The 54,791-nt window shown below is 74.4% G+C and carries 54 protein-coding genes and 1 pseudogene (1 of these 55 cut by a window edge); 31 read left to right on the plus strand and 24 right to left on the minus strand.

All coding sequences use genetic code 11. From position 1 onward, the window contains the following. Window positions 1-127 precede the first annotated feature (127 nt). The 3 genes from ACFVNO_RS00570 to ACFVNO_RS00580 are packed head-to-tail and all read right to left on the minus strand — an operon-like array spanning window position 128 to window position 759. A complete protein-coding gene (locus tag ACFVNO_RS00570; RefSeq protein WP_220564619.1) occupies window positions 128-328 on the minus strand; it encodes a hypothetical protein in 201 nt (66 codons plus the stop codon). A gap of 20 nt (window positions 329-348) precedes the next feature. Beyond that, window positions 349-540, minus strand: coding sequence for a hypothetical protein (locus tag ACFVNO_RS00575; protein WP_355264085.1), 192 nt, complete (start codon window positions 538-540; stop codon window positions 349-351). Window positions 541-555: 15 nt separating this feature from the next. Beyond that, entirely contained in the window at window positions 556-759 is a 204-nt protein-coding gene (locus ACFVNO_RS00580; RefSeq protein ID WP_355264082.1) for a hypothetical protein, read from the minus strand. Window positions 760-1,033: 274 nt separating this feature from the next. On the opposite strand from ACFVNO_RS00580, the gene ACFVNO_RS00585 reads away from it, so the two are divergent. Next, complete coding sequence (locus tag ACFVNO_RS00585) at window positions 1,034-1,471, plus strand: CoA-binding protein (protein ID WP_355264115.1); 438 nt, start codon at window positions 1,034-1,036, stop codon at window positions 1,469-1,471. Between the two features lie 13 nt (window positions 1,472-1,484). Here ACFVNO_RS00585 and ACFVNO_RS00590 read toward each other — a convergent pair whose 3' ends face one another. The 3 genes from ACFVNO_RS00590 to ACFVNO_RS00600 form a co-directional block, all read right to left on the minus strand. Continuing rightward, a complete protein-coding gene (locus tag ACFVNO_RS00590) occupies window positions 1,485-2,165 on the minus strand; it encodes a potassium channel family protein (RefSeq protein WP_355264079.1) in 681 nt (226 codons plus the stop codon). A 247-nt stretch (window positions 2,166-2,412) separates the two neighbouring features. Next, a complete protein-coding gene (locus ACFVNO_RS00595) occupies window positions 2,413-2,979 on the minus strand; it encodes a dihydrofolate reductase family protein (RefSeq protein WP_355264076.1) in 567 nt (188 codons plus the stop codon). A gap of 180 nt (window positions 2,980-3,159) precedes the next feature. Further along, on the minus strand, window positions 3,160-4,026 hold the full coding sequence (locus ACFVNO_RS00600; RefSeq protein ID WP_355264073.1) for a DMT family transporter: 867 nt from the start codon (window positions 4,024-4,026) through the stop codon (window positions 3,160-3,162). Between the two features lie 292 nt (window positions 4,027-4,318). On the opposite strand from ACFVNO_RS00600, the gene ACFVNO_RS00605 reads away from it, so the two are divergent. The 3 genes from ACFVNO_RS00605 (at window position 4,319) to ACFVNO_RS00615 (ending at window position 5,647) form a co-directional block, all read left to right on the plus strand. After that, on the plus strand, window positions 4,319-4,519 hold the full coding sequence (locus ACFVNO_RS00605; protein WP_355264071.1) for a hypothetical protein: 201 nt from the start codon (window positions 4,319-4,321) through the stop codon (window positions 4,517-4,519). A gap of 157 nt (window positions 4,520-4,676) precedes the next feature. Further along, window positions 4,677-4,952: a hypothetical protein gene (locus ACFVNO_RS00610; RefSeq protein WP_355264068.1), complete on the plus strand. Its 276-nt coding sequence runs from the start codon at window positions 4,677-4,679 to the stop codon at window positions 4,950-4,952. After that, window positions 4,949-5,647: a hypothetical protein gene (locus tag ACFVNO_RS00615; protein ID WP_220564625.1), complete on the plus strand. Its 699-nt coding sequence runs from the start codon at window positions 4,949-4,951 to the stop codon at window positions 5,645-5,647. Before ACFVNO_RS00610 ends, ACFVNO_RS00615 begins: the two co-directional genes overlap by 4 nt. Window positions 5,648-5,742: 95 nt before the next feature. Here ACFVNO_RS00615 and fusA read toward each other — a convergent pair whose 3' ends face one another. Next, window positions 5,743-7,848 (minus strand): elongation factor G, encoded by a 2,106-nt coding sequence (fusA, locus tag ACFVNO_RS00620; protein WP_378888143.1) that lies wholly within the window; start codon window positions 7,846-7,848, stop codon window positions 5,743-5,745. Between the two features lie 181 nt (window positions 7,849-8,029). Further along, window positions 8,030-8,224 carry a DUF1918 domain-containing protein gene (locus ACFVNO_RS00625; protein WP_220564627.1) on the minus strand — a complete coding sequence of 65 codons (195 nt, stop codon included), beginning with the start codon at window positions 8,222-8,224 and terminating at the stop codon, window positions 8,030-8,032. 193 nt (window positions 8,225-8,417) lie between these two features. Between ACFVNO_RS00625 and ACFVNO_RS00630 the strand changes: the two genes are divergently transcribed. Continuing rightward, window positions 8,418-9,335, plus strand: coding sequence for an ABC transporter ATP-binding protein (locus ACFVNO_RS00630; RefSeq protein ID WP_220564628.1), 918 nt, complete (start codon window positions 8,418-8,420; stop codon window positions 9,333-9,335). Further along, window positions 9,332-10,132: an ABC transporter permease gene (locus tag ACFVNO_RS00635; protein ID WP_378888146.1), complete on the plus strand. Its 801-nt coding sequence runs from the start codon at window positions 9,332-9,334 to the stop codon at window positions 10,130-10,132. The genes ACFVNO_RS00630 and ACFVNO_RS00635 overlap by 4 nt, the downstream gene beginning before the upstream one ends. 49 nt (window positions 10,133-10,181) lie before the next feature. On the opposite strand, the gene ACFVNO_RS00640 is transcribed toward ACFVNO_RS00635, so the two are convergent. From ACFVNO_RS00640 to ACFVNO_RS00655, 4 genes are all read right to left on the minus strand, one after another. Then, the gene (locus ACFVNO_RS00640; RefSeq protein WP_378888149.1) at window positions 10,182-11,450 is read right to left on the minus strand and encodes an alpha/beta hydrolase family protein; all 1,269 of its coding nucleotides are present in this window, start codon (window positions 11,448-11,450) and stop codon (window positions 10,182-10,184) included. Between the two features lie 89 nt (window positions 11,451-11,539). After that, window positions 11,540-12,217: a response regulator transcription factor gene (locus ACFVNO_RS00645; RefSeq protein WP_355264050.1), complete on the minus strand. Its 678-nt coding sequence runs from the start codon at window positions 12,215-12,217 to the stop codon at window positions 11,540-11,542. 9 nt (window positions 12,218-12,226) lie between these two features. Continuing rightward, complete coding sequence (locus ACFVNO_RS00650; RefSeq protein ID WP_378888152.1) at window positions 12,227-13,822, minus strand: sensor histidine kinase; 1,596 nt, start codon at window positions 13,820-13,822, stop codon at window positions 12,227-12,229. Window positions 13,823-13,893: 71 nt separating this feature from the next. Further along, window positions 13,894-14,349, minus strand: a complete 456-nt coding sequence (locus ACFVNO_RS00655; protein WP_378888155.1) for a MarR family transcriptional regulator — start codon at window positions 14,347-14,349, stop codon at window positions 13,894-13,896. A gap of 72 nt (window positions 14,350-14,421) precedes the next feature. Here ACFVNO_RS00655 and ACFVNO_RS00660 point away from each other — a divergent pair, with 72 nt between their 5' ends. Continuing rightward, complete coding sequence (locus ACFVNO_RS00660) at window positions 14,422-14,961, plus strand: hypothetical protein (protein WP_355264041.1); 540 nt, start codon at window positions 14,422-14,424, stop codon at window positions 14,959-14,961. Between the two features lie 92 nt (window positions 14,962-15,053). Next, entirely contained in the window at window positions 15,054-16,304 is a 1,251-nt protein-coding gene (locus tag ACFVNO_RS00665; protein WP_378888158.1) for a hypothetical protein, read from the plus strand. An 18-nt stretch (window positions 16,305-16,322) separates the two neighbouring features. Here the strand turns inward: ACFVNO_RS00665 and ACFVNO_RS00670 are convergent, their stop codons facing one another. Beyond that, window positions 16,323-16,907, minus strand: coding sequence for a TetR/AcrR family transcriptional regulator (locus ACFVNO_RS00670; protein WP_378888161.1), 585 nt, complete (start codon window positions 16,905-16,907; stop codon window positions 16,323-16,325). Between the two features lie 81 nt (window positions 16,908-16,988). Here ACFVNO_RS00670 and ACFVNO_RS00675 point away from each other — a divergent pair, with 81 nt between their 5' ends. After that, window positions 16,989-17,867 (plus strand): oxidoreductase, encoded by an 879-nt coding sequence (locus tag ACFVNO_RS00675; RefSeq protein WP_220564636.1) that lies wholly within the window; start codon window positions 16,989-16,991, stop codon window positions 17,865-17,867. Window positions 17,868-17,930: 63 nt separating this feature from the next. Here ACFVNO_RS00675 and ACFVNO_RS00680 read toward each other — a convergent pair whose 3' ends face one another. Further along, on the minus strand, window positions 17,931-20,468 hold the full coding sequence (locus ACFVNO_RS00680; protein WP_378888164.1) for a penicillin acylase family protein: 2,538 nt from the start codon (window positions 20,466-20,468) through the stop codon (window positions 17,931-17,933). Between the two features lie 194 nt (window positions 20,469-20,662). After that, on the minus strand, window positions 20,663-21,652 hold the full coding sequence (fepB, locus tag ACFVNO_RS00685) for a Fe2+-enterobactin ABC transporter substrate-binding protein (RefSeq protein WP_355264026.1): 990 nt from the start codon (window positions 21,650-21,652) through the stop codon (window positions 20,663-20,665). Between the two features lie 58 nt (window positions 21,653-21,710). On the opposite strand from fepB, the gene ACFVNO_RS00690 reads away from it, so the two are divergent. Continuing rightward, entirely contained in the window at window positions 21,711-22,175 is a 465-nt protein-coding gene (locus ACFVNO_RS00690; protein WP_355264023.1) for a MarR family winged helix-turn-helix transcriptional regulator, read from the plus strand. A 28-nt stretch (window positions 22,176-22,203) separates the two neighbouring features. Further along, on the plus strand, window positions 22,204-23,517 hold the full coding sequence (fes, locus tag ACFVNO_RS00695; RefSeq protein ID WP_378888169.1) for an enterochelin esterase: 1,314 nt from the start codon (window positions 22,204-22,206) through the stop codon (window positions 23,515-23,517). 4 nt (window positions 23,518-23,521) lie between these two features. Here the strand turns inward: fes and ACFVNO_RS00700 are convergent, their stop codons facing one another. Together ACFVNO_RS00700 and ACFVNO_RS00705 are read right to left on the minus strand one after the other, a co-directional pair. Then, window positions 23,522-24,559 carry a nitronate monooxygenase gene (locus ACFVNO_RS00700; protein WP_378888172.1) on the minus strand — a complete coding sequence of 346 codons (1,038 nt, stop codon included), beginning with the start codon at window positions 24,557-24,559 and terminating at the stop codon, window positions 23,522-23,524. Between the two features lie 73 nt (window positions 24,560-24,632). Then, the gene (locus ACFVNO_RS00705; protein ID WP_355264014.1) at window positions 24,633-25,874 is read right to left on the minus strand and encodes an MFS transporter; all 1,242 of its coding nucleotides are present in this window, start codon (window positions 25,872-25,874) and stop codon (window positions 24,633-24,635) included. Window positions 25,875-26,192: 318 nt separating this feature from the next. Between ACFVNO_RS00705 and ACFVNO_RS00710 the strand changes: the two genes are divergently transcribed. Continuing rightward, window positions 26,193-26,954 (plus strand): SDR family NAD(P)-dependent oxidoreductase, encoded by a 762-nt coding sequence (locus ACFVNO_RS00710; RefSeq protein ID WP_355264011.1) that lies wholly within the window; start codon window positions 26,193-26,195, stop codon window positions 26,952-26,954. An 18-nt stretch (window positions 26,955-26,972) separates the two neighbouring features. On the opposite strand, the pseudogene ACFVNO_RS00715 reads toward ACFVNO_RS00710, so the two are convergent. Together ACFVNO_RS00715 and ACFVNO_RS00720 are read right to left on the minus strand one after the other, a co-directional pair. Continuing rightward, window positions 26,973-27,185 (minus strand): annotated as a pseudogene (locus tag ACFVNO_RS00715) (HPr family phosphocarrier protein); the annotation flags it as partial. Window positions 27,186-27,217: 32 nt separating this feature from the next. Continuing rightward, a complete protein-coding gene (locus tag ACFVNO_RS00720) occupies window positions 27,218-28,171 on the minus strand; it encodes a 1-phosphofructokinase family hexose kinase (protein ID WP_378888176.1) in 954 nt (317 codons plus the stop codon). Between the two features lie 308 nt (window positions 28,172-28,479). On the opposite strand from ACFVNO_RS00720, the gene ACFVNO_RS00725 reads away from it, so the two are divergent. The 14 genes from ACFVNO_RS00725 (at window position 28,480) to ACFVNO_RS00790 (ending at window position 41,558) form a co-directional block, all read left to right on the plus strand. Continuing rightward, window positions 28,480-29,241, plus strand: coding sequence for a DeoR/GlpR family DNA-binding transcription regulator (locus tag ACFVNO_RS00725; RefSeq protein WP_220564644.1), 762 nt, complete (start codon window positions 28,480-28,482; stop codon window positions 29,239-29,241). 139 nt (window positions 29,242-29,380) lie between these two features. Then, window positions 29,381-30,496: a PTS mannitol transporter subunit IICB gene (gene mtlA, locus ACFVNO_RS00730; RefSeq protein ID WP_355264005.1), complete on the plus strand. Its 1,116-nt coding sequence runs from the start codon at window positions 29,381-29,383 to the stop codon at window positions 30,494-30,496. After that, window positions 30,493-30,801 (plus strand): PTS lactose transporter subunit IIB, encoded by a 309-nt coding sequence (locus ACFVNO_RS00735; protein ID WP_355264002.1) that lies wholly within the window; start codon window positions 30,493-30,495, stop codon window positions 30,799-30,801. The genes mtlA and ACFVNO_RS00735 overlap by 4 nt, the downstream gene beginning before the upstream one ends. Next, window positions 30,791-31,246, plus strand: coding sequence for a PTS sugar transporter subunit IIA (locus tag ACFVNO_RS00740; RefSeq protein ID WP_220564647.1), 456 nt, complete (start codon window positions 30,791-30,793; stop codon window positions 31,244-31,246). Before ACFVNO_RS00735 ends, ACFVNO_RS00740 begins: the two co-directional genes overlap by 11 nt. 200 nt (window positions 31,247-31,446) lie before the next feature. Continuing rightward, window positions 31,447-32,487, plus strand: coding sequence for a zinc-dependent dehydrogenase (locus ACFVNO_RS00745; protein ID WP_355263999.1), 1,041 nt, complete (start codon window positions 31,447-31,449; stop codon window positions 32,485-32,487). A gap of 115 nt (window positions 32,488-32,602) precedes the next feature. Further along, window positions 32,603-34,282 carry a phosphoenolpyruvate--protein phosphotransferase gene (ptsP, locus tag ACFVNO_RS00750; RefSeq protein WP_355263996.1) on the plus strand — a complete coding sequence of 560 codons (1,680 nt, stop codon included), beginning with the start codon at window positions 32,603-32,605 and terminating at the stop codon, window positions 34,280-34,282. A gap of 764 nt (window positions 34,283-35,046) precedes the next feature. Then, a complete protein-coding gene (locus tag ACFVNO_RS00755) occupies window positions 35,047-36,021 on the plus strand; it encodes a LysR family transcriptional regulator (protein ID WP_220564650.1) in 975 nt (324 codons plus the stop codon). A 308-nt stretch (window positions 36,022-36,329) separates the two neighbouring features. Beyond that, window positions 36,330-37,463, plus strand: a complete 1,134-nt coding sequence (locus ACFVNO_RS00760; RefSeq protein ID WP_355263993.1) for an ABC transporter substrate-binding protein — start codon at window positions 36,330-36,332, stop codon at window positions 37,461-37,463. After that, the gene (locus ACFVNO_RS00765) at window positions 37,460-38,311 is read left to right on the plus strand and encodes an ABC transporter permease (RefSeq protein WP_355263990.1); all 852 of its coding nucleotides are present in this window, start codon (window positions 37,460-37,462) and stop codon (window positions 38,309-38,311) included. Before ACFVNO_RS00760 ends, ACFVNO_RS00765 begins: the two co-directional genes overlap by 4 nt. Further along, entirely contained in the window at window positions 38,311-39,183 is an 873-nt protein-coding gene (locus ACFVNO_RS00770) for an ABC transporter permease (protein ID WP_355263987.1), read from the plus strand. Before ACFVNO_RS00765 ends, ACFVNO_RS00770 begins: the two co-directional genes overlap by 1 nt. Further along, window positions 39,180-39,962: an ABC transporter ATP-binding protein gene (locus tag ACFVNO_RS00775; protein WP_355263984.1), complete on the plus strand. Its 783-nt coding sequence runs from the start codon at window positions 39,180-39,182 to the stop codon at window positions 39,960-39,962. The genes ACFVNO_RS00770 and ACFVNO_RS00775 overlap by 4 nt, the downstream gene beginning before the upstream one ends. Further along, on the plus strand, window positions 39,952-40,287 hold the full coding sequence (locus tag ACFVNO_RS00780) for a hypothetical protein (RefSeq protein ID WP_378888188.1): 336 nt from the start codon (window positions 39,952-39,954) through the stop codon (window positions 40,285-40,287). The genes ACFVNO_RS00775 and ACFVNO_RS00780 overlap by 11 nt, the downstream gene beginning before the upstream one ends. Continuing rightward, window positions 40,284-41,036 carry an SDR family oxidoreductase gene (locus ACFVNO_RS00785; protein WP_355263978.1) on the plus strand — a complete coding sequence of 251 codons (753 nt, stop codon included), beginning with the start codon at window positions 40,284-40,286 and terminating at the stop codon, window positions 41,034-41,036. The genes ACFVNO_RS00780 and ACFVNO_RS00785 overlap by 4 nt, the downstream gene beginning before the upstream one ends. 24 nt (window positions 41,037-41,060) lie before the next feature. Further along, window positions 41,061-41,558 (plus strand): 2,4'-dihydroxyacetophenone dioxygenase family protein, encoded by a 498-nt coding sequence (locus ACFVNO_RS00790; RefSeq protein WP_220564655.1) that lies wholly within the window; start codon window positions 41,061-41,063, stop codon window positions 41,556-41,558. Window positions 41,559-41,638: 80 nt separating this feature from the next. Here the strand turns inward: ACFVNO_RS00790 and ACFVNO_RS00795 are convergent, their stop codons facing one another. Then, window positions 41,639-42,829, minus strand: coding sequence for an MFS transporter (locus ACFVNO_RS00795; RefSeq protein ID WP_355263975.1), 1,191 nt, complete (start codon window positions 42,827-42,829; stop codon window positions 41,639-41,641). A gap of 151 nt (window positions 42,830-42,980) precedes the next feature. On the opposite strand from ACFVNO_RS00795, the gene ACFVNO_RS00800 reads away from it, so the two are divergent. Beyond that, window positions 42,981-43,571, plus strand: coding sequence for a dihydrofolate reductase family protein (locus ACFVNO_RS00800; RefSeq protein ID WP_355263972.1), 591 nt, complete (start codon window positions 42,981-42,983; stop codon window positions 43,569-43,571). A gap of 135 nt (window positions 43,572-43,706) precedes the next feature. Beyond that, window positions 43,707-46,700 (plus strand): glycoside hydrolase family 38 C-terminal domain-containing protein, encoded by a 2,994-nt coding sequence (locus tag ACFVNO_RS00805; protein WP_355263969.1) that lies wholly within the window; start codon window positions 43,707-43,709, stop codon window positions 46,698-46,700. Between the two features lie 60 nt (window positions 46,701-46,760). Here the strand turns inward: ACFVNO_RS00805 and ACFVNO_RS00810 are convergent, their stop codons facing one another. The 3 genes from ACFVNO_RS00810 to ACFVNO_RS00820 all read right to left on the minus strand — a co-directional run bounded on the left by ACFVNO_RS00810 (window position 46,761) and on the right by ACFVNO_RS00820 (window position 49,972). Beyond that, window positions 46,761-47,651 (minus strand): carbohydrate ABC transporter permease, encoded by an 891-nt coding sequence (locus ACFVNO_RS00810; protein ID WP_355263966.1) that lies wholly within the window; start codon window positions 47,649-47,651, stop codon window positions 46,761-46,763. Then, complete coding sequence (locus ACFVNO_RS00815) at window positions 47,648-48,484, minus strand: carbohydrate ABC transporter permease (protein WP_355264112.1); 837 nt, start codon at window positions 48,482-48,484, stop codon at window positions 47,648-47,650. Before ACFVNO_RS00815 ends, ACFVNO_RS00810 begins: the two co-directional genes overlap by 4 nt. 111 nt (window positions 48,485-48,595) lie before the next feature. Then, on the minus strand, window positions 48,596-49,972 hold the full coding sequence (locus ACFVNO_RS00820; RefSeq protein ID WP_378888195.1) for an extracellular solute-binding protein: 1,377 nt from the start codon (window positions 49,970-49,972) through the stop codon (window positions 48,596-48,598). Window positions 49,973-50,149: 177 nt separating this feature from the next. On the opposite strand from ACFVNO_RS00820, the gene ACFVNO_RS00825 reads away from it, so the two are divergent. Next, window positions 50,150-51,349: an ROK family transcriptional regulator gene (locus ACFVNO_RS00825; RefSeq protein ID WP_355263960.1), complete on the plus strand. Its 1,200-nt coding sequence runs from the start codon at window positions 50,150-50,152 to the stop codon at window positions 51,347-51,349. 43 nt (window positions 51,350-51,392) lie between these two features. Here ACFVNO_RS00825 and ACFVNO_RS00830 read toward each other — a convergent pair whose 3' ends face one another. Next, a complete protein-coding gene (locus ACFVNO_RS00830; RefSeq protein WP_378888199.1) occupies window positions 51,393-52,988 on the minus strand; it encodes a protein kinase in 1,596 nt (531 codons plus the stop codon). 145 nt (window positions 52,989-53,133) lie between these two features. Between ACFVNO_RS00830 and ACFVNO_RS00835 the strand changes: the two genes are divergently transcribed. Both ACFVNO_RS00835 and ACFVNO_RS00840 read left to right on the plus strand, forming a co-directional pair. Next, window positions 53,134-53,898, plus strand: coding sequence for a class I SAM-dependent DNA methyltransferase (locus ACFVNO_RS00835; protein WP_378888202.1), 765 nt, complete (start codon window positions 53,134-53,136; stop codon window positions 53,896-53,898). A gap of 213 nt (window positions 53,899-54,111) precedes the next feature. Next, window positions 54,112-54,791, plus strand: partial view of a hypothetical protein gene (locus tag ACFVNO_RS00840; RefSeq protein ID WP_378888205.1) — the start only. Its footprint extends 1,153 nt past the window's final position; 680 of the gene's 1,833 nt are visible here — the first part of the coding sequence; the start codon lies at window positions 54,112-54,114; the stop codon falls past the right edge of the window.

Raw genomic sequence — 54,791 nt, forward strand, 5'->3', positions numbered from 1 at the left:
GCCCCGCTCGCGGGGGCCCCCGCGGGGTGCGCCGGGGGGGGGGGGGGGGGCCCTGGGTGGGGGGGGGGGGGGGGGGGGGGGGCGGGGCCGGGGGCGCCGGGCCCCCCCGGACCGCGGTTCCCGATCGCTACGACATGGGCAGGGTCGGGTGGGTGCTGTTGACGCCGGCGTTGAACGCGTAGATCAGGGCGTAGCCGATGGCGACCCCCGCGGTCACGGCGGGGGTCGCCGTGACCGGGGCCTGCGTCGACACGGACCGGCCGCGGGGGTCGCGGATGTCGATGTCGGCCAGCGAGCCCGGGCGCGAGAGGAAGGAAACGTCGTTCACTGTGGCTCCAGGGGTCCGGACTAGCTCTGAGGCAGGGTCGGGTGGGTGCTGTTGGCGAGGGCGTAGCCCAGGGCCACACCGGCCGCGAGGCCCGCGGTCACGGCGAGGGGGGTCGCCGTGACGGGCGCCGCGCCGAAGCGGATGCTGCCGCCGTCGGTCTCGCTCAGGGCGTCCGCGCCGGCGAGGGAGGCGGGGGGAGTCAGGGGGATCACTGCGTCTCCTGGTCTCTAGGCGTGGGGGAGGGTGGGGTGGGTGCCGCCGAGGGCGTTGACGAGGGCGCCCGCGGCGTAGGCGACGACGATCGCCCCGGCCGCCCCCACGACCACGGGGGTCGCCGTGACGGGGAGGCCGGACCGGAACACCCGGCCCTCGGCGTCCTCTTCCAGGGCACCGGGGACGATGCCCCAGTGCGGTCGGACCTGTGTCTGCATGCTCGCTCCTCACCACCGCGCCAGCGCGGTGCGACGTGTTCCGGGGCGCGCCCGGAAGGGGAACGGCCCCCGGGGGTTCCGCGGGGGCCGTTCTCACGATCGCAACGCTCGGTGCCGAAGTGAAGGCGGAACGTCGGCACGAGGCTGCCGCGCGCGGTGCAGCATGATGCAAAGGAGGAGCGCGGTCCCGCCCGGGCCCCGGTGCGGCGGTCGGGCGCCGGGCCGCGGGGGAGGGCGGGGAATCGGCGGGGCGGCGGGGCTGTTGTCCACCGACATGACCGAGCCGTGGCTGGACCAGAAGACCATCGACCACCTCCTCGACGAGACCGGGACCTGGGCCGTGGTGGGCCTGTCGAACGACACCGGGCGCACCGCGTACGGCGTCGCCCGGGTGCTCCAGGCGAAGGGCAAGCGGATCGTCCCGATCCACCCAGGGGCCGCGGCCGCCGGCGAGGAGGTCCTGGGCGAGAAGGCCTACGCGACGCTCGCCGAGGCGGCCGAAGCCGTCGGCGGCATCGACGTCGTGGACGTCTTCCGCCGGTCCGAGGCGGCCGGGGAGTTCGCCGACCAGGCCGTGGCGATCGGCGCCCGGGGGGTGTGGTTCCAGCTCGGGGTGGTCGACGAGGAGGCGTTCCGGCGGACGGCGGAGGCCGGTGTGCCGATGGTGATGGACACCTGCCCCGCCATCGAGTGGGGCAGGCGCGGCGCCTGACCGGCGCGGGGCCTCACGGGGTGGACTCGGTGGAGGGTGCGGCGCTCTTCAGGAACCACGAGGCGACCGCCGCCGTCACCACGCCCATCAGGCCCACGCCCATGATCATCAGCACGACCGCCACCAGCCGCCCTTCGAGGGTGACGGGGTAGAAGTCCCCGTAGCCGACCGTCGCGGCCGTCACGATCGCCCACCACAGGGCGTCCCCGAACTCGGTGATGTTCGCGTCGGGGGCGCCCCGCTCCGCGTCGAGCACGGTCACCGCGCTCAGGAAGACCATGAGGGCCGCCGCGCCGGTGACGTAGACGGAGGTCTTCCCGATCATCGAGTGGCCGACCGTGGAGCGGTTCAGCATGCGTACGAGCGAGAACAGGCGCAGCAGGCGCAGCATCCGGAACATGGGGAGCAGGACCAGGACCACGTCGTACCAGTTGCGCAGTGCGTACTGCAGGCGGTGGTCGCTCAGGTGGATCCGGATGGCGAAGTCGACCGTGAAGGAGAGCCAGACCGTCCAGGAGAGGGCCTGCAGGACGTTGTACAGGTCCGGTTCCAATCCCGGGTCGATGACCGGCCACGCGTAGGCGACGAGGAAGGCCACCGCCAGCAGCAGCATGGGGATCTCCGCCCTGCGCTCCCACCGGGTCACGCGGGCGTCGTGTTCGAGGGGCTGGAGGGGCGTGTCCTGTTCCGCCATGGGGGCACCGATCCGCGTCCGGGGGTTGGGCCGAGGGCTGCCGGCGTGCGTGGGGTCCGCGGTGGCGGACCACCGGCATCAGGGGCGAAAGCCGCAAGGACGCCCCGCTGACATGGGAGGATACGTCAACTCTCGGCCGGTCCGGTGACCGGGTGGCGGTCCGGGACGACGGGCGCGGCCGGAGGGCGGGTGCGGCCGGGCACCCGGCCGCACCCGCCCTCCGGGGGTCGCGCGGTGCGCCCCGGGGTCAGCGGACGACGTCGAACACCTGCTTCTGCATGCCGTTGGAGTACGCCTCGTGCTCCACGAGCCTGAGCTTGGTCAGGTCCTTGTCGGCGTCGCTGAACAGCCGCTTGCCCGCGCCCAGGAGCACCGGGAAGACCAGCAGGTGGTAGCGGTCGACCAGGCCCGCGTCGGCGAGCCCCTGAGCCAGGGTGGAGCTGCCGTGGACGATGATCGGCCCGCCCTCGGTCTCCTTGAGGGCGGCCACGTCGTCCAGCGAGCGCAGGATCGTGGCGGGCCAGCGCTCGTCCTGCTCGGTGAGGGTGGTGGAGACGACGTAGCGGGGCATGGCGTTGTAGCCCTTGAACTCCTCGGTCATCGAGGGCCACACCGGGGCGAAGGCCTCGTAGCTGCGGCGGCCCATCAGCATGGCGGTCGCCTCGTCCTGCTCGGTGGCCTTGATCGCGTAGGCGGCCTCGTCGAACTCGACGGAGTTCACGGTCCAGCCGCTGTTGCGGTAGCCGGACTCTCCGCCCGGGGCCTCCATGACGCCGTCGAGGGAGATGAAGGCGGTGACGATCAGGGTGCGCATGATGTGTTCCTCGTTTCCGTTCGCACGTACACCCTCTCGTCGAACGGCCCCCGCGCGGATCGACACCGCGCCGGAATTTTTTTTCCAGAGGTCCTCCTTCCCGGCGCGGACGCACCCCGGTGCCGCCGTACGCGGGGGAGGAGGACCCTCCCCGACCAGGCCCCGTGCGGGCGCGGACGCTCAGGCGGGGTGCGCAGCCGGGGCGGGGAGGCGTGCGGTGAGCAGGGAGATGCCGTAGGCGCAGCCCGCGGCGGCCAGCACCGCCGGGACGAGGCCGATCGGGCCGCCGAGGAAGGACTCGCCCATGAAGGCGATGGCGACGAAGGACGCCGCGACCGGGTTGACGACCGTCGTCACACCGAGCGGCGATCCGAGCTCCATGCCCTGGTAGGCGGCCTGGGCGAGGAACATCCCCAGGACGGCGACGACCGCTGTGCCCATGGCCGCCGGGTGGGCGAGCGCGGCGGCCCCGTCGGTGCCGATGACGGTGACGGTGGTCTTGGCCAGGGCGGAGGAGACGCCGAAGGCGACCCCCGCCACGGCGGCGAGCAGGTGGCTGCGCCAGGCGGCCGGGCAGCGGCCGGCCGCCCAGGCCCCGGCGGTGAGCAGGGCCAGGGTGCCCAGGGTGACGGCCCACCCGTCGGCGACGGTGAGGGGGTCGCTGCGGCCGTCGGTCACCGACAGGGAGAGCAGGACCGCGACCGAGGCCACGACCAGGACCGCGCCCCCGGTCTGTCGGCGGGTCAGCCGCCGCCCGCCGAGGCGGGTGGCCCAGGGGATCGCGAAGACCAGGGCGAGGACGCCCAGCGGCTGCACCACGGTGAGCGGGGCGAAGGCCAGGGCCGCCACCTGGAAAGCGGCACGGCCGCCGTTGAGGAGGATCGAGGTCCACCACAGGGGCCGTGCCAGCAGGGACGCGAGGGGGCCGCGTTCGATCAGCGGCTCGGGCACCAGGACGGCCAGCCGCCACTGGGACACCGCGGCCGCGGCGTAGGCGACGCAGGACAGGGTGCCCAGCAGGGCACCGAGCCATACGTAGGGGTCCATATCGGTAATCCTTGCGCGGACGCGCGGACGGTGTCGTCATACCGGGGGATGGTCCCGTGCGTCTTCGGTAGCGGGTCGGGCGGCGGACTCGGGGGCGGGGCGGGCGCCGGCCTCCCCGGGGGTGTGCGCGGGCCGCGTCGGCGGCCGCGCCGAGGATACCGGCGTTCGGTCGGGGGAGGCTGGACCTCCCGCGTGAAAGGTACCCCCGCCGCGGGCTCCGGACTCCGGACGCCGCGCGGCCGTCGGCTAGGATGCGCGGCATGCCCTGCACAGCACCCCTCGGAGCCCGCCGATGAACGCCGCCTCGATCGTGTCCTGGGTGCTCTTCGTCGCCGTCTTCGCGCTGGCGCGCGCGCTCACCCGGGAGCCGTACGCCGACCTGCTCGGCTCCGGGATCCCCGCGTCGCTCGCCTCCTTCGGCACCGCCGCGGCCCTGGGCCTGCTGGTCCTCTTCGCCGTCCAGAGGTTCGCCGCCCGCTCCCGCCGGGAGTGAACCCGGGCACCGGGTCCGGGGGCGGCGGGACGGGGCGCGGGAACGCGTCCGAAGGTCCCCACCGATCCGTCCGCCGGGTGGCCGGCAGGTAACGGAAGAGCCGCAGCACCAAGGCTTGTGGGTCTTTCCACGGCCGCGGGACCGTAGACTCCTGCGGGTGAGCAGAACGAGTCCGGGTCGGCGCCGGGCACCGCGGGGCGAGGGCGGCCGGCGGCGTGAGGGGATCCTGCGGATCGCCGGCGGGGCCGTCGCGGCGCACGGCCGCGACAGGGCGTCCTCCGCCGGGGCCCGCGGCCGGGCCGGGCTCACCCGGGCGGGTATCCACTCCTTCGGACCCGGTCCGCTCCCCGCCGTCACGGACCCGCGCGCCGCCGTCCGCGCCCCACGCCGTCCGGCCTGCGCCGGCCCGTCCACCGGGGAGGGGGAGCGGTGAGGGAGGCGGTCGAGCGCCTGTACGCCGTGTTCGCGCGCCACCGCCTGGCCGCCCGCATCGACGGCTGCCCGCACTGCGTCACGGACGAGGACCAGCGCCTGCTGCGCCGCTCGCCCCTGCGCGAACTCGGCGAGGACGACCTGCGCCGGTTCGTGGCCAAGGTCCTCACGACCTGGGGCGGCGTCGACGACCTGCGCCACTTCCTGCCGCGCATCCTCGACCTCGCCCTCCCCGGCGGCGGGCACATCGACATCGACACGGTGGCCGCCAAACTCGACCTGGCCCGCTGGTGGCAGTGGCCCGCCGACGAGCGCGCCGCCGTCCGCGCCTGCTTCGCCGCCCTGTGGCTGCACACCCTGGACCGCGAGCCCGAGGAGCGCCCCGCCGTCCTGATCCTGGACACGCTGGCCACCGCCTTCGACGACCTGTCCCCGTTCCTGGAGGCCTGGTCGGACCGGCTGCGGCGCTGGGCCGACCACCCCCGGGCCCTGCGCCAGTTCGCCGACACGGCGGGGACCGTGGTGGCCACCTCGCCGACCGTGCGCCACCCCCAGGTGGTGATCTGGCTGCTCGACCTGATCCCCCTGATGGAGACCCTGTTCAAGGAGCTGGAGGACGTGGACGTCGGCCTGGCCGAGTCCGTCCTGGACACCCACGACCAGCTCGTCCTGCTGCGCGCCGCCCTCCGGTCCTGACGGTCCGCGCACGCGTGCCCCCGTGCCCGCGCACGTTCGTCCCCCGTGCCCGCGCACGGACGGGCCCCGCCCCCCGGAAGGGGACGGGGCCCCGCCTACCGGCCGACCACCGCCGCGGCCACCGCGTCGGGCGCCTGCGCGTAGGAGTCGAACTCCATCACGAAGGACGCCCGGCCCGAGGTCCGGCCGCGCAGGTCGCCCACGTAGCCGAACATCTCCGCCAGCGGCACCGCCGCCGAGACCACGCGGGCCCCGCGCCGCTCCGCCAGCGACCGCACCCGGCCGCGCCGGGCGTTGAGGTCGCCGATGACGTCGCCCATGCAGTCCTCGGGCGTCGTCACCTCCACGGCCATCACCGGTTCCAGCAGCGCCGGGTCGGCCTGGGCCAGGGCCTCCCGCATGGCGTCCAGGCCCACCGTCCGGAACGCCAGCTCGGAGGAGTCCTCGGTGTGGAACGCCCCGTCCAGCAGGCGCACCCGCACCCCGGTCACCTCGTACCCGGCCAGGACGCCGAGCCGCAGCGCGTCCCGGCAGCCCCTGTCCACGGCGGGGACGAACTCACGCGGCACCCGGCCCCCGGTCACCTCGTCCACGAACTCGTACCCGCCATCGAACGGCTCGACGGCGATCCGCACCCGGGCGAACTGGCCCCGGCCACCGGTCTGCTTCCGGTGCGTGCGGTCCACCGCCGCGACCGCCCGCCGGATGGTCTCCCGGTAGGCGACGCGCGGACGGCCCACCCGGGCCTCCACGCCGAACTCGCGCAGCAGGCGGGCGACCTGGATCTCCAGGTGCAGCTCGCCCATACCGCCCAGGATGGTCTGGCCGCTCTCGGCGTCGGTGTGCACCCGCAGGGACGGGTCCTCCTCCGACAGCCGGACGACCGCCGACGACAGCCGGTCCCGGTCGGACCGGGACCGCGGCTCCACCGCGACCTCGATGACGGGGTCGGGGAAGTCCATGGAGTCCAGCACGATCGGGTCCGCCGCGTCGCACAGGGTCTCCCCGGTGCCGGTCCGGCGCAGCCCCATGACGGCGACGATGTCGCCGGCGACCGCCGTGGGGACCTCCTCCCGGGTCGCGGCGTGCATGCGGTAGATCTTGCCGATCCTCTCCTTCTCTCCCCGGAGCGGGTTGTACACCCGGTCGCCGGTGTCCAGCCGGCCGGAGTACAGCCGGACGAACGTCAGGCGGCCCAGGTGCGGGTCGCCCGTGATCTTGAAGGCCAGCGCCGCCAGCGGCGCGTCCTCGGACGGAGGGCGTGCGACCGCCGCGCCCGCGTCCCCGGGGCGGACCCCGGCCGCCTCCCCCGCGTCGAGCGGGGAGGGCAGGTAGCGGACCACGGCGTCCAGCAGCGGCTGCACCCCCTTGTTCTTGAACGCGGTGCCGCACAGCACCGGCGTCACCGTCACCGGGCCGTCCACCGATCCGACGGTCAGCCGCCGGACCGCCGCGTGCAGCTCCGCCTCGGCGGGCTCCTCGCCCCGCACGTACAGCTCCATCAGCGCTTCGTCGTGCTCGGCGACCGTCTCCAGCAGGCGGGCGCGCCAGCGCCGCGCCTCCCCGGCCAGCTCGTCGGGGACGGCGGCGACCTCGTACGCCTCGCCCGGGCCGGCGTCGGCCGGCCACACCAGGGCGCGCATGCCGACCAGGTCGACCACGCCCCGGAAGCCCGCCTCCGCGCCGACCGGCAGGTGCAGCACCAGCGGGACCGCGCCCAGCCGGTCGCCGATCATCTCCACCGTCCGCGCCATGTCCGCGCCGACCCGGTCCATCTTGTTGACGAAGCAGATGCGCGGAACGCCGTAGCGGTCGGCCTGGCGCCACACCGTCTCGGACTGGGGCTCCACGCCGGCCACCGCGTCGAACACCGCGACCGCGCCGTCCAGGACGCGCAGGCACCGCTCCACCTCGACGGTGAAGTCGATGTGGCCGGGGGTGTCGATGAGGTTCACGGTGTGGACCGCGCCGTCGACCGTCCACCGGCAGGTGACCGCCGCCGAGGCGATGGTGATGCCGTGCTCGCGCTCCTCCGGCAGGAAGTCGGTGGCGGTGGTGCCGTCGTGCACCTCGCCGACCTTGTGGGAGGTGCCGGTGTAGTACAGGATGCGCTCGGTGGTGGTGGTCTTGCCCGCGTCGATGTGGGCCATGATCCCGATGTTGCGGACCGAGGCCCGTCCCATCCTTGTGGTGGTGGCCATGTGTCCGTTCCTTTCTGCTCCGTCGGGGCGACCATCGGGCGGTGCGCGCATGCCTGTGCGGCCGTGGGTACGGCCTGCCGCCTGTTGGGAGCGTAGGCGCGGGGGCCCCGGCGGGCCACCGGTTTTCGGACACGCGAAGGGCGGCGGACCCGCGTGGTCCGCCGCCCCCGTGGACGCTCCGTCAGTCGACCGGGCGCCGGGGCTCCACCACCGTGTCCGGCCCCGGGTAGATGAGGCGTTCCGCCCCGTCCGGGAAGCGCACCAGGTAGGGAGGGCCGTCCTCGGCCCCGCGCACCTCGATGATCTCCCCGAGGTGCCGCCCGTCGCCGCTGGTGACCCCGTGCGTGCGCAGGTGGTCGCCGACCTTCGCGTGCATGGTCCTCCCCCGTTTCCGCCGGTCCCCCCGACCGGCCCGTACCGGGGGTCTACCCGACGCCGTCCCCGCCCGAACCGGACCCCGGGGCGACCCCTACGCACAAAGGGATAGCCGGGTCCCGACGAACCTCCGATGCGCCGGCGGGCCGGCCGGACGGACGCTGTACGGGACCGACGAGACGAGGAGGCCGCACATGCTGACGGTGCGGGAACTGACCAAGCGCTACGGGGACAGAACGGTGGTGGACGGGCTCACCTTCACGGTGGAGCCCGGCCGCGTGACCGGCTTCCTGGGGCCTAATGGGGCCGGCAAGAGCACCACCATGCGGGTGCTGCTGGGGCTGGCCGCGCCCACGTCCGGCGAGGCGCTGGTCGACGGCCGCCCCTACCGGGATCTGGACCGGCCCGCGCTGCGGGTGGGCGCCCTGCTGTCCACGGGCTCCGCCCACCCCGGGCGCACCGCGCGGGCCCACCTGCGGGCCAAGGCGGTGGGCACCGGCGTCCCGCGGAGCCGGGTGGAGGAGGTGCTGGAACAGGTCGGGCTGTCCGACGCGGCCGACCGGCGGGTGGGCGGCTACTCGCTGGGCATGCGGCAGCGGCTGGGGGTGGCCGACGCGCTGCTGGGGGACCCCGGCGTGCTGGTCTTCGACGAGCCCGTCAACGGACTCGACCTGGACGGGGTGCGGTGGATGCGCGCGCTGGTGCGGCGGATGGCCGACGAGGGCCGCACCGTGTTCGTCTCCAGCCACCTGATGAGCGAGATGGAGGCGGTCGCCGACCACCTCGTGGTCATCGGGCGGGGGCGGCTGATCGTCGACGCCCCGCTCACCGAGGTCATCGGCGCGTGGTCGCGCACCCACGTGGAGGTGCGCACCCCCGACCCCGGGACCCTGCGGGAGCGGTTGGAGCGGCGCGGCCCCGCGGTGCGGGTGGAGGACGGGCCCGGCCTGCTGCGGGTGTTCGGCGCCCCGGCGGCCGAGGTCGGCGACCTGGCGTACGAGGCCGGCGTCCGCGTCCACGGCCTGCTGACCAGGGAGGCGTCCCTGGAGCAGGCCTACCTGGAACTCACCGGCGAGGCCGTGGAGTACGGATCGACGGGAGGAGCCCGATGAGCGGGACCAGGGGCCGGTACCCGGCCGAACTGGGCCGAGAGTCCGCCGCGGAGTGGATCCGCCTGACCTCCCTGCGCTCCACATGGTGGGCGGTGGCCGCGGCCCTGCTCGGGATGGCCGTGTTCGCCGCGCTCATGGGGTTCACCGAGCTGTCGCGGATCGCCGAGAACCCCGATGAGGCCGACTCCCTGGCCTACGCCCGGCTGCTCTCCCAGGGGCACTTCTACCTGGTGCAGTTCACGGTGCTCACCCTGGCCGCGCTGGCCGCCACCGGCGAGTTCGGGGACCGGGGCGTCACCGGGACGCTGCTGGCCCGGCCGGACCGCTCCCTGGTCCTGGCCGCGCGCACGCTGGTGGTGGCGGGGCTGGCCGGGGTGGTCGGCGTCCTGTCCACCGTTGCGGGGGCGGCGGTCCTGGCCGGGTTCATCGGCCGGTACGCGGCCCCGGACCCGGCGGCACTGGCCGGGACGGCGCTGGGGGCGGGGCTGTGCATGGCGCTGTTCGGCGTCCTGTTCACCGGGGTCGGAACGGCGCTGCGCAGCGCCCCGGGCACGTTCGTGATCGGGTTCCTGCTGCTCCTGGGGCTGCCGCTGGTCCTCCAGCTGTCCGGGAACCCGGTGCTGGACGACCTGGCGGCCCTGGCCCCGGGCACCGCGGGGATCGAGTTCTACGCGGGCGGCGATGTCGGCTTCTACACCGCGCCGCACGACGGGCCGGTGAACATCGTCGTGGTGGCGGGGTGGGCGGCCGCCGCCTGGATCGTCGCCCGCGCGGAGTTCCGGGTCCGCGACGTGTGACCGACCGACGGCGCCCGGCCCGCACAGGCCGGGCGCCGTCGTGTTCCCGTCAGTGCTCGGTGACCTCGGTCACCGCGGGCGCCGGGTCCGGCAGCGGGGACGCCCCGCCGCGCAGGTGGTGGTCGAAGAACGCCGCCAGGTGCGCGCGCTGGGCGGCGACCGAGTCCTCCGGGTCCACGGTGCCCAGTCCGCCGCGCACCGCGTTCCGCCAGGCCGCCGAGGACGGGGAGAAGGCCTCCTCCAGCTGCGGGGCGATCCACTGGAGGTCCGTGGACGCCATGTGCTCCCCGTCGGGCATGTACACCTCCAGCACGGGCGCGCTCGACGCCTCGACGAACAGCCGCCAGTCCGGGGAGTGGTCGGAGTGGTGGGGCAGTCCCTCGTCACCGCTCGCCCCGGCCCCCATCAGGGCGAACGGCCGGGAGGCCCCGGCCAGGGTCGCGTCGGACCACTCCTCGTCGCCCACGTGGTAGGCCAGGCTGCCGTCCATGTTCACGCCGGCGTCGACCCGGTCGTCCACGAGCATCGTCTCCGCCGTCGTCACCCCGCCCAGGGAGTGGCCGAACATGCCCACCCGCTCCATGTCCAGGGCGTCGGCCAGCCCCCGGGGCAGCGGGTGCCCGGAGTCGTCGGCGGCGTCCTCCCCGGCGGCGAACCCCTCCAGCCGGTCCAGCACGAACCGGGCGTCGGCCAGGCGCACCCCGCCGGCCAGCCTCCGGTTCCCGGTGTTGTTGGTGGGCAGGGCGGTGCGCAGCAGGCGCCCGTCGGGCAGCTCCACGACGAGCGCCTCGTAGGGGTGGTCCATGGCCGCCACGACGAACCCCCGGGAGGCCAGGTCCTCGCCCAGGGCGGTGTACTGGTGCCGGGACATGCCCATCCCGGGGGAGAAGAGCAGCACCGGCAGGCGCGCGTCCACGGCCTCGGCGTCGAGCCGGGAGGCCGTCCGCGCCCCGGCCGCGTCGACGGCGTCGCGCGGGATGCCGTACTGCTCGAAATCGCGCTTCATCGTCTCGGCGAAGGACGCCGGGACGTACGGTGCGGGCTCCCCGCCGCCCCGGGCCGGGTACCAGACGTCGACCACGACGTCGCGGTCCTCGGCGGCCGGGACCCAGGGGTGGCCGCGGTCCGGGTCGACCAGGTGCAGGGTGGTGCGGCCGGTGGGGTGCGAGCCCGTGGGCGCAGGGGGTTGGAGGACGACCGGCTCGGGGTCCGTGACGGCGGACAGCGCGGTCGGCGCGGACAGGGAGGCCGCCAGGACCAGCGCGGCGCACAGCAGGGCGCGGGTCCGGACGGCTCGGGGTGTCTGTGAACGTGTCATGCCCGTATGCTCCGCCGCCCCGGCCCCCGGGCACATCGCCCGGACGGCGGCGGCCGCCTAGGCACAAAGGGGTAGGGGGAGTCCCGGGGTCAGAGCAGCCCGGCCTCGTAGGCCAGGATCGCGGCGCGCACCCGGTTGTCCACGCCGAGCCGGGTCAGGATCGACCCCACGTGCACCTTCACGGTCCCGGCCGCGATGTCGAGCCTGCGGGCGATCTCGTCGTTGGAGCAGCCCTCGCCGACCAGCACCAGCACCTGGCGTTCGCGGGCGGTGAGCCGGTCCACCCGCTCCCGGGCCCGCGCGCTGCGGGACCGCCGCGGGGAGGAGGCGTCGAGCAGGCCGACCACCCGCCGGGCCACATCGGGGGACAGGTAGGCGCCGCCGTCGGCCACGGCGCGCAGCCCGGCCACCAGCTGGTGCGGGTCGCCGGTCTTGAGCACGAACCCGTCGGCGCCGCCGGACAGCGCCCGTTCGATGTAGGCGTCCTCGCCGAACGTGGTCAGCACGACCACCGACGTCGCCGGGTGCGCGGCCGCGATGGCCTCCGCCGCGTCCAGGCCGTTCATCCGCGGCATGCGCACGTCCATGAGCACCAGGTCGGGCCGGTGCTCCGCGGTCAGGGACACCGCCTCGGCGCCGTCGGCCGCCTCGCCCACCACCTCGAACCCGGAGGCGGCGGACAGGATCGCGCGCAGCCCGGCGCGCATCATCGCCTCGTCGTCGGCCAGCAGGACGCGCAGCGTCCGGGTGCCGTTGCCCGTCTCCACGCGCACACCCTACTCGTCCGCCGCGGCCTCCCGGTCGATCTCCTCCTTGGACACCAGGACCCCGTCGGCGAAGCACAGCCGGTACACCGGCGGCAGTCCGTTCTCCTGGTGCACCAGCTGGTACCGGCAGTCGGCCCCGGGCGGCTCCGGCGGCGCGCCGTCCACGGACCGCTCGGGGTAGGCGTACCGGGGCAGCAGCTCCTCGACCTGCGCCCGGGTGTCGCCCACGTGGATCCGCTCGTAGTCCTCGGGGGGCAGCACCGAGTTGCTGCTGTTCCACCACAGCAGGGCGAACCCGGCCCCGACGGCGGGCAGCGCGATGGCGACGGGGATCGCGACCGCGGCGAGCACGCTCCGGCGGGCCCCGGCGCGGGCCTCCTCCCGGGCCAGCCGGATGACGGAGGGCTCGGGGCCCCCGTCCCCGGGCTCGCCGTCGGGTACCTCGGCGCGGACCGCGAACCCGGAGCCGGGGCGGGGCGCGGCGTCCAGGGTCCCGCCCAGGGCGGCCACCTCGGCGCGCAGTGCGGCCAGCCCGGTCCCGGCGCCGGGCACCGCGGGGGCCCCGTCCGGGCCGGCGCCGGTGTCGTCCACCTCCACCCGGGTCGGTCCGCCGTCCCGGACGACCCGCACGGTCACCTCGGCACCGGGGGCGTACCGGGCGGCGTTGGTGAGCGCCTCGCGGACCAGCCGTCCCACCGCCCGGCCGCCGGGGGTGCGGGGGTCGGGGTCGGGGCCCTCGCGCAGCAGGCGGACGCGCATGCCCGCCTCGACCGCCCCGGAGACCAGTTCGGCGACCGTCTCCACGTCCTCGCCGGCCGGCCCCTCCCGCAGCACGCCGATGGCCTCGCGCAGCCGCAGTGTGGTGGCGTGCGCGGCCTCGCGCAGCCCGGCGGCGGCCTCGGCGCGCTCGGGGGAGTCCTGCGAGGCCATCTCCAGGGCGGCGGCGCGCACCGCGAGCAGGGCCAGGTCGTGGCCGAGGGAGTCGTGCATGCGGGCGGCGATCCTGGCGCGCTCCCGCAGCCGGGCGCGCTCGGCCTCGGCGGCCCGGGTGCGCTCCATGTGCTCGGCGATCTCCCAGCCGCCCCGGATCAGCCGGGCGCGCTGTTCCAGGTACCGGCCCAGCAGCCAGGGGACGAGCAGCATCGCGACCAGGCCGAGTACCAGGCCGAGCACGTCCACCAGGCCGGACAGCAGGTCGCGGGTCCCGACCCCGGCCATCACGGCGGCGCCCGTGTACAGGGTGAGGACGATCAGGGCCGCCGTCACCGCCATGGAGGCGAAGGGCCCGGGGCGGCCCGAGCGCCGCCCGGCCAGCAGGGCCAGGACCCCCAGGGAGACGAACGGGGAGAGCGGCAGGGACTCGGGCAGGGCCGCGGCCTCCGCGGTGGCGGCCGCCAGGGCGACCGCCGTCGCCGCGTCGGGCCGGCGCCGGGACAGGACCACGGCCGCGGTCAGGGCGAGGAGCAGGGCCCCCGCCTCCCACCACGGGAACCCGACGTCGGAGCCGGAGAGCTCGGCGACGGTGAGGCCGGCGAGGGCGGCCCACAGCGCCAGGTCGGCCAGGGCCCGGCGCGGGACGGCGGAGCGGTCGGCGGGCGTGCTCATGGCTCCGAGACTAGGCCCCGCGCAGGCGGGCGGACTCCCGGGAGCCCGGCGACGGAGGTGCCCGGGATGGACTAGGCCCCGCGCAGGCGGGCGGTCTCCTCCTCCAGGAGCCGGCGGGTGAGGGCGATGTAGTCCAGGACCGCGCGGCGCTCGTCCTCTCCGAGGCCGGCCATGAAGGCCGCGGTCTCCCGGCCCAGGCGCGCGTAGGCGTCGCGTTCGGCGGGGGCGGCGCCGGAGAGGGGACGGACCAGGACGCGGCGGCGGTCGCCGGGGTCGCGGAAGCGCTCGACCAGCCCGGCGGCCTCCAGCCGGTCGACGACGGCGGTGGCGGCCCCGGCGACCACCCCCAGCCCGGCGGCGATCGCGCTCAGGGTCATCGGCCCGTCGCGGCGCACCAGGCCCAGGGCCTTGTGGTCGGTGGCGCCCACGCCCAGGCGGGCGCCGAGGGCGTCGTGGAAGAGGACGACGGCGGTGCTGAGGTCCCAGCCCGCGCGGTCGCCCGCGGGTTCCTGCGGTGCGGCGGTCACGGGCCCACCCTACCGCGATCCTTCACCGCATCGTATAGTTCAAAACAGTGAACTATTCAATGAGGTGAAATCATGGTCGCCGTCGCCCGCGCCGCCCTCCTGTGGGCCCTGCGCGCCTACGCCCGCCACGCCCTGCTCGTCCTGGGCCTGTCCCTGGTGCCCACGATCCAGCGGTTCGCGCTCGTCGCCCCCGGCAGCCCGCTCACCGGCGGCCCGGGGATCGCCTCCGAGGTCGTCGCCCAGGGCTCCCGGCTGGTCCTGTTCGCGGCCCTGCTGTGGATCGCCGCCCGCGAGGTCCTGCCCGCGGACCGGCGGACGCCCGCCGGGGCGTGGGCCGCCTTCGAGGCCGGCATTACGCCCCGGCTCGGCCTGTTCCTCGGCCAGTTCGCCTTCCTGGCCGCGGCCTTCGCGGTCTTCGACCTGGTGCCCAACGCGGCGATCGGCCTGTGGGTGCCCGCGGCCGAACGGCCCTGGGTGACCGCGACCGTGGTCGCCGCCAAGAACCTCACCGTCATCGCCCTGACCTTCGCCTGGCTGGCCGGGCTCTTCCGCGAGTTCGCCCTGCTGGGCGAGGCCGACCGGGCGGACGGCGCCGCCCCCGCGCCGCGGTGACCGCCCGCCCCGGGGCCCGCACCGCCCCGACCCCGGCCTCCGTCCTAGGCGGGCGGTAGCCTGCGGCGGACCGACGATGTTCAGGAGCGCACATGGCCCGCACCGCAGACCGCCTGCCCCACCCCGAGACCCTCTGGTCCTTCGCCGCGGCCAAGGCGGCCGTCGCCGCGGGGATGGGCTCCTTCTGGCCCGAGGGGCGCCGCATCGCCGAGGACGGCTCGCTGGTCCTGGAGGACGGGGGCGGCAACTGGTGCCGACTGGTCCGCGTCGAGGGCGGCCGGTTCCTGCTGGTCGGCTGGGACCGGTCGGGCGAGACCACCAACCCGTACCGGACGCCGACGAACCTCTTCGCCGACGCTCCGGCCTGGCTGCCCTGGGAGTGGATCGGGCGCGCCGAGGAACGGAGCGCGCTCGGGTTCGCCTACTGGTGGGACGGCCGGGAGTGGGCGCGCTCCGACTACCCCGGGGACGTGGAGGAGGACGGCGTCGGCTACCACACCGGCCCGTACCGCGACGCGGCGAGCGCGACCGAGGGGATCGGCGCCCTGCTGGAGGACGGCCACCTCGCGGAGCTGGAGGAGTGGGAGGACGCGGGGCAGGAGGAGTTCGACGCCTTCCGCGCCCGCGTCGGGGAGCTCATGGAGGCCGTCGGACACCGCGCCGTGACCGGCGCGGACCTGGGGTTCCTGTCCGACATCCCCTTCGACGCCGACGCCGCGATGTCCGTGCTCCGCCGGGCCGGGGTCGCCGCCGGGACGTCGCCCGAGGCCGTCCCGGTGCCCGCCGGGACGGAGGTCCCGGCCGAGCGCCTGCGCGTCCGCAGGCTCTCCGACCGGGAGTGGTGCCTGCTCGTCGAACCCGTGATGCGGGCCTGCCGCGAGCGGGAGCGCCCCGCCCCGCCGGAGACCGGACCCCTGCGGGAGCTCTCCGACGCCCTGCGCGCCCTGGCCGCCGACCACGGCGGCGCGGTCACCTACACGGTGTCGATGGGGGAGTGGTCGGCCTCCCCGTCCCTGACCGCCGCCGACGGCTCCTGGCTGGACGTGCCCCCGGGCCTGCCGGACTTCACGCTGCGCCGCGCCGAGGCCCACCCCGAGCACGGGCGCTGGTTCTTCCTGCGGGTCCGGGCCACTCCGGAGGCGGTGGAGGTCGACCGCGCCTACGACCACTGGCCCGAGTGGGCCGGCGAGCGCTTCGCGATCGGCGGCGGCGTGCCCGTCGGCGACGTCGCCGCCGAGATGGAACGCCGCGACCCCCGCTGGCGGCCCGACTGGGTGTGGCTGCTGAACGAGGAGGTCGTGTACGACCCGCCGGCCGACCCCTTCGCCCGGCCGGAGCGCTGACGGCCCGGACCGCCGCCGTCAGCGGGGGAGGAGGCCGGAGGCCAGCACGTCGATGACCCCGGGCAGCAGGGCGTCGGCCTCCTCGGGCGCGGTGGTGGAGTTGAACGCCGCGAACCCGTGCAGGGCCGCCGCCACCGTGAACGCGACGACCTCCGGGTCGCCCGCGGTGATCTCCCCGGCCCGCTGGCCCTCGGTGATGAACCGCATCATGGTGTCCAGCAGGCGCCCGACCGCCGCCGTCAGCTCCTCGGGGGCGTCGGGTTCGTGCTTGCGCGAGTACATGAGGTCGAGCAGGGCGGCGTTGCGCAGGGCGAACGACACGTACACCCGGGCCAGGGCGAGCAGGCCGTCGCGGGTGTCGCCCGGCTCCTCGGCCGCCGCGGCCAGCTTCGAGGTGAGGCGCTCGAAGCCGTTGAGCGCGAGGGCGTCGAGCAGGGCCGACTTGTCCCGGAAGTGGCGGCCGGGCGCGGCGTGGCTCACCCCGGCCTCCCGCGCGAGTTCGCGCAGGGACAGTGCGGCGGGGCCCCGCGCCGCCAGGGCGCGCTCGGCCCCCGCGAGCAGGGCGGCCCGCAGGTCGCCGTGGTGATAGGGACGATCGGTCATGGGTCCAGCATAAACTGATGTTGTCGGCGACATCATTGTTGTCATTGACAACTTCGTCGTTCGGCGCCTACCGTGGGGGACATGAACAGCACACCGGTCGCACTCCCCGACCTCACCGGCACCACGGCCGTCGTCACAGGCGCCAACAGCGGTCTGGGCCTGGAGACCGCCCGCGCCCTGGCCCGCCTGGGCTCCCGTGTCGTCCTGGCCGTGCGGGACGAGGACAGGGGACGGGCCGCCGCCGCGGACATCCCCGGCGAGACCGAGGTGCGCCGCCTGGACCTGGCCGACCTGTCCTCCGTGCGCGCCTTCGCCGAGGCATGGAGCGGCGACATCCACCTCCTGATCAACAACGCCGGGATCATGGCCGTCCCCAGGGGCCGCACCGCCGACGGGTTCGAGCTGCAGTTCGGCACCAACCACCTGGGCCACTTCGCCCTCACCAACCTGCTGCTGGAGCACGTCACCGGGCGGGTGGTCACGCTCTCCTCCGGGCTGCACGCCTCGGTCCGGGGGATCCGCTTCGACGACGTGGACCTCGAACGCGGCTACACGCCCTACCGGGCCTACGGCCAGTCCAAGCTGGCCAACCTCCTGTTCACCCTGGAGCTCCAGCGCCGCCTCACCGAGGCCGGCTCGCCCGTGCTGTCGGTGGCCGCCCACCCGGGCTACGCCGCCACCAACCTCCAGAGCCACGGCGCCGGCGTGCTGTTCCGGACGCTCCTCACCCGCGTCGGGAACCGGCTGTTCGCCCAGAGCGCCGCGGTCGGGGCCCTGCCCACGGTCTACGCGGCCACCCAGGAGATCCCCCCGGCCGGGTTCGCCGGGCCGCGGGGAGCCATGCGGGGCGCGCCCGGCCTGTCCTGGCGCAGCCCGGCCGCCCGGGACGGGGCCGCCGCCCGCCGCCTGTGGGAGCTGTCGGAGGAGCGCACCGGCGTCTCCTTCCCCCTCAAGGCCTGACCGGGAACGGAACGGGGCCCGCGCCGTCGGCGCGGGCCCCTCGTCCGTCCTCCCGCGGGACGCCTACGGCACGAGGGTCAGCTCGTCCACCGCCGCGGCGCGCACCGCGTCCTCGCCGAACACGAACGGCATCGTCTCCCCGCGGGCCCACGGCTCCAGCTGGTCGTCGTAGTTCGGGTGGAACGCGTGCCCGGAGTTGCCGGTCAGGTGCACCCAGGTGGACGCGTCCCGGTCCGACAGGTCGACCACCATCCGCATCGACGGCACCGCGGTGATCCCGTACCCCTCCTTGTCGTCCCAGCCGGTGGCGTTGACGATCGCCGACCCGCCGGAGCTCTCCACCGGGCCCCGGTTGAACAGCCACTCGACCACCCCGATGCCCGAGGTGCCGAACGACTGGTGCGTCGCGGTCAGGGTGTGCAGGTCGCCCCAGCGCCAGTCGGCGGGGTCGTCGCCCAGCAGCTCCGTCAGCTCCTCGGCGGCGGCCTCCATCGCGGCGGCCAGCACCGCGTCGCGGCCGTCGGCCTCCTCTCCCGCCCACCAGGCGGAGTCGGGGTCCTCCAGCAGGGTGCCCACCACGTACATGCCGCGCGAGTTGCCGGTCATCTGCACCGGGTCCAGCTCGTCGAACAGCAGCGGCAGCAGGTGCCGCCAGGTCGCCTGGTAGAAGGCCGCCCCCGCGGAGTCGGGCTCGGTGTACAGGTCCCAGTCGCGCAGCAGGTCCTGCCCCTGCGCCGCGACCCCCGACACCTCGGCGTCCAGCAGGTGGGGGACGATCGCCTCGGCGCCCAGGTGGTAGGAGTCCATGTGGATCTCCGACATGTCCTCGCCGGTCACGGGGCCCTCGGCGACGGCCTCCTCCAGCAGGTCGTTGATGCGCTGGGAGCGGTAGCCGTAGTCCCAGTCGTCGGTCAGGAAGTGCGGGTAGTCCGCGTCCACGCCGGACTGGTTGGCGGTGACGACGAACCCGGACTCGGGGTTGTACACGCTGGGCAGGTCCTCGAAGGGGATGTACTCCTCCCAGTCGTAGGCGGAGTCCCAGCCGGGCGCCGGGTAGCGGCCGTCGCCCTCGCCCCGGACCGGGACCGTTCCCGGCGCCTGGTAGCCGATGTTGCCCTCGTTGTCGGCGTAGACGAGGTTCTGCGCGGGGACCGAGAACCCGCTCGCGGCCCGGCGGAAGTCCTCCCAGTCGCGGGCGCGGTTCATGACGAACAGGGCGTCGGCGGTGGTCCCGGGCGACAGCGCGGTCCACTGGAGGGCCACCGCGTACCCGGCCCCCTCCTCGGCCCCCTCGACCTGCGGGTCCTCGGCGATCCCGGCCAGGTTGGCGCCCGCGGCGGTGTCGGACAGCAGCGGGCCGTGGTGGGTGGAGCGGACGGTGATCTCCACGTCCTCGCCCCCGGCGACCTTCACCGTCTCGGTGCGGGTCTCCAGGGGGCGCTCCTCGCCGTCGACGATGTAGGAGTCGCCCTCGATCCGCTCGACGAACAGGTCCATCACGTCGGGGTTGAGGTTGGTGAAGCCCCAGGCGATCGACTCGTTCTGGCCGATGACCACGCCGGGCAGCCCGGAGAACCCGAACCCGGCGACGTCGAACGGGCAGGTCTCGCTCAGCTCGGTGCAGTGCAGGCCCACCTGGTGCCAGGTGGAGGGCATGGCCGCGCCCAGGTGGGGGTCGTTGGCCAGCAGGGGCAGGCCCGACTCGGTGTGCTCGCCGCCCACGACCCACGAGTTGGAGCCCAGGTCGGGGCTGCTCCGCGGGCCGAGCATCTCGGGCAGGGCCAGCGCCCCGTCGTACACGGCGCCGACGGCGGCCACGGCCTCCCCGGGCAGTTCGGGGGCGCGCCGCGCGTCCTCGGGGTCGCCCTCGGGCGCGGTGTCCAGCAGCTCGTCGGTGTCGGTGATCGGCCGGTGCTCCTCGTAGGGGTACTCGGGGTACAGCTCGGCGATCTGCTCCTCGGTGAACCCGAGGCCGAGCAGCTGCGCGCGCTCCGTCTCCTCGCGCATGTTGCCGCCCAGGTCCCAGGCCATGGCCTTGAGCCAGGCCAGGCTGTCGACCGGGTCCCACTCCTCGATGGTGTGGCCGCCGTTGAGCACGCCGAGCAGCGCGTACTCCAGGCTCGCCGCGGCCCCGTCGTTCTCCGCCAGCCAGGCGTTGACCCCTGCGGCGTAGGCGTCGAGGTAGCCCCTGGTCTCGGGCTCCAGCAGCTCGTACTCCTGCTCGGCGACGTGCCGCCAGCCCATGGTGCGCAGGTAGACGTCGGTCTCCACCTGGGCCTCGCCGAAGAGCTCGGCGGTGCGGCCGGACGTCACGTGGCGGCGGAAGTCCATCTCCCAGAACCGGTCCTGGGCGTGCACGTAGCCCTGGGCCATGAAGAGGTCGTGCGCGTCGCCGGCGTACACGTGGGGGACGCCGTACTCATCGCGCAGCACCGTGACCTCGGCGTTCAGCCCGGGGAGGGCGATCTCGCCGGAGGTCTGCGGGAACGACCTGCGCACGGTCCACACACCCAGTAGCGCGCCGACCAGGGCGAGTACCACAACAGTCGACAGAACACCCAAAAGCACACGAAAAAGGACACGCTTCCGCAATACACCCATGGCGGAACCTTAGGGTGTGGCAGGTCACAGGCTCTAGGGCCGAGCGGCCGGAGAACCCAATTGTTACCTGCGGGTAAAAGAATCCGGTCCCGCGGGCGGCGCGCCGGTGTCGGCCGGCGCCGCGAACGGGCCCCGGCCGGCCCTCCGGCCGGGCGCGCACGGGGGCGGCCGGCCCGCCCCCGTGCGAGCGGTCCTCAGGAGGGGAGGACCTCGGTCAGGCGCTCGGCCAGCAGGGGGACGCTGTAGTAGTCCATCCGGAACGACGACGGGCCCAGGGTGAAGGCGCGCTCGTCCTCCCAGGCGGGCAGGCTCTCCAGGATGGGGGCCGTCTCCAGGTAGGAGTCGAGCCCGTCGCCCTGCGGGTTCACGAACAGCAGGGTCGCGTCGCCCAGGGCGTCGGCGTTCTCGGGGGCCACGCCGACGATGTCGGTGCGCGCGCCCTGGGTGCTGTCGGCCGCCGCGTCCTCGGGCAGCTCCTGGAGGGTCAGCCCCAGGTCGGTGGCCAGGCGCCCCTGGGCGGACTCGGCGGTGAACACGTTGAACCCGTTGGGGGTGACGCTGAGGACGGCCACCGGCTGCTCGGTGGAGATCCGCGCCGAGGACTCCTCGACCAGGGCGTCGTACTCCCCGGTGATCTCCTCGAACCGGTCGGTGCGGTCCAGGGCCCGGGCGTACTGCTCGGTCAGGTCCACCCAGGAGACGTCGCCCTCGCCGTAGACGACGGTGGGCGCGATCTCGGAGAGCTTCTCGTAGGTCGCCTCGTCGACGGCGTCCGCCCCGAAGCCGTTGCCGACGATGAGGTCGGGCCCGGCGGCGGCGACCGCCTCCAGCGAGATCTCGGGGCCGGGCAGCGGTTCGACACCGCGCTCCTCGGCCACCGGGGCCCACTGGGCGAAGAAGCCGTTGTCGTCGGTGAGGGCGCTGGGGGTGGTGGTGCCGGCGGCGACCACGGGGACGTCCAGGCTCAGCAGGACCGGGGCCGCGGTGACGCTGACGGCGACCACGCTCTGGGGGTCGACGGGGATCTCGGTCTCGCCGTAGATGTGGGTGACGGCCCGGGTCTCCCCGGTGTCCGTGTCCTGCGCCCCGGCGGCTTCGGAGCCGCCCCCGGTTCCACAGGCGCTGAGGGCCATGGTCAGGGCGGCGCCGACGGCTAGGCTGTGCAGGAGCTTTACTTGCTTCATGACAAGCATATTTAGGTATGGCTATCCTAAATGTCAACTTCCGGGAAGTGAGGGACGGATGACGGCGACGTCGCCGACCGGTCAGAACGCACCCGCCGGGACCGCACCCCGCAGGCCCTCGACACGGGACGCGGGCGAGGCGCTGCTGCGCGTCGCCCACCGGGTGGAGGGACTGCTGTCCGAGCTGGCCGCGGAACACGGGCTCACCGCGTTCCAGGCCCGCGCCCTGCGCGCGCTGCACGACGCCTCCTCCCAGGGGGCGCTGGCCCGGCAGTTGGGCTGCACCGCCTCGCGGATCTCGGTCATCACCCGGGAGCTGGAGGAGCGCGGCCTGGTGAGGAAGACCGCCTCCATCAGCGACCGGCGCATGCGGATGGCGCGGCCCACGGCGGAGGGCACCCGGATCGTCGAGGCCATCGGCGCGGGGCTCACCGCCCGGTCCCCGCTCAGCGCCCTGTCCGAGGACCGGGTCGCCGCGCTGTTCGACCTGATGTCCGAGGTGGAGGGCGTTCCCGAAGCCTGAACCCGAGTACGACCGAGGAGGGGGCCGCATGCGGACCCACACGATCCCCCCGCGCCTCAAGCGCACCGTCCGTCCCGAACGGGTGCCCACACCCTGCGTGGCGGAGGCCGCCCGGGACACCGCGGGGTTCTGGGAGTCCGTCCGGCGCACCGGCACCCCGCTGGTGGGCGAGGCCGACGCCGAGGGCCGCCGCACCGTCACCTTCCTGTGGCGGGGCGGCGACGAACTCGCCGACGTCCTGCTGGTGGCCAACAAGATCGCCGACGCCGACTCCTACGACCACAACCGCATGGAGCGGATCCCCGGCACCGATGTCCGGCACCTCACCTACCGGATGCGCGGAGACTGGCGGGCGTCCTACACCATCGCGCCGATCCCCGCCGGCGCCGGGCCGGGCGATCCCGCCGACCTGCCCGAGATGCTGCGCATCCGCCGCGAACGCGCCCTGGCCGTCTCCGACCCGGAGGACCGGCCGGCCGTCGCCCGCTGGTTCGCCGCCCTGGCCCACGCGGTCGCCGACCCGCTGGCCCGCGAGCAGTCGGAGGGGGGCCACTCCGTGGTGTCCCTGCCCGAGGCCCCCGTCCCACCGGCCGGCGACCCCGGCGCGCCCGCGGGCCGGGTGGAGGAGAGGGGGTTCGCCAGCGCCGTCCTCGGCGACAGCCGCCCCGTGTGGGTGCACGAACCCGACCGCAGGCCCCCCGGCGGCCGGCCCTGGCCCGTCGCCCTGCTGCTGGACGGCCGGGACTGGCACGCGGACCTGCCCCGGGTCCTGGACGGGCTCGTCCACACCGGGACCCTGCCGCCGATGCTCACCGTCATGGTGGACTCCCTGGACTTCGCCTCCCGCAGCGAGCAGCTGGCCTGCTCGGACGAGTTCGTCCGCGCCCTGGGCGGCGAACTCCTGCCCCGGCTGGGCGAGAGGTACCGGATCACCGCCGACCCCCGGCGCACCCTCGTCGCCGGGCAGAGCCTGGGCGGGCTCACCGCGATGCATGCCGCCCTCACCGACCCCGACCGGTTCGGCCGGGTGGTCTCCCAGTCGGGCTCGTTCTGGTGGCCCAACGTGGCCGTGGCCGGAGGGGAGAGCGAACGCACCACCGCCCGGGTCGCCGTCGCCGACCGCCTCCCGGACCGCGTCCACCTCTCCGCGGGCACCCACGAGTGGTCCCTGCTCGACCCCAACCGGCGGCTGCGCGACGCCCTGGCCGTCCGCGCCGCGGACCTGGGCGGCGACCCGGGCGCCGTGCTGCTGGAGGAGTACCACGGCGGACACGACCGCGCCTGCTGGCGGGCCGGGCTGCCGGCCGCCCTGGCCTTCGCCACCGGCGACTGGGAGCGCTGACCGGTCAGAGGCGGGCGCCCGCCTGCGCCGCCTCGCGGCGCAGGCGCGCCACCACCTCGGCGGCCGGGTCGTCGGTGGCCCGCCGGAAACCGGTCCCGGCCCACAGCGCCATGCCGCCCGTGTCGGAGGCCCGCGCCGCGGCCGCCCGCAGCGGCCGGGTCATGTGGTGCAGCTCCGGGTAGGCGTACGGGGCCTTGGGGTGCTCGATGATGAACCGGTTGACCAGGCCGCGCGCGGGACGTCCGGTGAACGCCCAGGTCAGGGTGGTCTCGGTGAAGTCGGGGTCGATCAGCGCCAGCTTGTGGGCGGGCTGGGCCCCGCTCTCGGGGCAGCGCAGGAACGCCGTGCCCAGCTGCACCGCCGCCGCGCCCGCCTCCAGCACCGCGGCGGCCTCGCCGCCCGTCATGATCCCGCCCGCGCCGATCACCGGGACCTCGACGGCCCCGGCCAGCGCCACCACCAGCTCCGCGGTCGGCAGTTCGCCGCCGCGCGTCGGGTCGAACGCGGCCCGGTGCCCGCCGGCCTCCACCCCCTGGGCGCACAGGCCGTCGGCGCCGCGGGCCACCGCCAGCAGCGCCTCGTCCACCGAGGTGACGGTGACGACCACCGCGGACCCGGCCTCCTGGAGGCGGCGCAGCACGTTGCCGTCGGGGCAGCCGAACGTGAAGCCCACGACCGGGACGCCCAGCCGTTCCAGGAGGTCGATCTTGGCCTCCCAGGCGTCGTCGTCGTGGACCGGCTCGCCCGGGGCCGTCCCGTGGCGTTCGGCCTCGGCGCCCAGCTCCTCGCGGTAGTCCCGCACCGCGGCGGGGTCGCCGGCGGGCCCGGGCACGAACACGTTCACCCCGAACGCCGACACCCCGAGCCCGCGCACCCGGGCGACCTGCTCCTCCACCTGCTCCGGCGCCAGGTACCCGGCGGCCAGGAACCCCAGGCCCCCGGCCCGGGCCACCGCGCCCACCAGCTCCGGAGTGGAGGCCCCGCCCGCCATGGGCGCCTGGACGAGCGGCCGTTCCCGCAACAGATCCGACAGATGGCTCATGATCCCCCCGCTCTTCCGACCACGTACACGGGCAGGGTAGACGACGCCACCGCGGGGGACCGGGGCCGGACGGTCATTCCGCGGGTTCGGACTCCTGCGCCCGCGCCCCCTCCCGGGGGTCGAAGAAACGGCGCGATTCGGGAAAGGCGTACGCCAGCGGTATCACCGCCAGGGAGCCGACCGTGGAAACCGCCAGAACGGCGACCATCGCGGATTCCAGTCCCCACACGTCCCACGCCCATCCGAAAACGGCGTACGTCGCACCGATCACGGCCAATCCGAGGAACGACATCACCGAGAAAAGCGTATTCCGCGCCTCGTCGCTGTACATGAGGTGCTCCCACGCCACGAACAGCGCCTGGGCCAGCCCGAGCAGGAATTCGGCCAGCACCAGCCCCACAAGCAGCGGCAGCGCGCCCCAGGCCACCAGGAACAGCGGAACGGCGGTGGCGACCGCCGACGCCGGGGCCCACAGGTGCGGGTTGCGCGGATCGATGAAACGGGAGCAGGCCGCCCCCAGCGCCAGGGCCAGGGTCATGCCGAGCAGGACCAGGCCGTTGAACCGGACGTCGCCCCCGTACTCCCGCGCGACCAGGGGCTGCCAGCAGATGACCAGCACCACCTTGGCCGGGGTCGAGCACAGGACCAGGGCGACCAGCGGCACGTAGCGCCGCCCCGCCAGGGCCGTCACCGACTCCCGGAGCAGCCCGGCGACCGAGACGTCCGGCCGTCCGGGGGAGCGCGGGAAGACCAGCGGCGCCACCGCCCCCAGGCCCACCAGCAGCACGCCCGCGGCCAGGATGAGCAGGTCGGCGGAGAGCCAGGTCCCGGCGACCAGCACCGAGGCGGCGCCCGCGACCCCGCCCAGCCGCGAGGAGACCTGCCCCCACCGGGTCAGCCGGGCGACCCGGGCGGTCCGGTCGCGGTCGCCGACCCGGTTGACCACCAGCGCGGTCAGGGTGCCGGTGTGCAGGTGGAAGCCCACCGACCACAGCACCGATCCGACCATGGTCGGGAGCAGTTCGTCGGCCCAGCCGAACAGGGCGAAGCCCGCGCCCCAGACCACCAGGCCCAGCGCCAGCAGCCGCCGGTGGCCGTAGCGGTCGCCCAGCGCCCCGCTGGGCGCCTCCGCCGCCAGCCCGAACAGGGTGCCCGCGGCGACCATGGCCCCCAGCATCCCGGGGTCGAGGCCGCGGCCGAGCAGAACGGTGATGAAAACCGCGCCGAAAGCGAAGTCCGCGGTGGTCGCGGCCAGGGAGAAAAGGGCGTAACGGCGGAGCAGGGGCGGGCGTGGGGGCGGTTCTCCCGAGTCCACACGGGTCCTTTCCGGAGGCGCGGTGTGCGCGGAAAGGAAAAGGCCGTCGAAGGGCCTTTGGATTCCGCGGCGGGCGTCCACGCTAGCACGCGTGAATTTCTCCGGACCACGGGTTTTCGGGTACCGTGCGGCCGGTCCGCGACGGCGCGTGGAACAGCGGCGGGGGACCGCGGCCGGGGACCGTCCGGACGGCCCGGCGCGGGGGCACGGCGGCCCCCGGCGCGCGAATGTGCCGGAGGACACCGGGGGCGGCCGGGACTCCGCCCGGCGGGCCCGGATACGCTCGGCGCGACAGCGAAACCGCAGGAGGATGACCACATGACAGCGACCGCCGTCGTCACCGGTGCCAGCAGCGGTATCGGCGCCGCCACCGCCCGGGGCCTGGCCGCCCGGGGGTACGACGTGGTGCTCGTGGCCCGCCGCGCCGACCGCGTCGAGGAGCTGGCCGCCGAACTCGTCAAGGAGGGGCACAGCGCCCGCGCGTACGTCCTCGACGTCACCGACCGCGGCGCCGTGGACGCCTTCGCCGCCGGGCTGCCCTCCTGCGACGTCCTGGTGAACAACGCGGGCGGCGCCATCGGGACCGAGACCGTCGCCGCCGCCGACCCCGCCGACTGGCGCGCCATGTACGAGGTCAACGTGCTCGGCGTGCTCAACATGACCCAGGCCCTGCTGCCGAAGCTCATCGAGAGCGGCGCGGGCACCGTCCTGGTGGTCAGCTCCGTGGCCGGGCACGTCGTCTACGAGGGCGGCGGCGGGTACGTCGCCGCCAAGCACGGCGCCCACACCCTGGCCGCCACCCTGCGCCTGGAGCTGTGCGGGCAGCCCGTCCGGGTCCTGGAGATCGCCCCGGGCATGGTCAAGACCGAGGAGTTCTCCCTCAACCGGCTGCGCGGCGACGCCGACGCGGCGGAGGCCGTCTACGAGGGCGTGCCCGACCCGCTCAGCGCCGAGGACGTCGCCGACACCATCGTGTGGGCGGTCACCCGGCCGCCGCACGTCAACATCGACCTGATGGTGGTCCGCCCGCGGGCCCAGGCCGCCCAGCACAAGGTCCACCGGGTGAAGCGGGAGGGCTGACCCGGCCCCGTACACGGCGGCGCCCTCGCCCTCGGCGGCGATGGTCACCTCGTCTCCGTGCCCGACCCCCAGGGTCATCACGGCGAGCAGGCTGCCCGCGTTCACCGGGTCCTTGCCCGCCGCGGCGACGGTCACGGGCAGGCCGGTGGCGGTGGCCGCCTGGACGAAGAGGGTGGCGGGTCGCGCGTGCAGTCCTTGGGCGGAACCGACGGCTACGGTGCGCTGGGGCATCTGCTGCTCCTTGTGAGGGGTGGACGGACCGGTCAGGGCCGGTCGACGAGCGAGTCGAGGGGCCGGGAGGGGTCGGGTTCGGACACCACCTCGACGGCGTCCGGCTCGACGTCGTCGGGGGCGGGGATGGTCGTTCCGGGCAGGGACACCGCCGCGGTCCCCCAGGCCACCGCGTTGCGCAGGCGGTCGACCGGGGAGTCGGCGGGGGTGAGGAACCCGGCGAGGGCGCAGTCGCCCGCGCCCACGGTGCTGCGGGTGCGGACCCGGGGGCCGCGCGCCCACCACGTGTGTTCGGGCCCCACGAGTATGGCACCGTGCCCGCCCAGGGTCACGAGGGCGGAACCGTTGCCGTGGGAGAGGAGCTCCCGGGCGGCGGCGGCGACCTCGCCGACGGTGGCGGGGGTGCGCCCGGTCAGCTCCGACAGCTCTTCCAGGTTGGGCTTGGCCAGGCCGATCGACCCGGCGCGCACCGCGGCCTCCAGGGGTTTGCCGGAGGTGTCCAGGGCCAGGGGCACCCCGTAGGCGGCGGCCAGCCCGGCCACCCGCACGTAGAAGTCCTCTCCCGCGCCCGCCGGCAGGCTTCCGCTGGCCACGATCCATTCCGGGCGCTGTGCCAGCTCGTCCTCCAGGACGGCCAGCAGGGTGTCGGCCTCGGAGGGGGAGAGCGTGGGGCCCGGGGCGTTGACCTTGGTGGTGGTGCCGTCGGCCTCGGTGATCGCGATGTTGGCGCGGGTCTCGCCCTCGATGGGGACGGCGAGCCGCGGCAGGTCGCCGAGCAGGGCGGTGAGTTCGGCACCGCCGCCCCCGCCGACAGGGAGGATCGCACGCGTTTCCACGCCGGCCAGGTGCAGGGCCCGGGCGACGTTGACGCCCTTGCCGCCCGCCTGGGCGCGCGTGGCGTCGACCCGCAGGACCTCGCCCCGGATGAGGCGGTCCACCTCCAGGGTGTGGTCCACGCTCGGGTTGGGGGTGAGGGTCAGGATCATGGGAGCTCTTTTCGCGGTCGCTGCGCCCGGCCCGGTCCGGATGTTGGACTGCCTTTGATTATGTGTGTTCATCTGCGTGTGTCAACACGGTTGTCCTCTGGTTTCCGGTTCGAGTGTCGCCCCCGGGGTGTGCCGGTCGGCGCCCGCGAGGCGCGCGGCCAGTGGCTATAGGGGTTCCCTGTCGCATCGGCGGTGGCCGGATGTGGTCGCGGGGCCTTACTGGGATATTGGAGGAAGGTACCCCTTGTGTGTCCCAGGCAACACGATTAAACTCACCGAAAACCACACCGAAACACAGGTGATCCAACATGTACGCGGAAGAGCGCCAGCAGGCGATCCTCGAACGCGCCCGCCGGGACGGCCGGGTCGACGTGACGGGGCTCGCCGCGGAGTTCGACGTCACCTACGAGACCATCCGGCGGGACCTCACGGCGCTGGAGCGCCACGGGGTCCTGCGGCGGGTCCACGGCGGCGCGATCCCCGTCGAGCGCCTGGGCTTCGAGCCCGCGCTCAACGTGCGCGACTCCGTGATGACCCAGGAGAAGGAGCGGATCGCCAAGGCCGCGATCGAAGAACTCCCGGAGGAGGGGGCGATCCTCCTCGACGCGGGGTCCACCATCGGACGCCTCGCCGAGCAGCTGCCCGCCGACCGGGAACTCACCGTCGTCACCAACTCCCTCTCCATCGCCCTCACCCTCACCACGCGCACCAACATCAACCTGATGTTCCTCGGCGGCCGCCTGCGCACCCGGACGCAGGCCACCGTCGACGCGTGGGCCCTGAGGTCGCTGGCCGAGTCCTTCGTGGACGTCGCCTTCATGGCCACCAACGGCATCTCCGTCGAACGCGGGCTCACCACGCCCGACCCGGCGGAGGCCGAGGTGAAGCGCTCCATGATCGCCTCGGCCCGGCGTGCCGTCCTCCTCGCCGACCACACCAAGGTCGGCAACGACCACTTCGCCCGATTCGCCTCCGTCGAGGACCTGGACCTGGTCATCACCGACCAGGGTCTCGCCGGGGGTCTCGCCGACGAGCTGGAGGCCGCCGGACCCTCGGTCCGGGTGGTCTGACCAGGACCGGCGCCCGTCCGACCGAGGTGCGCGGCCCCTCCCGCCGCACCTCCCCGTCCAGCCGGCCGGGCGCCCCGCCCACACCACACCACCGCAGGCGCGGCCCAGGCCCGCCGCACCTCCCAGGAGGTCCCCCAACATGTCCACCGAACAGCGGCAGAGCACGGCGCTCGCCTCGGCCCGGTCCGGAGTCCAGCGCTTCGGCGGGTTCCTCTCGGGCATGGTCATGCCCAACATCGGCGCGTTCATCGCCTGGGGCCTGATCACCGCCCTGTTCATCCCCACCGGCTGGTGGCCCAACGAGTACCTGGGCCAGCTGGTGGATCCGATGATCAAGTTCCTGCTCCCGCTGCTCATCGCCTACACCGGCGGCACCATGGTGCACGGCCAGCGCGGCGGTGTCGTCGGCGCGGCGGCCACCATGGGCGTGATCGTCTCCGCGGACATCCCGATGTTCCTGGGCGCGATGATCATGGGCCCGCTCGCCGCGTACCTCATGAAGCAGGCCGACAAGCTGATCCAGCCGCGCATCAAGGCCGGCTTCGAGATGCTCGTCAACAACTTCAGCGCGGGCATCCTCGCCGCCCTCCTCGCGGTGGTGGGCGCCTACGCCGTCGGCCCCGTCGTGGGCCGCATCGCCGACGCGCTCGGCGCCGGGGTGCAGTTCCTCATCGACAACAGCCTGCTGCCGCTCGTCTCGGTGATCGTCGAGCCCGCGAAGGTGCTGTTCCTCAACAACGCCATCAACCACGGCGTGTTCACCCCGCTGGGCACCGCCCGCTCCGCCGCCGACGGCAGCGCGATCGAGTTCCTCATCGAGACCAACCCCGGCCCCGGCCTGGGCATCCTCATCGCCTGCATGCTCTTCGGCCCGCGGATCAGCCGCGCCACCGCGCCCGGCGCGATCATCATCCACTTCTTCGGTGGAATTCACGAGATCTACTTCCCGTACATCCTCGCGCAGCCCAAGCTGATCCTGGCCGCCATCGCCGGCGGGATGTCGGGTGTGGCCACCTTCATGGTGATGGACGCGGGCCTGATCTCGGCGGCCTCCCCGGGCAGCATCATCGCCCTGATGGCCGTCACCCCGCCCGGCGGGCACCTGTCCGTCCTGGCCGGCGTCACCGTCGCCACCGCGGTGTCCTTCGTGGTCGCCTCGCTCCTGCTCGGCTTCGGCCGGGCCGAGCGCAAGGCCGCCCGCGAGGAGGCCGCCGCCCAGAAGAACTCCGCGAGCACTGAGGAGAACGTCGCATGAGCAGCATCCAGGGTTCCGATGTCAAGAAGGTCGTCGTGGCCTGCGACGCCGGGATGGGCAGCAGCGTCCTGCTGACCACCCAGCTCAAGGGCAGCCTGGGCAAGTACGGGGTGACCGTCGAGCACGCCCCCGTGGACCGCATCCCCGAGGACGCCGACCTGGTCCTGACCCAGGAGGGCCTGGCCGCCCGCGCCCGCACCCGGGTGCCGGGCACCGTGGTCAAGGGTTTCCGGATGTTCCTGGGCGACCCCGTCTTCACCGAGGTCGAGAGCGCCATCAGGGACGGTGGCACCCTTGCCGACTGAACCCGCCCGGCTGGTCCTGACCGAGGACGCCGTCCGACTGGGCCGCACCGCGAAGGACCGGGCCGACGTCATCGACCAGTGCGGGGAACTGCTCCTCGAACTCGGCGCGGTCGACCCCGGCTACCTGCCCGCCATGCACGAGCGCGAGGCGTCGGTGTCCACCTTCCTCGGGGAGGGGGTCGCCATCCCGCACGGGACCGACCCGTCCCGGGTCCACGTCAAGAGGACCGGGCTGGCCGTGATCCAGTTCCCCGAGGGGGTCGACTGGGGCGGGTCCACCGTCCACGTCGCCATCGGCATCGCCGCGACCGGTGAGGAGCACCTGGGCATCCTCACCGCCCTGGCCGGGGTCCTCACCGACCCCGAGAAGGCCGCCCGGCTGCGCGGGGCCACCGACCCCGCCGACGTCGTCGGGCTCCTCGACCCGCCCGCCGCGGACGGCTGACCCGGCGGGCCGCCGGGGCCCGGCCGTCCTCCCCGCCCGTCCGACCACTCCCCGGACGGGCGGGGACCGCCCGTCCCACCGGCCGCCCGCCGTCCTCAACGGACGCCCACGGCGCGGCGTCCCCCGCTCACCGAAACCCACCGGTGCGGTCGTTCCCGCGCGGACGACCCCGTGCCGGACCGCATCCTGAAAGGCCGAACATGCTCGTCGCCCGCTTCTACGCACCCGGTGACCTCCGCCTCGAACAGGCACCCGAGCCCACCGCAGGACCCGGGCAGCTCAAGATCGCCGTCGTCAACTGCTCCACCTGCGGTACCGACGTCAAGATCTTCCGCCACGGGCACCACCACATCGACCCGCCCCGGGTCATCGGCCACGAGATCGCCGGCCGCGTCGTCGAGGTCGGCGACGGGGTGGAGGGCTGGGCCGAGGGCGACCGGGTCCAGATCATCGCCGCCATCCCCTGCGGCACCTGCGCCGAGTGCGGCGACGGCCGGTTCACCGTGTGCTCGCGCCAGCAGTCCATGGGCTACCACTACGACGGCGGCTTCGCCGAGTACATGGTCGTCCCCGAGGCCGTGCTGGCCGTCGACGGCGTCAACCGCATCCCCGAGGGCCTGGACTACGCCGAGGCCTCCGTCGCCGAACCGCTCGCCTGCGTCCTCAACGGCCAGGAGATCGCCGGGGTCGGCGAGGGCGACACCGTCGTGGTCATGGGCGCCGGGCCCATCGGCTGCCTGCACGTCCGCCTGGCCCGCGCCAAGGGCGCGAAGAAGGTGTACCTGGTGGACGTCAACCGGGGCCGCCTGGACATGTCCGCGCAGATCGTCGGGCCCGACGCCGCCATCTGCGGCGAGGAGGTCGACGCGGTGGAGGAGGTGCTGCGCCTGACCGACGGCCGCGGCGCCGACGTGGTCATCACCGCCGCCGCCTCCGGCCGCGCCCAGGAGGACGCCCTGAAGATGGTCGCCCGCAGCGGCCGGATCAGCTTCTTCGGCGGGCTGCCCAAGGACAACCCGATCATCTCCCTGGACTCCAACCTCGTCCACTACCGGGAGATCTCCATCTTCGGCGCCAACGGCTCCAGCCCCGAGCACAACAAGCGCGCCCTGGAGCTCATCGCCTCCGGCGCCGTGCCCGTCGCCGACCTGATCACCGAGCGGATGGCGCTGTCCGACGTGCACAAGGCCATCGAGACCGTGGCCGCCGGGACCGCCATCAAGGTGACCATCCAGCCCTGACCCGTCCACAGGCCGGGAGTAGGGGCTACCGAGATCGGCCCCGCTGGGGTTCCCTGATAGGGGGACCCCTCCCGGCCCGCCCCGGCCCACCCACTCACCGACCCACGGAGCGACCATGGCGCACACCCGATCCCTCTCCTCCCTCGGCGGCATCCCGGCGGCGCCGGGCGCGGCGGTCGGCCCGGTGGCGCGCATGGCGCCCCCGCCGCGCCTGCCCGACCACCGCCCCGCGGCGGGGGACCCCGGCGCCGAGGCGGAGGCCGCCCGCGCGTCCCTGGAGGAGGTGGCGGCCGGGCTCGACGCCCAGGCCGCCGGCCTCGGCGGAGAGGCCGCGGCGGTGCTCGGCGCCCAGGCCCTGATGGCCCGCGACCCCGAGCTGGCCCGCCGGGTCGGCGAGCGGGCCGCCGCGGGCGATCCGGCCGCCTGGGCGGTGCACGCCGCCTGCGAGACCTACCGCGACCTGCTCAAGGCCGCCGGCGGCTACCTCGCCGAGCGCGCCGCCGACCTCGCCGACATCCGCGACCGGGCGGTGGCCCTGCTGCTGGGGCTGCCCATGCCGGGCCTGCCCGACCCGGGCGTCCCGCACGTTCTGGTCGCCGACGACCTCGCCCCCGCCGACACCGTCCACCTGGACCCGGCCAGGGTCCTGGGGATCGTCACCCGGTACGGCGGACCCACCAGCCACACCGTCATCCTCTCCCGCTCGCTGGGCATCCCGGCGGTGGTCGGCTGCGGGGGAGCCGACACCCTCGCCGACGGCACGGTGGTGGCGGTCGACGGCGACACGGGCTCCGTGGTCGCCGACCCGGACGAGGCCCTCGTGCAGCGGGTGCGCCGGCGCGCCGAGCAGCGGCGCGCCCTGGCGGAGTCGGCCACCGGGCCGGGGGCCACCGCCGACGGGGTGTCCGTCCCGCTGCTGCTCAACATCGGGGAGGGGGACCCGGAGGCGGCCGCCGCCCACGACAGCGAGGGGGTGGGGCTGCTGCGCACCGAGTTCCTGTTCCTGGACCGCACCGAGCCGCCCACCCGCGAGGAGCAGACCGCCTCCTACATCCGGCTGTTCTCGGCCTTCTCCGGGCGCCCGATCACCGTGCGCACCCTGGACGCGGGCTCGGACAAGCCGCTGGCCTTCGTCCCGATGGGCGCGGAGGACAACCCCGCCCTCGGGGTGCGCGGCTACCGCACCGCCCGGATGCACCGCGAACTGCTGGTGGACCAGCTCGCCGCCATCGCGGCGGCCACCAAGGAGACCGGGGCCGACGTCCGGGTGATGGCGCCGATGGTGTCCACGCCCAGGGAGGCGGGGGAGTTCGCCGACCTCGCCCGCGCCCAGGGGGTGACCCGGGTGGGGGTGATGATCGAGGTCCCCGCCGCGGCGCTGCTCGCCGACCGGCTGCTGTACGAGGTGGACTTCGTGTCCATCGGCACCAACGACCTCGCCCAGTACACGATGGCCGTCGACCGTACCCTGGGCGCGCTGCCGGACCTGCTGGACCCGTGGCAGCCGGCGCTGCTGTCCCTGATCGGCACCGTGGGCAAGGCGGGCGACCACCTGGGCGTCCCGGTGGGCGTGTGCGGTGAGGCCGCCGCCGACCCGCTGCTGGCCCTGGTCCTGGTGGGCCTGGGGGCGACGAGCCTGTCGATGTCGGCCCCCGCCCTGCCGGGGGTGCGCCACGCCCTGGCCGGCCACAGCCTGGACGAGTGCCGCCGCCTGGCCCACCTCGCCCTGGCGGCCGCGGGGGCGGGCCAGGCCCGTGAGGCCGTCCGGTCGGCCGCCCGCACCGAGACGCCGTGACCGCCGCTGCGGCGGGGGAGCGGGCCCTGTCGCAGCGACCGGACGCTGCGGCCGTGCCCCCGCCGCAGCCCCGACCTCCGCGCCCGGACGCCGAACCGTTCCGGAGGCCGTGCCCGCTGCCTCCGCGCGGGTGGGCGGCTGGTCGTGCTGTGGTGAAGAGGGCTTCGGCAACGGGCCACCGGGGACGTGTCCCGTCCGGAACCGCCCTGGCGGCCGTGCCCACGGCCTCCGCCCGGGTCGGTGCCCCGGGGCCGGACGGCACCACGGCCCGTTCCGGAGGCCGTGCCCGCAGCCTCCGCCCGGGATGGCGCGCGGTGGTGGAGAGGACTTCGGCAACGGGCCATCGGGGACATGTCCCGGACGCCGAACCGTTCCGGTGACCGCGCCCGCCGCACCCGCCCGGGGCGCCGTTCCGGGGGCGGAGCCCCCATCGCCCCCGAGGGGCGGTGGACCCCGATCGTCGCGGTGGTGCGACCCGGCCGTGGGACCGGCCCGGAGCACCGGCCGCGACCCGGGGCGCCGTTCGCCTGACCGGGCGGCGCCCCCGCGGCGGGGGCGGCCTGGAAACCGCTCCCGCCGCCTCTGATCAGCGGTTCGGCGGGGAACGACGAGCCGGATGGGAGTATCAGGATAACCAATAGTCCGGGGGGAAATGGTACTCGGTTCCCTGTGTCGAGGGTTACACCCTGTTTTTGGGTGTATACGCGTTTTGTATCCTGCGTAACACCAGCCCCAGCGACAACTTTATACGGGAGCGAATCCGCATGCTCGACACGGACATACGTCTGGAATGGTTCGTATCCTTCCTGGCCGTGATCGACACCGGGAGTTTCGTCGCCGCAGCCGAGTCCACCCGGCGGTCCCAGCCCCGGGTGAGCCAGCACGTGGCGGCGCTGGAACGGGAGATCGGGCAACCCCTCTTCGACCGCAAGAAGCGCCCGGTCCGGCTCACCGAGGCGGGCGCGGCCCTGGCCGTGCAGGCCCGCAACGTCCTCCACGCCCTGGAGGAGGCGGAGTCGGCGATGGCGCCCTGGCGCGGCGGCGCCCTGGGCATCGTCTCGCTGGGCTCCTACCCCAGTGTCAGCGCCGCCTTCGTCCCCGACCTGCTGCGCGACCTGGCCGACCGCGAGCCCGACATCAGGGTGATCCTGTCCGAGCGCGCCACCCTGGAGCTGGACGAGGCCCTCATCGCCGGCGACGTCGACCTCTACCTGCGGCCCATGCTCCCCCGGCCCGCCTCGGAGTCCGTCAACTGCCTGCCCCTGTGGCGCGAGCCCCTGGTGGTCGTGCACGCCGAGGGCCACCCGCTGGACCTGGTCCCCGACCCCGTCCCGCTGGACGAGGTGGCCGCGCACCCCATCGTCTCGATCGGCCGCCTGGACGCCCCGGAGACCTCCGAGTTCGAGACCTACCAGGTGTTCCGCGACCACGGGCTGGCCATAGAGCCGGTCCAGGCCACCAACCAGCCCCAGACGCTGGTGTCCCTGGTCGCCCGGGGGATCGGCGTCGGCGTCACCAACTGGCTGGCGGCCCACACGGCCGACACCACCGGGGTCCGGGTGCGGTCGCTGGCCGGGGCGCCCGAGCGCGGCGTGGCCGTGTGCTGGGACTCCACCCGGCCCCTCACCCCCGCCGCGCGGATCGTCCTGAAGGAGATCTCGGAGAGGAAAGTTCCCGAGGGGACCATTCGTATCCCGAATAAAGCGGGTGTCCGGCGAGAGGTCCCCAGGCCCCGCTGAGCCCCTCTCTGCAGGTCCGCGCCGTCAGTATTCGGCTTCCTGATATCCCCATAAGGGAATTGCTCTTAACGGTCCCCCCGATATCTCGGTACGGTCGTGGGCGACGGCGCGAGGAGGATTCGCCAGGTCACCACCCTGACCCGCCCCCCGCACCTAAACCCACCCCGTCCCTTCCCCGACCCCCTGCGTTCCGGCCCTGTCGCGTTCCCCGAGCCGGGCGACCTCCCCGGTCCCCCGCCCGTTCGCGGACGCGTCGTCCCCGTGCGCCCGCGCGAGGGTGTTCGGTCGAGCGAACCGGAAGTTGTCCCATGCCCCGACCCCTTCTTGCCCCCCTCGCCCTCGCGAGCACGCTCGTCCTACTGGCCACGGCCTGCTCCGGAGGATCCACCGTCGACGACGCGGTGGAGGGCGCGGCCGAGCCCGTCAGCGGCTCGCTGAACGCCGGCTACGTCTCGGCCATCGACCAGATCGGCCTCCCCGTCGGCACCGAACTCGGCCTGTTCGAGGAGCAGGGCCTCGACGTCACCCTCGCCGACCCGTTCCCCACCGGTGTGGACGCCATCAACGCCCTGTCCGCGGGAGAGGTCGATATCATCCAGGTCGGCGTCCCCGCCCTGGCCGCCGCCCAGGAGGGCGTGGAGCTGGCCCTGGTCGGCAACTACACCGGCTCCGCGGTCCAGCGCAGCGTGGACGAGACGGCCGCGATGGTCGCCGTCGAGGACTCCGGCATCGACCCCGAGGACCTGAGCACCCTCGAGGGCGCCACGATCGCCACCACCTTCGGTTCCATCAACCACCTGTACCTGCTGGGCCTCCTCAAGGACCTGCGGATCGACGTGGAGGACGTGGAACTGGTCAACACCGCCCCGCCGGACATGCCGGTCGCCCTGGAGACCGGCGGCGCGGACGCCGCGGTCATCTGGGACCCCTGGCCGATCACCATCCAGGACCAGGTCGAGGGCACCTACGAGGTGGTCCGCGGCGGCGGCTACATCCCCTTCATCGGGTACATCGTCACCACCCCGCAGTACCTGGAGGAGAACCCGGAGCTGGTCGAGGCCTTCCTCACCGGCCGCGCCGCCGCCGACCAGTGGATCCGCGAGAACCCCGAGGACGCCGCCGACTCCGCCTCCCGGTGGCTGACCGGCACCGACCCCGAGGTCGCCCTGGCCGCCATGGAGTACAACGTCGAGCAGCTCGACGCCCGCTTCTCCTCCTGCAACTACCTGGCGATGGACACCGTCGCCCTCCTGCTGGAGGAGCAGGAGGCCCTGGAGTACGACTTCGACATCAACGAGCTGTTCGTCCCGGGCCCGATCCTGTCGGTGGAGGAGAAGAACCCGGAGCTCTTCTCCGACCTGGCCGAGGTGCCCACCGACGCCCGCATCGAGGCCGACTACACGTTCATCCGCGAGGTAGCACAGAACTCGTGCGCGGTATGAGTGAAACCCCCGTCCGGGGCACCGCCCCGGCGGCGCCCCGTCCCGGTGCGGCCGTTCCACGCCGCGGCCGCACCGGGTCGTGGGCCGCGGACCTCGCCTGGTTCGTGGTCCCGCTGGCGGTCCTGGTGGCCCTGTGGGCGGCGGCCGTCGCCGCCACCGGGGTCCCCACACGGGTCTTCCCCCAGGTCACCGATGTGGCCCGGGCCCTGTGGGACATGGCCGTCAGCGGCGAGCTGGCCCGGCACCTGGGCGCCAGCCTCTACCGGGTCATGGTGGGCTCGGTGATCGCCGTCGCCACCGCCCTGCCCTTCGGGATCGCCCTGGGTGCAAGCCGCGCCCTGTCGGCGTTCTTCTCGCCGCTGCTGCGGTTCTCGGTGGCGCTGGCGGGCATCGCCTGGATCCCCATCGCCACCCTGTGGCTGGGCTACGGCGACGGCGCGGTGATCTTCATCGTCTGGAACGCGATGTTCTTCGCGCTCGCCTACAACACCATGCTGGGCGTGCGCCGCATCCCGACCTCGCTGCTGCGCTCGGCCCGCTCCCTGGGGGCGGGTCCGTGGCGGCTCTTCTGGGAGGTGCTGCTGCCCGGGGCGATGCCCAGCGTCATCTCGGGCCTGCGCATCGGCCTGGGCTACGGCTGGCGCGGCCTGGTCGCGGCGGAGATCATCGCGACCCACGCCGGCCTGGGCTACACGCTCTTCCTGGCCCAGACCTCGTTCTCGACCGACGTCATCATCGCCGCGATGGTGATCATCGGCGTCCTGTGGCTCTGCACGGACCGGCTGCTGCTCGCCCCGCTCGAACGGCGCACGGTCCGGCGCTGGGGCATGACCTCCGGGGAGGGGTGATGGCGGTGCGCTCCGCCGAACGCACGCGGCCGCCGGGTCCCGGCCGGCCCGCCCGCGCCCCGGCCCCGCCGATGCGGCGGCTGTGGCTGCGGCTGACCCGCAGCCCGGTCTTCCGCACGCTGGGGCCCTTCGTCCCCGTGGTCGCCCTGTGGTGGCTGATCGCGGAGCTGGAGGTGTTCCCGCCCGCGTTCTTCGTCGGCCCCGACAGGGTGGTCGCCGAGTTCGCCGAGCTGCTCCGCAAGGGCGTGCTGCCCGGCTACCTGTCCGACTCGCTGGAGCGCCTGGCCTACGGCGCCGGGTTCGGCCTGCTCATCGGCATCCCCATGGGGTTCCTGACGGCGCTGTCCCTGCGGGTGCGCAAGGCGCTGTGGCCGGTCCTGCTGTTCTTCCAGGCGATCGCGGACATCGCCTGGCTGCCGATCGTCATCGTCTGGTTCGGGTTCAGCCTGACCTCGGTCACGTTCGTCATCGTCTACACGGTCGTGTTCCCGCTCATGCTCGCCGTGGTCTCCGGGGTCGAGCAGGTGCCCCGGGAGCTGGTGCTGGCGGCCCGCTCGCTGGGCGCCGGACGCCTGCGGGTGTTCTGGGAGGTGACCGTGCCGGGCGCGCTGCCGTCCATCGCCACCGGGGTGCGCACCGGGCTGGGCTACGGGTGGCGGGCGCTGGTGGCCGCCGAGATCATCGTCGGCACCAGCGGAATCGGGTTCATGATGTTCGACGCCCGCCGGGTGGGCGACGTGAGCCAGGTCTTCCTCGGCATGGTCGTGCTGGGGATCCTCTGGTACATGCTCGACGCCCTCATCCTGGCGCCGTTCGAGAAGGCCACCGTGGAACGGTGGGGATTGGTGCGCGGCATGGAGGACGACGGATGACCGCCCTGGTGATCGACCACCTGGAGAAGACCTACACCGACGCCTACACCGGGGACGAGGTCGTGGCCATCGGCGACGTCTCCTTCACGGTGTCCGAGGGCGAGTTCGTGTCCGTCCTGGGCCCCAGCGGCTGCGGCAAGACCACCGTCCTGAACACGGTCGCCGGGTTCGTCCGGCCCACCTCGGGAACGGTGTCCGTGGCCGGGAACCCGGTCACCGGCCCGGGCCCCGACCGGGGCGTCGTCTTCCAGAACCACGCCCTGTTCCCGTGGAAGACCGTGCTCGGCAACGTGGTCTTCGGCCTGCGCATGAAGGGCATGTCCCGGCGCGAGCGCGAGGAGCGCGGCCGCGAGCACCTGGCCCTGGTCGGCCTCGAGGGCTTCGAGCGCCGCTACCCGCACGAGCTGTCCGGCGGCATGCGCCAGCGCCTCGGGGTCGCCCGGGTGCTGGCCACCGAGCCCGCCGTGATGCTCATGGACGAGCCGTTCGCCAGCATCGACGCCCAGACCCGGCGACGCCTCCAGGAGGACCTCACCCGGATCTTCGAGTCCCGCCGCCCCACGGTGTTCTTCGTGACCCACGACATCGACGAGGCGGTGTTCCTCTCGGACCGGATCGTCGTCCTGTCGGGGCGGCCCAGCACGGTCCGGGAGATCGTCGACGTCGACCTGCCCCGGCCCCGGACCTGGGACGCGGCTGTGGACGACCCGGGGTTCCGCGCCACCGTCGCCCACGTCAACGGCCTGCTGGCCGAGGGCGAGGCGGCCGATGTGGAGTAGAGCGGCGGCCTCGCCCACCCTGCGCCGGATCGCCGCCCTCGTCCTGGCGGTCCTGCTCTACCAGGGCTGGCTCACCTTCCAGGCGGTCGGCAAGGCAGAGCCCGGTCTGGGCGACAACCCCGACGAGCGCGGCCGCTTCCCGGTGGACGTGGTCCTGGGCTTCCCGCCCGAGCGGTACCACATCCTGCGGCTGCAGGACCACGGCCGGATCGCCGGGACCGACGGCACCACCGTCCACCTGCGCGGGGTGTCCCCCGCCGGGGTGGACGCCCTGGCCCGCGAGTACTGGATCGACGCGCTCGCCATTCCCGAGGAGGAGCGTTGACCCCCGACGCACCCCACCACCCCCGAGAGGAGCCCATGGCCGAGAACCCCTCCCCGGCCGTCGTCGTGGTCGGCGGGACCAGCGGCATCGGGGCGGCCGTCGCCGCCCGGTTCGCCGCCCGCGGCCACCGGGTCGCGGCCTGCGGTCTGCGCGCCGCCGACGCGCCGGCCGACCTGCGCGAGAACGCCGAGGTCACCGAGCTCGACGTCACCGCGCCCGATGCGATCGAGGAGTACCTGGCGGCCTTCGCCGAGGTCTCGGTGCTGGTCAACGCGGTCGGCGTGATCCGCCGCCGCGAGGAGTTCGACCCGGCCGTGTTCGCCAGGGTCATCGAGGTCAACCTCGTCTCGGTCATGCGGGCCTGCACCGCCGCCCGGCCCGCCCTGGCCGCGGCGGGCGGCAGCGTCGTCAACGTCGCCTCGATGCTGAGCTTCTTCGGCGGCCCCCTGGTGCCCGGCTACACCGCCAGCAAGGGCGGCGTCGCCCAGCTCACCCGCTCCCTGGCCGTGGCCTGGGCGGCCGACGGCATCCGGGTCAACGCCGTCGCGCCGGGCTGGATCAGCACCGACCTGACCGGCGGCATCCGCACCGACCCCGCCGCCGAGGCCCGGATCCTGGACCGCACGCCCATGGGCCGCTGGGGAACACCCGCCGAGGTCGCGGGCGCGGTGGAGTTCCTGTGCGGGCCCGACGCCGGGTTCATCACCGGCATCGTCCTGCCCGTCGACGGCGGCTACCTGGCCGCCTGACCCCCTCCCGAGAAAGGCGCAGCCGTGCCCGACAACTCTCCCGTCATCTCCCAGTCCGTCGGCATCCCCGACGAGATCGCGGTCGCCGCGGTCCCGGAGGACCCGCGCGTGTGGGTGCCGCAGGCGCCCAACGTGTGGTTCCGGCCGCTGATGCTCAACACCGTCACCGGGCAGTGGTGCAACCTGCTCAAGGTCACCGCCTCGGGGATCGTCTCCCGCCACCGCCACCCCGGCGCCGTGTTCGGGTACGTCATCGAGGGCCGCTGGCACTACTACGAGCACGACTGGGTGGCCGAGGCCGGGCACTTCGTCTACGAGCCGCCCGGCGAGATCCACACCCTGGCGGTCCCGGAGGACTGCGACCACATGGTCACCTTCTTCAACATCACCGGCGCGATGGTCTACGTCGACGAGAACGGTGCCCAGACCGGGTACGAGGACGTCTTCACCAAGATCGAGATGGCCCGCGCCCACTACGCCTCGGTGGGGCTGGACGGCTATCTGGAGCCGTTCATCCGTTGAGCCGGGGGCCGGTCCGGGGGCGGGTGGGATCCCCCCGGGCCGAGGACCGGTTCCGGGGTGGTGGGATCCCCCGGAGCCGGTCATCTCCGCATGCCCGGCGTGAGCGCGTACACCGCCGCGCACGCGGCCGCGCACGCCAGCCCGCCCACGGCCATCGCGGCCCCCGCGCCCAGCAGCGGGGCGACCAGCCCGGCGCGGAAGTTCCCCAGGTCGGGGCCGGCCACACCGACCGCCTGCTCCAGGGCGCTCACCCGGCCGCGGACGCTCTCGGGGACGGAGGCCTGCACGAGGGTGCCACGGCTCACCACCGACCAGGTGTCGGCGGCGCCCGCCACCGCCAGTGAGGCCAGCAGCACCGCCAGGTGTCCGCTGAGCCCGGCGCAGGCCAGGGCCAGACCCCACACGCACGCGCTCACGGCCATCGCCGTGCCGGGGCGGCCGTACCGGGTGACGGCCCCGCTGAACGCCAGCCCCGCCACCCCGCCCACCGCGACGGCGCTGCCGAACAGGCCCAGGGTGGCCGGGTCGCCGCCGAACCTCTCCTGGTTGATCGCGGGGAACAGCGCCACCGGCATCGCCAGCACGGTGGCGGCCAGGTCCGTCAACAGGGCTCCGCGCACCGGCGGTGTCCGCACCGCGTACCGCAGCCCCTCGGCCATCGCCCCGAACCCCCGCGAGCGGCCCGCGGGAGGGACCGACAGCCCGCGCAGCCCGTACAGGGAGGCCGCGCTGCCCGCGATGTTGACCAGGAAGCACACTTCGCCCCCCGCCGCCGAGGCGAGCAGCCCGGCCAGGGCGGGTCCCGCGAGCATCCCCAGCTGGAGGGCCAGGCCGTTCAGGGCGATCGCGGGGGCGATGAGCCGGTCGCCGACCAGGGCGGGGACCATGGCCTGGCGCGCGGAGCGGCCCACTGCCAGGAGGACGGCGTTCAACCCCATCATCGCCAGGACCGCCGCCGCGGACCCCAGGTACGCGGCCGTCGCCAGGGCCACCGCCGCCGCGCACTGCGCGACGAGCGCGGCCCGGGCCAGCCGGGCGCGGTCGACGGTGTCGATGAACGCCATCCCGACGGGCACGGCCACGAACCACGCCACCGCGCCCACCAGGCCCAGCGCGCCCACCATCACCGTCGAGCGGGTCAGCTCCCACAGTGTGAAGGTCGCGGCGAACATCGTGAACTGGAGGGTCAGCGACGCGAGGGACGACCCGATCCAGAACCGGCGGAAGGGCGGTGCCTCCCGCAGCGGCGTCACATCCAGCAGGAACCTCATCGCGGCGCCGAGGTGAGGCCGGGGGAGGCCAGGGGGGAGGGCATGCGCTCATCGTAGGAGCCCGCGCCGCCCCCCGGAAGGCGCTGCTAGCCTTTCCCGGCCGCCGGCGCCCGGTCGGCGGATCATCCTCCCACCTGATAGGAAATCGCCCGTGCGCAAACTCGTCTACTACGTCGCGGTCACCCTGGACGGGTTCGTCGCCGGCCCCGACGGCGCCGACCCGAGCGGTCCCGGCGGGTTCTGGCCCATCCCCGAGGACTACGTGCGCCACATCGCCGCCGAGTACCCCGAGACCCTCCCCGGCCCGGCCCGCGCGGCGCTGGGCGTGACCGCGGAGGGGACCCTCTTCGACACCGTCGTCGAGGGGCGGCGCTCCTACCAGGTGGGCCTGGACGCCGGTGTGTCCGACGCCTATCCGCACCTGCGCCACCTGGTGTTCTCCCGGACCCTGGGGCAGAGCCCCGACCCCGCCGTCGAGGTGGTCGCCACCGATCCGGTCGCCCGTGTGCGCGAGCTCAAGGCCGAGCCGGGCAGGGACGTCTGGCTGATCGGGGGCGGGGAGCTGGCCGGGGTCCTGTACCCCGAGATCGACCGCCTGGTGGTCAAGCTGGGGCCGCTCACGACGGGGGCCGGGATCCCCCTGTTCGGCCGGGGCGCCGCCTTCGACCCGCGCGTGTGGAACCTGGTGGACCACACCGTCCTGGACAGCGGCGCGCTGTTCCTCACCTACGACCGGGTCTGACGCGCGACGGTCCCCGCCCCCGGGCCCCGGGCGGATCCGGATTCCTCATTTCTCTTTATCCAGAGTGTTGACGAAGTCGTGTGACGTGGGCAACGTGGAGCACGTCGGCCAGGGACGTGACCGAGGAGGTCCACCGTGCACGATGACCGCAAGCTGACCGAGGCGCGCCTGGAGAGGGTCCTGCGCGAACGCGTATGGCCCGCCGTCCACGGCCCGCACGTCCCCCTGGAGGTCTCCCGCTGGGACGCCCCCGGGGAGCCCGTCCCCGCCCACGAGGGCATCAACGCCCCCCACACCCCCGCCGCCGCGGGCGACGCCTGGGGCCCCGCCTGGGGCACCACCTGGTTCCGCTTCCGGGGCCGCGTACCGCAGGAGTGGGCGGGCCGCACCGTCGAGGCCGTCATCGACCTCGGGTTCGACTCGGCCATGCCCGGCTTCCAGGCCGAGGGCCTGGTCCACCGCCCCGACGGGACGGTGGTCAAGGGCCTCAACCCCCGCAACGCCTGGGTCCGCCTCCCCGCCGCCGAGACCGAGGTCGACCTCCACGTGGAGGCCGCCGCCAACCCCGTCATCATGGGGAACCCGCCCTTCCAGCCCACCGACCTGGGCACCGCCCCCGCCGGACCCGACGGCCCGCCCCTGTACCGGCTGGCCCGCGCCGACCTGGCCGTCTTCCAGGAGCAGGTGTGGGACCTGGCCATGGACCTCGACGTCGTCGGCGGCGTCATGCGCGAACTCGACCCCGGCGACCCCCGCCGCTGGGAGCTGCTGCGGGCCGCCGAACGCGCCCTCGACCTGCTCGACCTCCAGGACGTCCCCGGCACCGCCGGGCGCGCCCGCGAGGCCCTGGCGGGGGTGCTGTCCTCCCCGGCCGCGCCCGCCGCCCACCGGCTCTCCGCGGTGGGCCACGCCCACATCGACTCCGCCTGGCTGTGGCCGCTGCGCGAGACCCGGCGCAAGGTCGTCCGCACCGCCGCCAACGTCGTGGACCTCCTGGACGGGCACCCCGAGCTGGTCTTCGCCATGTCGCAGGCCCAGCAGTGGGCGTGGCTCCAGGAGCACCGCCCCGACGTGTTCGCGCGGGCGGCACAGGCGGCGCAGGAGGGCCGGTTCGTGCCGGTGGGCGGCATGTGGGTGGAGTCCGACACCAACATGCCGGGCTCGGAGGCCCTGGCCCGCCAGTTCGTGTACGGCAAGCGGTTCTTCCGCGACGAGCTGGGCATCGACACCCGGGAGGTGTGGCTGCCCGACTCCTTCGGCTACTCCGCGGCGCTGCCCCAGCTCATCCGCCTGTCGGGTTCGCGCTGGTTCCTCACCCAGAAGATCTCCTGGAGCCAGACCAACACCTTCCCGCACCACACGTTCCGCTGGGAGGGCCTGGACGGCACCCGGGTCTTCACCCACTTCCCGCCGGTGGACACCTACAACTCCGAGCTGACCGGCCACGAGCTCGCCCACGCCGCCCGCAACTTCCGGGAGAAGGGCCGCGCCACCCTCTCCCTGGTCCCGTTCGGGCACGGCGACGGCGGCGGCGGCCCCACCCGCGAGATGCTGGGGCGGGCCGCCCGGCTGGCCGACCTGGAGGGCTCCGCGCGGGTGGAGATCCGGCGCCCGGACGCGTTCTTCGCCGAGGCGGAGGCCGAGTACCCGGACGCCCCGGTGTGGTGGGGCGAGCTGTACCTGGAGTTCCACCGCGGCACCTACACCAGCCAGGCCCGGACCAAACAGGGCAACCGCCGCTGCGAGCACCTGCTGCGCGAGGCCGAGCTGTGGTGGACCACCGCGGCGGTGCGCCGCGGCGCCGACTACCCGCACGAGGCGCTGGACCGGATCTGGCGCACCGTGCTGCTCAACCAGTTCCACGACATCCTGCCGGGCAGCTCCATCGCCTGGGTGCACCGGGAGGCCGCCGAGACCTACGCGGAGGCCGAGGCCGAACTCGGCGAACTCATCGACCGGGCCCAGCGCCTGCTGGTCGGCCCGGGCGACGACGTGATCGAGTTCAACGCCGCCCCGCACGACCGCGACGGCGTCCCGGCGCTGGGCGCCGGGCCCCGGGTCGCCCCCGCGGGACGGACCGCCGTCACGGCCTCCGACGACGGGTACCTGCTGGACAACGGCCTGCTCGCCGTCCGGGTGGACGCCCGCGGCCTGGTCACCTCCGTGGTGGACGCGCGGACCGGCCGGGAGGCGCTGGCGGGACCGGCCAACCTGCTCCAGCTCCACCAGGACCTGCCCAACCAGTGGGACGCCTGGGACGTGGACTCCTTCTACCGCAACACCGTCACCGACCTCACCGGCGTGGACGGCATCGAGCCCGTCGACGCGGGCCTGCGGGTCTCCCGCTCCTTCGGCGCCTCCTCGGTCGTGCAGACCCTCACCCTGGCCCCCGGCTCCCGGAGGCTGGACGTGGACACGGTCGTGGACTGGCACGAGAGGGAGAAATTCCTCAAGGCCGCCTTCCCGCTCGACGTGCGCGCCGAGTCCTCCGCCTCGGAGATCCAGTTCGGGCACGTGCGCCGGCCCACCCACACCAACACGTCCTGGGACGCCGCCCGGTTCGAGATCTGCGCCCACCGCTGGGTGCACGTGGCGGAGCCGGGCCACGGGGCGGCGCTGGTCAACGACTCCACCTACGGCCACGACGTCACCCGCGACGTGCGCGGGGACGGCGGCACCACCACGACGGTCCGGCTGTCGCTGCTGCGCGCGCCCCGCTTCCCCGACCCCGACACCGACCAGGGCGAGCACCGGTTCCGGTACGCCCTGGTGCCGGGGGCGACGGTGGCGGACGCGGTCCGCGAGGGGTACCGGCTGAACCTCCCGCCGCGCGAGGTCGGCGGCTCCGGCACGGTGGAGCCGCTGGTGCGGGTGGAGGGCGGGGGCGTGGCCGTGGAGTCGGTCAAGCCCGCCGACGACCGCTCCGGCGACGTGGTGGTCCGCCTGTACGAGTCCCTGGGCGCCCGCACGCGCGCGGACGTGCGCTTCGGCTTCCCCGTGTCGCGGGTGCGCGCGGTGAACCTGCTGGAGGAGGAGTACGAGGGCGCCCCGGAGCTGGAGCCGGGGGAGGGGGGAGTGGCGTTCCCGCTGCGCCCCTTCCAGATCGTCACCCTGCGGCTCACCCGCTGAGCCCTCCGCACGCGCGCGGGGCGCCCCGGGGAACCGCCGGGGCGCCCCGCCCGTGCTGGCTCAGCCCTTCATTGCGCCGCCCAGGGCGAACCGGCCGCCCATGGCCCGGGACACCGCGACGTACAGCGCCACCACCGGCAGCGTGTACAGCAGCGAGTACGCCGCCAGCTCGCCGTAGCGCACCGACCCGTACTGCCCGAAGAACGTGAACACCCGCACCGCCGCGGGCATCTTGTCCGGGCTGGTCAGCAGGATGAACGGCACGAAGAAGTTCCCCCACGTGCTCACCAGCGTGAAGATCCCGACCACCGCCAGTCCCGGGGCGAGCAGCGGCGCCACCAGGTAGCGGATGGACTGCCAGGTGGACGCCCCGTCGACCCAGGCGGCCTCCTCCAGGGCGATGGGGATGCCGTCGATGAAGTTCTTGGTCAGCCAGATCCCGAACGGCAGCGTACTGGCGGCCAGGAACAGGGTGGTGGCCGGCAGCGAGTTCAGCAGCCCCGCGTTCACGAACAGCCCGTACACCGGCACCATGATCGCCGTGATCGGCAGGCCGGTGGCGAACAGCACCGTGTACAGGAACGGCCGCTTGAACCGCAGCGTGTACCGCGACAGCGGGTACGCCGCCAGCACCGAGCAGAACGCGGTGATGACCGCCGCCCCGCCGCAGGTCAGCACGCTGTTCCAGAGCGGACGGTAGACGATCTCGGGTGTGAGGACGGCCCGGAAGTTGTCCAGCGTGAGCACGCCCGGCAGCCCCGCCCGCAGCGTGGCCTCCCCGTCCACCGACGCGAACAGCATCCACAGCAGCGGCAGCAGGAACAGCAGCGCCAGCACCGCCAGGATCAGGTGCACCAGCACCGCGCCGGCGGCCCTGCCGGGCGACGCGACCGGTGCGACCCGCCGGCGCGGCCGCCCCGGGGTGTCCGGCCTCGGTCTCGGAGCGGTCATGCCTGTTCCTCCCTGCTGAGCATCCGCACGTAGACGACCGAGAAGAGCCCGGCGACCACCAGCAGCGCCAGCGCGATCGCCGTGCCGTACCCCAGGTCGCCCAGGGACAGGGCCTCCCGGTACATCAGCAGCGGCAGGGTCGTGCTGCGCGAGCCGGGACCGCCCGCGGTCATCACGTAGACGAGCGTGAACACCTGCACGGTCTGGAGGGTGATCAGCAGCAGTGTGGTGGCGATCGTGCGCCGCAGCAGCGGCAGGACCACGTACCACAGCACCTGGGGGCCCGACGCCCCGTCCACGCGGGCCGCCTCCTCCAGGTCGCGCGGCACCTCCGACAGCCCGGCCCCGTAGGTCATCATCGAGAAGGCGGTGCCCTTCCAGACGTTGGCCAGGACCACCGCCAGCAGCGGCGCGGTGAACAGCCAGTTCTGCGCACCGATCCCGACGGAGCCGAGCAGCGCGTTGAGGGTGCCCTCGCGTTCGAGGAACGCGTACCACACGAACCCCGCCACCACCTCGGGCACCACCCACGCGCCCACCACCACCGTGCCCACGGCGCCGCGCACGGCCCCGTGCCGGTTGCGCAGCAGCAGCGCCAGCGCCAGGCCCAGCACGGTCTGGCCCAGGATCGAGCCCAGCAGGAACAGGGCGGTGAGCACCGTCGCCGTCCGGAACCCGGGGTCTTGCAGCAGCCGCTCGAAGTTGTCCAGCCCCACGAACCGGGTGTCCGCGGCCTGCGCCCCCGTCAGCGCCTCGTTGGTGAACGAGGCCCACACCGTCCACAGGATGGGGCCGGCGAAGAACGCCAGCAGCAGGAACAGCGCGGGGGCCATCGGGATCACCCAGCGGGCGGCCCCGCCCCGGGCGCGGCCGGAGCGGCGCGCCGGGGGCGGGACCAGGGGCGCCCGGCCGGGGGCCCGGGTCGTCGACACGGTCCCCACGGCTCAGGAACCGCTCGTGACGTTGTCGGGGCCGACGATGCCCTCCACCTCCTGGGCGTAGAGCGCGGCGGCCTCCTCGGGCGTGGCCTCGCCGAGCATCACCGCCTCCATCGCCTCCTGGACCGCGATGGAGACGCGCGGGTACTCGCTGTAGGCCGGGCGGAACCCGGTGATGTCCACCAGCGCCGCGAACTCCTCGGCCATGGGCGCGTTCTCCAGGAACGCGGGGTCCTCGGCGACGTCGGTGCGCACCGGGATCTGGCCGCCCTCGACCGCGAACTTGACCGCGTTCTCCTGGGACAGGGCATAGGTCATGACCTCCCAGGCCAGCTCCGGGTCGGTGGCCCGGCTGCCCATCGACAGCGCCCAGCCCCCGGACATGCTGGTCGCCCCGGCGCCCTGCCCGTTCTGCGTGGGCATGGGGGTGAACGCCATGACGTCCTCCCAGCCGTCCCAGGGCCGGTTGGCCTCGGGGATCCACGACTGGGTGGCCCAGGAGCCCTCCAGGCTGATCGCCAGCTCGCCGGCGGGGAAGCGCTCCTCGTTGTTGACGGTGCCGACGTTGGTGTCCAGGGCGTCCTGCACGTCCAGGCCCAGGCCCTCGTCGAACACGGTCTGCACGAACCCCAGGGAGTCGGTGAACCCCCGGCTGCCGGTGACCCACTTCTGCGACCGGTCGTCGAAGAGGGCGTCCTCGGTGCCCGAGAGCAGCATCTGGAAGCCCTGGAGGGACGCCGCCTCCCCGGCGGGCGTGCCGGAGTAGACGTTGAGCGGGGTGACCTCGTCGCCGAACTCGGCCTTGACCGCGCGGGCGGCGTCCAGCACCTCGTCCCAGGTGGCGGGCTCCCAGGGGGTCTCGACGCCCGCCTGCTCCAGGAGTTCGGTGTTGTACCAGAGCCCGCGGACGTCGGTGCCGAGCATGACGCCGTACCGCTCCCCGGAGAGGGAGGTCACGGCCTGCGCCTCCTGGGTGCTGAACTGTCCCGCGTCCTCCCAGGAGTCGAAGTACTCGTCCAGCGGCATCAGGTATCCGGCGTCGGCGTCCTGGTTGATGGTGAAGGAGTCTTGGTAGATGAGGTCCGGGGCCTCGCTCGCGGAGCCGTTCATGAGGTTGACCTGGGTCTGGTAGTCCTCGGCGGGCGCCTCGACGGCCTGGAGTTCGACGGTGACACCGGGGTTGTCCGCCTCGAACTCCTCCTTCACCTTGCGCATCAGCGAATCCATCGCGATGAAGGTGCCGAACTTCTGGTAGGCGATGCGGACGGTGTTCTCGTCCCTGTCGGCGGCGCCTCCGCCGCAGCCGGTGGCGACGAGCGCCAGCGCGACGGCGGCGGCCGTCGCGGCCGCCGCTCTCGTGGTGTGGGGTCCGGTTCCTTTCATCGTGCGCTCCTGGGGCGATGAGGTGGGGGAACGGTCGACCTTGCCTTGCGGTGCCTTGCTGCGGAGTGATGTATGACACATCATTACTCAAAAGCTTGGATAAAGACAATGGGGTAAGTCGGTGCTTCCAGGGCGGTTACGCTCATGTGGGACCACGAAACCGGAGGGGAGAGGCCCATGGGCACCAACCTGGCCTGGCTCGGCGGGCTCAACCAGAGCCGCGTGCTCGACGCCGTGCGCTCCGCCGACGGGATCAGCCGCGTCGAACTGGCCGCGCAGACCGGGCTGACCGCCCAGACCGTCTCCAACATCGTCCGCCGCCTGCTGGAGGACGGCCTGGTCCGCGAGGACGGCCGGGCCACCTCGCGCGGCGGCAAGCGCGCCACCGTGCTGCGGCTCAACGCCGACGCCTACTACGCCGTCGGTATGCACATCGACCCCGCCTCCACCACCCTCGTCGTCACCGACCTGGCCGGACACGTGGTCGCCCGCACCCGGCGGCGGACCCCCTCCTCCCAGGGGCCCGGCCGGGTCATCGACGCCCTGTGCCGTTCGGTGCGCGCCATCGTCGAGGAGGCGCCCGCGCCCGACCGCATCCTCGGCCTGGGCGTGGCCACCCCCGGGCCCATCGACACCTCCGGCGCCGTCACCCCGCCCCACCTGCCCGGCTGGCGGTCGGTGCCGCTGCGGGAGGTGCTGGAGGAGGGCACCGGGCTCACCACCGTCCTGGACAACGACGCCACCGCCGCCACCATCGGCGAACGCTGGGCGGGTGCCGAGCGGCGCTCGTCCGACATGGCGTTCGTGTACGTGGGCACCGGAGTGGGCGGCGGGTTCGTCCTGGGCGGGCGCGTGTACCGGGGCGGCAGCGGCAACGCCGCCGAGATCGGGCACCTGGTGGTCGACCCCCGCGGTCCCGAGTGCCCCTGCGGGAGCCGCGGCTGCCTGGAGACCTACCTGGCCCCGCACGCCGTCGCCGCCGAGGCCGCCCGCCGCCGGGGCGAGGACGCCGCCGCCTACGAACGCGGGCAGGCGCGCACCGTCGCCGCCTACCGCCGGGTGTGTCGTGAGGCCCGCTCGGGCGACCCGGTCGCGCTGGAGGTCATCGGCGAGGCGGGGCGGCGGCTGGGCGACGCGGGGACGGCGCTGCTCAACATCATCGACGTGCCGCTGCTGGTGCTGGGCGGATGGGGCGTCCCGCACGTCGGCGGCCTCTACCGGGAGGCGCTGTCCGGGGCCATCGCCGAGCGCACCCTGGCCCGGGGCGTGCGCCGGGTGCGGGTGGAGACCTCGGTCATCGGCGAGGACGCGGGCGCCATCGGGGCGGCCTCGCTGGTGCTGCACTCGTCGTACTCGCCGACGGTCGGGGGCGTGTGAGCGCGGGCCCCGGCCGGGCCCGCCCGCCGGGAGCGGGCCGCGCTCACCCGGCGAGGTCGGTGTACTTCTCCCCGGCGGCGGCCCTGAGCCCCTCCCTGGCCTCGGCGAGCCGACGGGCGGCGACGGTCCCCGTGTGCGTCATCAGGCCGAAGAGGGGGATGGAAACGCTCCCGTCCTCCCGCTCCTTCCCCGGGAGCCCCTCGGGCATCCGCGCGCCGGGGGCGGGCAGGAATTCGAGTTCCCCATTGCGTTTCAGGCCGACCCGCTCCACCGCGTTCCAGGGGATGGCGTGGGCCGACCCCATCGAGGAGCCGCTCCAGTGGACGACGGTCATCCCGTGGGGGTCCAGGGTCAGCGCCTCGCGCCCGCTCGCCCACCACGACAGCAGCGTGAACGCGACCGCGGACCCGGCGACGGACAGCACGACCCACCTGTTCGTGTAGAACCCCAGCAGGGTGTCCGGGGAGACGAAGAACAGGGAGAGCAGGGAGAGCAGGCCCGCGGGGACGAGCACCAGCAGCCACAGCAGGAGGGTCGCTTCGGCGCACGTGACGAGGTGCTCCCACCGCGTGGAGTCGTAGGTCCTGCGCCAGTCCGGGGGGAGGAGGGCGGCGGGGGCGGGCTCCGGCTCCGCAGGGGCGGGCTCGGCGACACCGCCGACGGGCGGGGTGTGGTCGGCCCCGAGCGCCTCCGGGGCCTGTACGGCCCCGTGGTCCGCCGTGCCGACGGTGTCGGGAGCCCGGGTGCCGCCGGTCACGGCCGCCTCCGGCTCCCTCTGTTCCGGGACCCGCGCGGCCTCCGCGTCCCGGGCCGGCGTCGGCGTCGGCGCCTCCGGGGAGGCGGAGGCCGCGCGCTCCAGGACCGAGGCGATGGAGGGCCGGGCGGCGGGGTCCTTGGCCAGGCAATCCGCGACCAGGCCGACCAGCTCGTCCGGCACCCCCGACAGGTCCGGCTCCCCGTGCACGATCCGGTACACCAGGGCGGCGATCTCCCCGCCGCGGAAGGGCGACCGCCCGGTGGCCGCGAACACCAGCACGCACCCCAACGCGAACACGTCCGTCGCCGGGCCCGGGACCTCGCCGCGGATCTGCTCCGGGGCCATGAACGCGGGGGTGCCCATGATCCCCGTCGAGGTCATGCCGTCCCCGGAGTCCAGCGCCCGCGCGATGCCGAAGTCGATCAGCCGGGGGCCGTCCCCGCCCATGATCACGTTGCCGGGCTTGAGGTCCCGGTGCACGATCCCCTGTTCGTGCACGGCCGCCAGCCCCTCGGCCAGCCCGGCGGCCAGGGACAGCACCTCGGCGGCGGGCAAGGGGCCGCCGCCGTGCACCGCCTCCGACAGCGACGGCCCGGGAACGTACGCGGTGACCAGCCAGGGCGGGTCGGCGGCGGGGTCGGCGTCCACCACCTGCGCCGTGTAGAAGCCGCCCACCCGGCGGGCCGCCTCCACCTCCCGGGCGAAGCGGCGGCGGAAGCCCTCGTCCCCGGCCAGCTCCGGCCGCACCACCTTCACCGCGACCGTCCGGCCGCCGGGGGATCTGCCCAGGTAGACCCGTCCCATACCGCCGCCGCCCAGGACGCCTTCGAGGCGGTAGCGGCCGACGGTGCGGGGGTCGTCGGGGAGCAGGGGGTCGATCACGGGTCTGTTCCTTCCGGTGCTCTGCCGGTCCTCACAGTGCTTCGGAATCCTCGCAGACGGCGGTGGTTCTGAGAACACGGGGCCTTTTCGGCCGGAACGGAAAAGCGGGTGCGCGGACGGCCGGGCCCGGGTTAGCGTCGCGCCCATGAGCGATGCGAACGGAGCACGGACCGGACCGAAGCCGAACCACTTCGACACCGATGTCGCCGAACACTACGACACCCCCGGCGAGGGCATGTTCGCCCCCGACAAGGTCGACCCGGCGGTCGACCTGCTGGCCGGACTGGCGGGGGAGGGGCGGGCCCTGGAGTTCGCCGTCGGGACCGGGCGCATCGCGCTGCCGCTGGCCGCGCGCGGCGTTCCGGTGCACGGCATCGACCTGTCCCCGGCCATGGTGGAACAGATGCGCGCCAAGCCGGGCGGCGGGGACATCGACGTGGTCATCGGGGACTTCGCCACCACCCGGGTCCCGGGGGAGTTCTCGCTGGTCTACCTGGTCTTCAACACCATCAACAACGTGACCACGCAGGACGAGCAGGTGGAGTGCTTCGTCAACGCGGCCGCGCACCTGGGGCGGGGCGGGCGGTTCGTGGTGGAGGTGGGGGTGCCGGAGCTGCGCAGGCTCCCCAAGGGTCAGAACATGGTGCCGTTCCACGCGGGCGAGGAGGAGTGGGCGTTCGACCTGTACGAGCCCGCGACGCAGCTGTTCAGCTCCAACTACGTGTCGGTCGCGGGCGGCAGGGGGAGCCTGCGGTCCGTCCCGTTCCGGTACGTGTGGCCGGCGGAGCTGGACCTGATGGCGCGGATCGCGGGGATGCGGCTGGTGGAGCGCTGGCAGGACTGGGACCGCACGCCCTTCGGGGACGAGAGCGAGAAGCACGTGTCGGTCTGGGAGAAGGTGCTGGACTGACGCCTCCGGGGGCGGGCGGCGGGACGGCGGCCCCGGACCGGGGCCGGAACCGGCCAGGGGTCGGGGACGTCCGGGTATGGTCCGCGACCCTGTGTCTCCGTTAGGGTGCGGTGCGTGCTCGGGCCGAGGCGCCTCGGTTCCGTACCGGGCACGGACCGGACCCCGCCCCCGTCCGCGGTCGCTGTTCCGGAACAGCCGAACGATGGAGGTCCGATGCCCGACCCCGCCGCCCTCGCCGCGCACGTCATGCCGCCCGTGGTGCACGCCGTACGGACCTACGGTCCGGGGGCTCCGGACGCGGACCCCGCACACCACCCGGGGGTGCGGCTCCTCGCCCTCCTCACCTCCCACCGCCGGTTCGGGCCGGGGATCCGCGGTGCCGTCGCGGAGCTCGCCGCGGCGCCCGCCGACCCGGCCCGCCTGAGCGTGCTGCACGCCCGGATCGCCGAAGCCCTGGCCGGGGACGCCGGGCTGGCGGCCGGGGCCGCTGCCGTGTCGCCGCCGTCCGCCGCCCCGCCGGGGGCGTGGGGGCCGTCGGCCGGGCCCCCGGCGCGGCCCGCCCCGTCGTCGGGGCGTGTGGGGGGAATGGCGATCGGCGCCGCGGTCCTGGGCGGACTCGGGTTCCTGCTGGTGCCGATCCCCTTCGCGATCGTCCTCTCCGCCATCGTCCTGACCCGGGCCCTGCGGCGCCCGGCGGCGGACGCCGCCGACCCCTCCGGCGCCGCGCCCCCGACCGGAGCGGCACCGGGCGGCCCGGGGGCCGGCCCCGTCGGCGGCCCGCCCCCGGCGGGCGAGCTCCCGGGAGCCGCCGCGGCCGGAGGACCGCCTCCCCCGGGGGACGGCCCGGCCGCGGGTGCCGCGGGCGGGCCGGTCGAGGCCGGGGTGTTCCCCGG

Origin of the sequence: Nocardiopsis sp. NPDC057823, assembly GCF_042797335.1 — a bacterium.
Taxonomy (GTDB): Bacteria; Actinomycetota; Actinomycetes; order Streptosporangiales; family Streptosporangiaceae; genus Nocardiopsis; species Nocardiopsis changdeensis.

Excerpts from the sequence above, each read along its gene's own strand:
- ACFVNO_RS00690 (WP_355264023.1), top strand. The coding sequence starts at position 21,711 with ATGACGGCGACGTCGCCGACCGGTCAGAACGCACCCGCCGGGACCGCA.
- ACFVNO_RS00590 (WP_355264079.1), bottom strand. The coding sequence starts at position 2,165 with ATGGCGGAACAGGACACGCCCCTCCAGCCCCTCGAACACGACGCCCGC.
- ACFVNO_RS00760 (WP_355263993.1), top strand. The coding sequence starts at position 36,330 with ATGCCCCGACCCCTTCTTGCCCCCCTCGCCCTCGCGAGCACGCTCGTC.
- ACFVNO_RS00770 (WP_355263987.1), top strand. The coding sequence starts at position 38,311 with ATGGCGGTGCGCTCCGCCGAACGCACGCGGCCGCCGGGTCCCGGCCGG.
- ACFVNO_RS00775 (WP_355263984.1), top strand. The coding sequence starts at position 39,180 with ATGACCGCCCTGGTGATCGACCACCTGGAGAAGACCTACACCGACGCC.
- ACFVNO_RS00780 (WP_378888188.1), top strand. The coding sequence starts at position 39,952 with ATGTGGAGTAGAGCGGCGGCCTCGCCCACCCTGCGCCGGATCGCCGCC.
- ACFVNO_RS00670 (WP_378888161.1), bottom strand. The coding sequence starts at position 16,907 with ATGACCGATCGTCCCTATCACCACGGCGACCTGCGGGCCGCCCTGCTC.
- ACFVNO_RS00815 (WP_355264112.1), bottom strand. The coding sequence starts at position 48,484 with ATGGCCCCCGCGCTGTTCCTGCTGCTGGCGTTCTTCGCCGGCCCCATC.
- ACFVNO_RS00700 (WP_378888172.1), bottom strand. The coding sequence starts at position 24,559 with ATGAGCCATCTGTCGGATCTGTTGCGGGAACGGCCGCTCGTCCAGGCG.
- ACFVNO_RS00580 (WP_355264082.1), bottom strand. The coding sequence starts at position 759 with ATGCAGACACAGGTCCGACCGCACTGGGGCATCGTCCCCGGTGCCCTG.
- ACFVNO_RS00635 (WP_378888146.1), top strand. The coding sequence starts at position 9,332 with ATGAGCGGGACCAGGGGCCGGTACCCGGCCGAACTGGGCCGAGAGTCC.
- ACFVNO_RS00835 (WP_378888202.1), top strand. The coding sequence starts at position 53,134 with ATGAGCGATGCGAACGGAGCACGGACCGGACCGAAGCCGAACCACTTC.
- ACFVNO_RS00710 (WP_355264011.1), top strand. The coding sequence starts at position 26,193 with ATGACAGCGACCGCCGTCGTCACCGGTGCCAGCAGCGGTATCGGCGCC.
- ACFVNO_RS00585 (WP_355264115.1), top strand. The coding sequence starts at position 1,034 with ATGACCGAGCCGTGGCTGGACCAGAAGACCATCGACCACCTCCTCGAC.
- ACFVNO_RS00810 (WP_355263966.1), bottom strand. The coding sequence starts at position 47,651 with ATGACCGCTCCGAGACCGAGGCCGGACACCCCGGGGCGGCCGCGCCGG.
- ACFVNO_RS00755 (WP_220564650.1), top strand. The coding sequence starts at position 35,047 with ATGCTCGACACGGACATACGTCTGGAATGGTTCGTATCCTTCCTGGCC.
- ACFVNO_RS00680 (WP_378888164.1), bottom strand. The coding sequence starts at position 20,468 with ATGGGTGTATTGCGGAAGCGTGTCCTTTTTCGTGTGCTTTTGGGTGTT.
- ACFVNO_RS00720 (WP_378888176.1), bottom strand. The coding sequence starts at position 28,171 with ATGATCCTGACCCTCACCCCCAACCCGAGCGTGGACCACACCCTGGAG.
- ACFVNO_RS00600 (WP_355264073.1), bottom strand. The coding sequence starts at position 4,026 with ATGGACCCCTACGTATGGCTCGGTGCCCTGCTGGGCACCCTGTCCTGC.
- ACFVNO_RS00825 (WP_355263960.1), top strand. The coding sequence starts at position 50,150 with ATGGGCACCAACCTGGCCTGGCTCGGCGGGCTCAACCAGAGCCGCGTG.
- ACFVNO_RS00640 (WP_378888149.1), bottom strand. The coding sequence starts at position 11,450 with ATGACACGTTCACAGACACCCCGAGCCGTCCGGACCCGCGCCCTGCTG.
- ACFVNO_RS00725 (WP_220564644.1), top strand. The coding sequence starts at position 28,480 with ATGTACGCGGAAGAGCGCCAGCAGGCGATCCTCGAACGCGCCCGCCGG.
- ACFVNO_RS00595 (WP_355264076.1), bottom strand. The coding sequence starts at position 2,979 with ATGCGCACCCTGATCGTCACCGCCTTCATCTCCCTCGACGGCGTCATG.
- ACFVNO_RS00745 (WP_355263999.1), top strand. The coding sequence starts at position 31,447 with ATGCTCGTCGCCCGCTTCTACGCACCCGGTGACCTCCGCCTCGAACAG.
- fes (WP_378888169.1), top strand. The coding sequence starts at position 22,204 with ATGCGGACCCACACGATCCCCCCGCGCCTCAAGCGCACCGTCCGTCCC.
- ACFVNO_RS00735 (WP_355264002.1), top strand. The coding sequence starts at position 30,493 with ATGAGCAGCATCCAGGGTTCCGATGTCAAGAAGGTCGTCGTGGCCTGC.
- ACFVNO_RS00625 (WP_220564627.1), bottom strand. The coding sequence starts at position 8,224 with ATGCACGCGAAGGTCGGCGACCACCTGCGCACGCACGGGGTCACCAGC.
- ACFVNO_RS00795 (WP_355263975.1), bottom strand. The coding sequence starts at position 42,829 with ATGAGGTTCCTGCTGGATGTGACGCCGCTGCGGGAGGCACCGCCCTTC.
- mtlA (WP_355264005.1), top strand. The coding sequence starts at position 29,381 with ATGTCCACCGAACAGCGGCAGAGCACGGCGCTCGCCTCGGCCCGGTCC.
- ptsP (WP_355263996.1), top strand. The coding sequence starts at position 32,603 with ATGGCGCACACCCGATCCCTCTCCTCCCTCGGCGGCATCCCGGCGGCG.
- ACFVNO_RS00660 (WP_355264041.1), top strand. The coding sequence starts at position 14,422 with ATGGTCGCCGTCGCCCGCGCCGCCCTCCTGTGGGCCCTGCGCGCCTAC.
- ACFVNO_RS00650 (WP_378888152.1), bottom strand. The coding sequence starts at position 13,822 with ATGAGCACGCCCGCCGACCGCTCCGCCGTCCCGCGCCGGGCCCTGGCC.
- ACFVNO_RS00630 (WP_220564628.1), top strand. The coding sequence starts at position 8,418 with ATGCTGACGGTGCGGGAACTGACCAAGCGCTACGGGGACAGAACGGTG.
- fepB (WP_355264026.1), bottom strand. The coding sequence starts at position 21,652 with ATGAAGCAAGTAAAGCTCCTGCACAGCCTAGCCGTCGGCGCCGCCCTG.
- fusA (WP_378888143.1), bottom strand. The coding sequence starts at position 7,848 with ATGGCCACCACCACAAGGATGGGACGGGCCTCGGTCCGCAACATCGGG.
- ACFVNO_RS00605 (WP_355264071.1), top strand. The coding sequence starts at position 4,319 with ATGAACGCCGCCTCGATCGTGTCCTGGGTGCTCTTCGTCGCCGTCTTC.
- ACFVNO_RS00820 (WP_378888195.1), bottom strand. The coding sequence starts at position 49,972 with ATGAAAGGAACCGGACCCCACACCACGAGAGCGGCGGCCGCGACGGCC.
- ACFVNO_RS00765 (WP_355263990.1), top strand. The coding sequence starts at position 37,460 with ATGAGTGAAACCCCCGTCCGGGGCACCGCCCCGGCGGCGCCCCGTCCC.
- ACFVNO_RS00665 (WP_378888158.1), top strand. The coding sequence starts at position 15,054 with ATGGCCCGCACCGCAGACCGCCTGCCCCACCCCGAGACCCTCTGGTCC.
- ACFVNO_RS00675 (WP_220564636.1), top strand. The coding sequence starts at position 16,989 with ATGAACAGCACACCGGTCGCACTCCCCGACCTCACCGGCACCACGGCC.